Origin of the sequence: Streptomyces tyrfis (genome assembly GCF_037034285.1) — a bacterium.
Lineage (GTDB): Bacteria > Actinomycetota > Actinomycetes > Streptomycetales > Streptomycetaceae > Streptomyces.
Genome location: NZ_JBAGJZ010000038.1, coordinates 1 through 57671 on the forward strand (window position 1 = coordinate 1; position 57671 = coordinate 57671).

General features: G+C 72.9%; 40 protein-coding genes and 5 pseudogenes. 21 read left to right on the forward strand and 24 right to left on the reverse strand.

What is annotated here, in order from left to right; translation table 11 throughout:
* Positions 1–32 precede the first annotated feature (32 nt).
* Positions 33–746, reverse strand: a complete 714-nt coding sequence (locus WA762_RS25520; RefSeq protein WP_443080672.1) for a hypothetical protein — start codon at positions 744–746, stop codon at positions 33–35.
* Between the two features lie 220 nt (positions 747–966).
* Between WA762_RS25520 and WA762_RS25525 the strand changes: the two genes are divergently transcribed.
* Positions 967–3483, forward strand: coding sequence for an SdrD B-like domain-containing protein (locus WA762_RS25525; protein ID WP_335938710.1), 2517 nt, complete (start codon positions 967–969; stop codon positions 3481–3483).
* A 436-nt stretch (positions 3484–3919) separates the two neighbouring features.
* On the forward strand, positions 3920–4768 hold the full coding sequence (locus tag WA762_RS25530; RefSeq protein WP_335938712.1) for a class I SAM-dependent methyltransferase: 849 nt from the start codon (positions 3920–3922) through the stop codon (positions 4766–4768).
* Here the strand turns inward: WA762_RS25530 and WA762_RS25535 are convergent.
* Positions 4738–5058: a DUF1877 family protein gene (locus tag WA762_RS25535; protein ID WP_335938713.1), complete on the reverse strand. Its 321-nt coding sequence runs from the start codon at positions 5056–5058 to the stop codon at positions 4738–4740. The two genes, WA762_RS25530 and WA762_RS25535, sit on opposite strands and share 31 nt — an antisense overlap.
* A gap of 586 nt (positions 5059–5644) precedes the next feature.
* Between WA762_RS25535 and WA762_RS35755 the strand changes: the two genes are divergently transcribed.
* On the forward strand, positions 5645–5869 hold the full coding sequence (locus WA762_RS35755) for a DUF6233 domain-containing protein (protein ID WP_443080671.1): 225 nt from the start codon (positions 5645–5647) through the stop codon (positions 5867–5869).
* Between the two features lie 181 nt (positions 5870–6050).
* Positions 6051–6255: pseudogene (locus WA762_RS25540) on the forward strand (IS5/IS1182 family transposase); the annotation flags it as partial.
* Positions 6256–6351: 96 nt separating this feature from the next.
* Here the strand turns inward: WA762_RS25540 and WA762_RS25545 are convergent.
* From WA762_RS25545 to mftD, 3 genes are all read right to left on the reverse strand, one after another.
* Positions 6352–6555, reverse strand: a complete 204-nt coding sequence (locus tag WA762_RS25545) for a cold-shock protein (RefSeq protein ID WP_335938714.1) — start codon at positions 6553–6555, stop codon at positions 6352–6354.
* Between the two features lie 485 nt (positions 6556–7040).
* On the reverse strand, positions 7041–8348 hold the full coding sequence (locus WA762_RS25550) for an aspartate aminotransferase family protein (protein ID WP_335938715.1): 1308 nt from the start codon (positions 8346–8348) through the stop codon (positions 7041–7043).
* 71 nt (positions 8349–8419) lie between these two features.
* Positions 8420–9601 (reverse strand): pre-mycofactocin synthase MftD, encoded by a 1182-nt coding sequence (gene mftD / locus WA762_RS25555; protein WP_335938716.1) that lies wholly within the window; start codon positions 9599–9601, stop codon positions 8420–8422.
* Between the two features lie 302 nt (positions 9602–9903).
* On the opposite strand from mftD, the gene WA762_RS25560 reads away from it, so the two are divergent.
* The 3 genes from WA762_RS25560 to WA762_RS25570 are packed head-to-tail and all read left to right on the forward strand — an operon-like array spanning position 9904 to position 13541.
* Positions 9904–11199 (forward strand): glutamine synthetase family protein, encoded by a 1296-nt coding sequence (locus tag WA762_RS25560; RefSeq protein WP_335938717.1) that lies wholly within the window; start codon positions 9904–9906, stop codon positions 11197–11199.
* Positions 11189–12328 (forward strand): amidohydrolase family protein, encoded by a 1140-nt coding sequence (locus WA762_RS25565; protein WP_335938718.1) that lies wholly within the window; start codon positions 11189–11191, stop codon positions 12326–12328. The genes WA762_RS25560 and WA762_RS25565 overlap by 11 nt, the downstream gene beginning before the upstream one ends.
* Entirely contained in the window at positions 12321–13541 is a 1221-nt protein-coding gene (locus WA762_RS25570; protein WP_335938719.1) for a M20 metallopeptidase family protein, read from the forward strand. Before WA762_RS25565 ends, WA762_RS25570 begins: the two co-directional genes overlap by 8 nt.
* A 195-nt stretch (positions 13542–13736) precedes the next feature.
* Here the strand turns inward: WA762_RS25570 and WA762_RS25575 are convergent, their stop codons facing one another.
* Entirely contained in the window at positions 13737–14594 is an 858-nt protein-coding gene (locus tag WA762_RS25575; protein ID WP_335938721.1) for a MurR/RpiR family transcriptional regulator, read from the reverse strand.
* 245 nt (positions 14595–14839) lie between these two features.
* On the reverse strand, positions 14840–16117 hold the full coding sequence (rocD, locus tag WA762_RS25580; RefSeq protein ID WP_335938723.1) for an ornithine--oxo-acid transaminase: 1278 nt from the start codon (positions 16115–16117) through the stop codon (positions 14840–14842).
* Positions 16118–16460: 343 nt separating this feature from the next.
* Between rocD and WA762_RS25585 the strand changes: the two genes are divergently transcribed.
* The 4 genes and pseudogenes from WA762_RS25585 to WA762_RS25600 form a co-directional block, all read left to right on the forward strand.
* Positions 16461–17807 carry a M20 family metallopeptidase gene (locus tag WA762_RS25585; protein ID WP_335938724.1) on the forward strand — a complete coding sequence of 449 codons (1347 nt, stop codon included), beginning with the start codon at positions 16461–16463 and terminating at the stop codon, positions 17805–17807.
* 247 nt (positions 17808–18054) lie between these two features.
* Complete coding sequence (locus WA762_RS25590; RefSeq protein ID WP_335938725.1) at positions 18055–19500, forward strand: purine-cytosine permease family protein; 1446 nt, start codon at positions 18055–18057, stop codon at positions 19498–19500.
* Between the two features lie 633 nt (positions 19501–20133).
* A pseudogene (locus tag WA762_RS25595) lies at positions 20134–20870 on the forward strand (VOC family protein).
* 504 nt (positions 20871–21374) lie between these two features.
* Positions 21375–21869: pseudogene (locus WA762_RS25600) on the forward strand (transposase); the annotation flags it as partial.
* Between the two features lie 325 nt (positions 21870–22194).
* Here WA762_RS25600 and WA762_RS25605 read toward each other — a convergent pair.
* From WA762_RS25605 to WA762_RS25630, 6 genes are all read right to left on the reverse strand, one after another.
* Positions 22195–23556 (reverse strand): DUF3100 domain-containing protein, encoded by a 1362-nt coding sequence (locus WA762_RS25605; protein WP_335938727.1) that lies wholly within the window; start codon positions 23554–23556, stop codon positions 22195–22197.
* Positions 23553–24779 (reverse strand): amidohydrolase, encoded by a 1227-nt coding sequence (locus tag WA762_RS25610; RefSeq protein ID WP_335938729.1) that lies wholly within the window; start codon positions 24777–24779, stop codon positions 23553–23555. Before WA762_RS25610 ends, WA762_RS25605 begins: the two co-directional genes overlap by 4 nt.
* A 9-nt stretch (positions 24780–24788) precedes the next feature.
* Positions 24789–26345, reverse strand: coding sequence for an aldehyde dehydrogenase family protein (locus WA762_RS25615; RefSeq protein ID WP_335938730.1), 1557 nt, complete (start codon positions 26343–26345; stop codon positions 24789–24791).
* Positions 26342–27229 (reverse strand): NAD(P)-dependent oxidoreductase, encoded by an 888-nt coding sequence (locus WA762_RS25620; protein WP_335938731.1) that lies wholly within the window; start codon positions 27227–27229, stop codon positions 26342–26344. The genes WA762_RS25615 and WA762_RS25620 overlap by 4 nt, the downstream gene beginning before the upstream one ends.
* Before the next feature lie 437 nt (positions 27230–27666).
* Entirely contained in the window at positions 27667–28551 is an 885-nt protein-coding gene (locus WA762_RS25625) for a MurR/RpiR family transcriptional regulator (protein WP_335938733.1), read from the reverse strand.
* Positions 28552–28761: 210 nt separating this feature from the next.
* On the reverse strand, positions 28762–29304 hold the full coding sequence (locus tag WA762_RS25630) for a class I SAM-dependent methyltransferase (RefSeq protein WP_335938734.1): 543 nt from the start codon (positions 29302–29304) through the stop codon (positions 28762–28764).
* A gap of 271 nt (positions 29305–29575) precedes the next feature.
* Between WA762_RS25630 and WA762_RS25635 the strand changes: the two genes are divergently transcribed.
* On the forward strand, positions 29576–30367 hold the full coding sequence (locus WA762_RS25635) for a polysaccharide deacetylase family protein (RefSeq protein ID WP_335938787.1): 792 nt from the start codon (positions 29576–29578) through the stop codon (positions 30365–30367).
* Between the two features lie 146 nt (positions 30368–30513).
* Here WA762_RS25635 and WA762_RS25640 read toward each other — a convergent pair whose 3' ends face one another.
* The 3 genes from WA762_RS25640 to WA762_RS25650 form a co-directional block, all read right to left on the reverse strand.
* Positions 30514–30816 carry a hypothetical protein gene (locus WA762_RS25640; protein WP_335938736.1) on the reverse strand — a complete coding sequence of 101 codons (303 nt, stop codon included), beginning with the start codon at positions 30814–30816 and terminating at the stop codon, positions 30514–30516.
* A gap of 124 nt (positions 30817–30940) precedes the next feature.
* On the reverse strand, positions 30941–31831 hold the full coding sequence (locus WA762_RS25645; RefSeq protein WP_335938737.1) for an alpha/beta fold hydrolase: 891 nt from the start codon (positions 31829–31831) through the stop codon (positions 30941–30943).
* Positions 31828–32478: a TetR/AcrR family transcriptional regulator gene (locus tag WA762_RS25650; protein ID WP_335938738.1), complete on the reverse strand. Its 651-nt coding sequence runs from the start codon at positions 32476–32478 to the stop codon at positions 31828–31830. The genes WA762_RS25645 and WA762_RS25650 overlap by 4 nt, the downstream gene beginning before the upstream one ends.
* 47 nt (positions 32479–32525) lie before the next feature.
* Between WA762_RS25650 and WA762_RS25655 the strand changes: the two genes are divergently transcribed.
* Positions 32526–33968 (forward strand): amidase, encoded by a 1443-nt coding sequence (locus tag WA762_RS25655; RefSeq protein WP_335938739.1) that lies wholly within the window; start codon positions 32526–32528, stop codon positions 33966–33968.
* Positions 33969–34259: 291 nt separating this feature from the next.
* Here the strand turns inward: WA762_RS25655 and WA762_RS25660 are convergent, their stop codons facing one another.
* The 7 genes and pseudogenes from WA762_RS25660 to WA762_RS25690 all read right to left on the reverse strand — a co-directional run bounded on the left by WA762_RS25660 (position 34260) and on the right by WA762_RS25690 (position 44854).
* Positions 34260–35882, reverse strand: a complete 1623-nt coding sequence (locus WA762_RS25660) for an alpha/beta fold hydrolase (RefSeq protein WP_335938740.1) — start codon at positions 35880–35882, stop codon at positions 34260–34262.
* A 102-nt stretch (positions 35883–35984) separates the two neighbouring features.
* The gene (locus WA762_RS25665) at positions 35985–37433 is read right to left on the reverse strand and encodes a nitrosuccinate lyase (protein ID WP_472911610.1); all 1449 of its coding nucleotides are present in this window, start codon (positions 37431–37433) and stop codon (positions 35985–35987) included.
* Between the two features lie 9 nt (positions 37434–37442).
* Positions 37443–39416 (reverse strand): annotated as a pseudogene (locus WA762_RS25670) (FAD/NAD(P)-binding protein); the annotation flags it as partial.
* A complete protein-coding gene (locus WA762_RS25675) occupies positions 39406–40446 on the reverse strand; it encodes a GNAT family N-acetyltransferase (RefSeq protein ID WP_335938741.1) in 1041 nt (346 codons plus the stop codon). The gene WA762_RS25675 and the pseudogene WA762_RS25670, both read right to left, overlap by 11 nt.
* Positions 40424–41956 carry a glutamine synthetase family protein gene (locus tag WA762_RS25680; protein ID WP_335938742.1) on the reverse strand — a complete coding sequence of 511 codons (1533 nt, stop codon included), beginning with the start codon at positions 41954–41956 and terminating at the stop codon, positions 40424–40426. The genes WA762_RS25675 and WA762_RS25680 overlap by 23 nt, the downstream gene beginning before the upstream one ends.
* Positions 41953–43359, reverse strand: coding sequence for an amidase (locus WA762_RS25685; protein ID WP_335938743.1), 1407 nt, complete (start codon positions 43357–43359; stop codon positions 41953–41955). Before WA762_RS25685 ends, WA762_RS25680 begins: the two co-directional genes overlap by 4 nt.
* Entirely contained in the window at positions 43352–44854 is a 1503-nt protein-coding gene (locus tag WA762_RS25690; protein WP_335938745.1) for a hypothetical protein, read from the reverse strand. Before WA762_RS25690 ends, WA762_RS25685 begins: the two co-directional genes overlap by 8 nt.
* 537 nt (positions 44855–45391) lie before the next feature.
* Here WA762_RS25690 and WA762_RS25695 point away from each other — a divergent pair.
* From WA762_RS25695 to WA762_RS25730, 8 genes and pseudogenes are all read left to right on the forward strand, one after another.
* Positions 45392–46912 carry a phosphotransferase family protein gene (locus tag WA762_RS25695; protein ID WP_335938746.1) on the forward strand — a complete coding sequence of 507 codons (1521 nt, stop codon included), beginning with the start codon at positions 45392–45394 and terminating at the stop codon, positions 46910–46912.
* Positions 46909–47649, forward strand: a complete 741-nt coding sequence (locus WA762_RS25700) for a class I SAM-dependent methyltransferase (protein ID WP_335938747.1) — start codon at positions 46909–46911, stop codon at positions 47647–47649. Before WA762_RS25695 ends, WA762_RS25700 begins: the two co-directional genes overlap by 4 nt.
* Positions 47646–48938, forward strand: a complete 1293-nt coding sequence (gene purB / locus WA762_RS25705) for an adenylosuccinate lyase (protein WP_335938748.1) — start codon at positions 47646–47648, stop codon at positions 48936–48938. The genes WA762_RS25700 and purB overlap by 4 nt, the downstream gene beginning before the upstream one ends.
* Positions 48925–49329 carry a GNAT family N-acetyltransferase gene (locus WA762_RS25710; RefSeq protein WP_335938749.1) on the forward strand — a complete coding sequence of 135 codons (405 nt, stop codon included), beginning with the start codon at positions 48925–48927 and terminating at the stop codon, positions 49327–49329. Before purB ends, WA762_RS25710 begins: the two co-directional genes overlap by 14 nt.
* The gene (locus WA762_RS25715; RefSeq protein ID WP_335938751.1) at positions 49326–50081 is read left to right on the forward strand and encodes a gamma-glutamyl-gamma-aminobutyrate hydrolase family protein; all 756 of its coding nucleotides are present in this window, start codon (positions 49326–49328) and stop codon (positions 50079–50081) included. Before WA762_RS25710 ends, WA762_RS25715 begins: the two co-directional genes overlap by 4 nt.
* A complete protein-coding gene (locus WA762_RS25720; protein ID WP_335938752.1) occupies positions 50078–51469 on the forward strand; it encodes a methyltransferase domain-containing protein in 1392 nt (463 codons plus the stop codon). Before WA762_RS25715 ends, WA762_RS25720 begins: the two co-directional genes overlap by 4 nt.
* A 29-nt stretch (positions 51470–51498) precedes the next feature.
* Entirely contained in the window at positions 51499–52698 is a 1200-nt protein-coding gene (locus tag WA762_RS25725; RefSeq protein WP_335938754.1) for an MFS transporter, read from the forward strand.
* Between the two features lie 149 nt (positions 52699–52847).
* A pseudogene (locus WA762_RS25730) lies at positions 52848–54362 on the forward strand (penicillin-binding transpeptidase domain-containing protein).
* Positions 54363–54543: 181 nt separating this feature from the next.
* On the opposite strand, the gene WA762_RS25735 reads toward WA762_RS25730, so the two are convergent.
* Positions 54544–57570 carry an AfsR/SARP family transcriptional regulator gene (locus WA762_RS25735; protein WP_335938756.1) on the reverse strand — a complete coding sequence of 1009 codons (3027 nt, stop codon included), beginning with the start codon at positions 57568–57570 and terminating at the stop codon, positions 54544–54546.
* Positions 57571–57671 lie beyond the last annotated feature (101 nt).

Here is a 57671-nt window from a genome sequence, read left to right on the forward strand (position 1 = left end):
ATTGGTACTAGTGCCGGGGCCGGCGTCCGGGGTCACCGCGTAGGCGTCGCCTTCGGCGCCGGGCGGACGGGGACATACTTCTGGGTGTCGAATTCGATGACCACCGGCCGCGGTTCGGAGGCCACGTCGGCCTGCACCCGGTACATGGTGCCGTCCTCGCCGACCCAGTAGCGCACGCTGTCCGCCGTACCCGCCTTGCCGCGGGCGTCCGGGCCGGTCATGACGTCCGTCCGCCGGCCGCGCGCTTGGCCGGAACCGACCCACGCGGCACCGTTCTGCGGCAGCAGTTGGGCGTTGTCCGGGCGGTCGCTGCCCAGGCCGAGGGCGATGGCCAGCGAACTGTCCAGGGTGTTGCCGGCCGTCCGCAGCGGACGGTCGTACCAGCCGGTCGCGGGCGGCGACGCCGGCGCGGTCGCCGGGGGGTCCGCCAGAGGGTGGAACCGGACGGTGGCGGCCGTCCACTCGATCAGGCCGTCGCCGGACGCGTCGCGTCCGGTTCCGCGCACCACCCCGTACCCCCTCTTCGCGCGGTAGTCGACGGATCCGGTGACGACCAGCCCGCCGGCCGCGCCCGGCACGGTGATCGTCACCGCGCGGCCTCCCGCTTCGTGGTTACGGAACCGCGCGACCGCCAGCCGGTTCGCCTCGTCCGAGGTCAGCGCACGACGGACGGCGGGCTCGCCGCCGCCGACGAGGGCCAACGTGAGGGCCGCGGCAGCCGCGACGCCTATGCCGGCAGCCGCCATCCAGCGCGCCCGGGGCCACTTCCTGCCGCGCCGGTCCGCCGCGCCCCGCGGGAGACCTCGCCTGATTCTGATGCTCCGCACGCGGCGGGATGCTAACAGGCCCCCGCCCACCCAACCCGTAGATTCCGCTTTCCGACCTGATCACGCGTCAAGTTATGGGATATTGCGGTTGGTTGCTGTGTCCGTAGGGACATAGGACGACAAAGAGGAGTGCCCGTACATGGCGATTCCAAGACTGGCACGCGTGGGGCTGTCCGGTCTGTTACTGGTCGGTGGGGCCACCGGCACCATCGCGACAGGCGCCGGACAGGCCGGCGCCGCCACTTCCGACGGCACACTGACGGTCCAGGTGCTGCGGGACTTCTTCGGCACCGGCGTGATCAACACGACCATGGACGTGCCGCAGCGGGGCATGAGGGTCGACGTCTCCGACCCGGCCGGCCATCACGTCACCGGCACCACGGACGCCACCGGCAAGGTCGTGGTGCCCCCGTCGGCCGAACTGACCGGTGGCCGGTACCGCGTCGACGTCAGCGTCCCGGCGCCGTACGACCGCTATCTGCGGGCGGCGCCCGCCTCCACCGCGGAGAACCACTTCGACAGCTTCACGTCGTTCGTGGACGTCTCCGAGGGCAAGGACGACTCGGTGATCACCGGGGTCTGGGACGCGGCCGACTACGCGTTGCCGGACACCCGTTACTTCGTACCGGTGCAGACCGGTCCCGGCGCGAGCGACACCCGGGCGCTGGTGGCGTTCGGGACGGACGCCCGCGGCACCTGTCCCGCAGACAAGGCCTGCCCGACCGTGCTCGCCACGCAGGAGCAGGTGGGGACGACCACGGGCCTGGCCTATGACAAGTACCGCAAGCGGCTGTTCCAGGCCGCGTTCGCCCGGCGGTTCGCCGCGTACGGGCCGGAGGGCGGCAACGCGATCTACGCCGTGCCGGCCGACGGCGGCGGCGCCCCGACGCTGTTCGCGAAGGTGCCGGGCGCCACGGCGACGGCGCACGACAGCGCCAACATGCTCAAGGACGCCGGGTTCACCGACGCGCCGGGCAAGGAGAGCATCGGCGGCCTGGCCCTGTCGGAGGACGGCTCGACGCTGTACGCGGTGAATATGCTCACCCGCAGCCTGGTCAGCTTCGACGCCACCGGGGCGCGCGCCTCGGCGCCGAAGGCCACGGTGCCGATCCCCGACCCGGGCTGCGCCTCGGCCGGCGACTGGCGGCCGACCGGTCTGGCCGTCCGCGACAACACCCTGTACGTCGGCGGCGTGTGCAGCGCGGAGAGCACGCAGAAGCGCGCGGACCTGAAGGCCGTCGTCTCCACGTACGACGGCAAGCAGTTCACCCCCGTGCTGAACCATCCGCTGACCGCCGAGCGCGGGGACGTGTACGTCGGCTTCCCGAACCACGAGGCGTCCCGCTTCTGGAACCCGTGGGACACCCGCCTGGAGACCTGGGACAGCCGCGTGGTGGGCACCACGATGGTCGGTCCGCAGCCGGAGCTGGCCAGTATGGCCTTCGCCCGCGACGGTTCGATGATCCTCGGCTTCCGCGACCGGCTCATGGACGTCGCCGGCGGGCTCGACCCGAGGCCCGACAAGAACACACCGCAGGGCGGCATGGCCGGCGGTGACATCACCATGGCCTGCGCCAAGCCCACCGGCGGGTACGCCTGGGAGGGCACCGAGGACTGCCCGAACCACGCGACTCCCGCCAACGACGGCATGGAGGCGGAAGGCGTCGTCGAGTACTTCCCCGGCGACTTCTTCTCCGGCGCGGCCACCCCGGCCCCGAACCAGCGCGGACTGCACCAGGAGACCTCGCTCGGATCGGTCGCCTACATCCCGCAGCAGCAGTGGGTCATCAGCACCCAGATGGACCCGACCGTCCACGTCAGCACCGCCGGTGCCGGCTTCTACGACGTCACCACCGGGGCCGGCCCGGGCAACAACCCGAACGGCAACGCGTACCAGTTCGTCGACGGAAACGGGTTCGGCAAGGCCGGCGGCCTCGGCGACATCGCGTACGCCGCGGCGAACGCGCCGATCCAGATCGGCAACGTGGTCTGGTTCGACGGTGACCACAACGGCATCCAGGACCCCGGGCAGGTCCTGCTGCCGGGCGCCACGATCAACCTGCTCGACGCCGACGGCAAGCAGGTCGCCACGACCAAGACCGACGCCGCGGGCGAGTACTACTTCGGCGGAGTCGGGGCGGCGTACGAGCTCACGCCGGGTGCCGACTACACCGTGCAGTTCGACGTGTGTACGGCGGACACCAGCCAGGTGCCCGGCCAGCCGGCGGCCACCGATCTGCGCTTCACGCTCCCGCGGGCCGGTGACGACCGGGCGCACGACTCCAACGTGACGCCTCCGACCACCGGGCAGCTGTGCGAGGGATCCGCGCCGGTCACGGCGCCCGCGAAGGCGGGAGAGGTCGACCACACGATCGACGCCGGCGTGTACATCCCCGAGAAGACCCCGCCGACGCCCACACCGACCCCGACTCCAACGACCTCGGCTCCGCCGACCAGCACCCCGCCGACGCACGCACCGTCGGCGCCGCCGGCCTCCATGGCGCCCGCCGGCCCGGTCCCGAACGGCGGCTCGGGCTCCCTCGCCCACACGGGTACGTCCCGTACGGGCCTGTACCTCGCGCTCACCACCCTGCTGGTCGGGGCGGGCGCGGCAGTCGTCCTCGTGACCCGCAGGCGCCGATCCAGGCTCCACTGACCACCCACGATTCCTAATCTTCTTGGCAAGCCGTTCCGGCTGGGGCGCTGGCCGTCAGTCGGCCGCGGGCTCAACGGTCGCTGCGACTGAGCGACGGCGGAGCCCAGCGGCCACAAGCTCCATTTCGACCAGCGTGCCCACCAGACCGGTCGTCTTCAGTCGGCCACTGACGGATAGCTGCGGACAGCCGCGGACATCACTGCGACGGGCCGGTGCGACGCACCGGCCCGTCGTCATGACCGCCGCTCGGTGACTCCGTGACTCGGTGCGGCGGAGTACCTCTCCTCACGCGCGTACGCCCTCCTGACCGAAAACGGGTCATCGCCTCAAGATCTCAGCCTGGCCATTACTCGTCTGTCGCGCGGGGAGTTCTTGCGGTGGGGTGGATCGCGTACGGACGGGTCGGCTCGGGTCGGTTCTCTGGAGGTACGTCACGGTGACGGACGACGACATGCGGCAGGCTGTGCCCGCCATGGGGCCCATGGTGGAGCAGACGTACGGTCCGGTCGATCTGAGCCGTGAGCCGATCTTCGCCGGGGGATTCATCAACTTCGGGTACTGGCGGGACATCGACCTGGACCGTCCGGTCGGCGAGCCCGAGCGGGTCCGCAGCCAGGAGGATCTCTACCGGCACGTCCTCGACTCCCTGGCCACGGCCGAGCTGCCGGAACACTCGAGGATCCTCGACGTGGGCTGCGGCCTGGGCATGGGGTGCGCGGTCGCCCTGCGCGAGTACGGGCCCGCGGCGGTCACCGGCATGGACATCCACCCGGACCAGCTGGAGCGGGCGCGCGATGCCCAGGCCGGTCTGCTCGCGACGGACGGGGAGCGGCTGCGGTTCGTCCGGGGGGCGGCGGAACGCATGCCCATGGCGGACGGCGAGTTCGACGCGCTCATCAGCGTCGAGGCCGCTCAGCACTTCCCGGACCTGGAGGCCTTCGCGGCGGAGGCGGCGCGGGTGCTGCGGCCGGGCGGCCGGCTGGCCGTCACCAGTTTCTTCACCGTGGACGACGCGCCCGGCCGAACCGAGGAGCCGGACCGGCTCCTGGAGACGTACGCGAACGGCCTGGACATCGCCCGTCCGGTGCAGGCGCTCGCGGACGCGTTCACGGCGGCCGGACTCAAGCGGGTGCACGTCGAGTCGATCGGCTCGGACGTCTGGCCGGGCTGGGACCTGTGGCTCGCCCAGTGGTGGGCCCCGGGCACCTGGCCCCGAAACTTCCTGCGCGCCTACGAGGACCATGTCCTGGACTACTACGTCGTCACCGCGACCCGGTCGGCGTGACACCGCCGCCGAGGCCGACGCCGGATCACTCCAGCCAGACGACGACCGCGTGGCCGTTCCCGGGCGGCGGCCTCGAAGTACGCGGTCAGGCCGGTGAACCAGTCCCTGGCCCAGTCGAGTGCGCCGGGCTCCTCCCAGCCCGGCGGGTAGATCTCCGCCGCCGTCAGGTCGCGCGGGTCGACGCCGTCGAGGAGCCGGTCATATGTCAAACCGCTCAGCGCCTCGGCGGCGAGGCGGACCCGGTCCGCCGGGAGGTGGTCGGCCGCCGGAGCGCTCGCGCTGGTGGCCACCAACCACGTCCTGGCACAGCTCGTCGCCGACGGAGGCCCCGATCAGCTCCTGCGCCGCGTTCTCGTTCCCCTGCTGGTGGCGGCCGCCGCGACCGGGGCGGCCAGCTGGTTGACCACCGCGGAACAGCCAGGGGCTCCGGCCCCTCGGCGACGCCCTGGCCTCAACGGATTGCGCTGGACGGACGAGACGAGCGCGGCATCGCCCCGCCGCCCCTGCCGGTGCGCTGATGCGCGGCGCCCGGGGCGAGACGGAAGGACAGGCGCCGGCAGCTCAGCACGTACTACCGGCTCGCCCGGCCCACCCCGGACAGGGCGCGGCCGCGGCGGGACCTGATCCGCCTGATCGACTCCCACCCGTACTGGTGGCACGGCGGCTGGTCCACGGCGGGCGGGATCGAACTCCACCACGCGGCCACGGCGACCCGGCCCGCCAGCCGTAAGCCCGACGTCTCCGAGGCGTCCGTGTCCGGGGTGCGGTTGCGGTAAGTAGGCTGGAGGCCCGGCTGGAGAACTGGCGGGCCGTGCTCGCCTGGCTGGGATGGCAGCACCGGCAGGCCGAACGGATGGTCCGCGCCCTGGAGACCGAATGGCCGCGGCCAACGCCCGCCGGCCCCCAGCGGAACCGCCGGACTGGAAGCCGGAGACCGCCCGGACCTCGTCCGGTCCGAAAGCGACGCGGGTCCACGCCGGCGACTGCCCGATGGACGACGGCAGACCGGTCAGCCGGGACGAAGCCCGCCGGGCACTCGCCGAAGGGATCGAACCCTGCCCCTACTGCAGCCCCGAGAACACACTCAGCATGCCCACCTGAGCCGGACCGCGGTCCACTGATGAGTGAGGCCTCCACGTCACTCGACCCACGCCGGGTCGCCGCCGGGCCCTCATCGGCTGGGCCAAACAAGTGTGCAGAGATCCCGAGACCGCCGCCGTCTCGGCCACGCCGGGCCATCCTGCGCCAGCAGCCGGCTTCACCAACTTCGGGTCTTGTCCCCGACAGCCTCGGCGTGGAACCGTTCGTGCGCGGGATCCCGCCCATCCGCTCCTGGCGCGGCCCCCCGCCGCAGCCGACCGGCCAAGCTCCATGCCGACAAGGGCTACGACTCCGACCACCCGCGCCGGTGGCTCCGCAAACGCGGCATCCGCCACCGCATCGCCCGCAAGTGCGTCGAGTCCTCCGCACGGCTGGGCCGCCACCGCCGGTGGTCGTGACCGTGTACGCGGGCCGTGCCGGAAGGCAGACGCACGGCACCCGCCCAGCGGGCGTTGCCGGGCGGGTGCACCGCAGGCGCAGGGTCAGGCGGGGGTGATGTTCTCAGCCTGGGGGCCCTTCTGGCCCTGGGTGATGTCGAAATTCACCTTCTGGCCTTCCTGGAGCTCACGGTAGCCGGAGCCGGCGATGTTGGAGTAGTGGGCGAAGACATCCGGGCCGCCGCCGTCCTGCTCGATGAAACCGAAGCCCTTTTCCGCGTTGAACCACTTGACGGTTCCACTGGCCATTTCGTCCTCCAAGGGGACTCGAAGTCGGCTACCGCACCGTACGGAAGCCGGAGGTGATCGCCTGGCCCTCAGGGACATAGACAGCAAATCGCCCGCGTACACGCTCACGGGCGACCGGTACCTCGGAACCACGACAGCTGACGCTGACGCTACAGGGAGATGTCCGTCCTCACCGCCGGAACGCACTGACCGTCCATGTAGTTGGCCACTTCGGCCTGGGAGCGGAACCTGGGCGAGACCGAATTGCCCATGACACGGCCGATCCGCGAGATCGAAGGACTCGCCGCGGCAGGCCGACTGCCCGCGGCAGTACCGGATTTCGTGCGGGGGAGGGCGGAGTTCGTGGCCTCGTGCCTGACGCTGCGCGGTGTACCCGGGCGGACGGCACGGGCAGCGCCGTTTCCGCCACGGTCCGCGAAGTGGGCGGACCGGCAGGACTGGTTGCACGGTCGCGGCCCCGAAAACCGTCAGCCGGGTGGTGCGTGTCAGGCGGCGGCCGCCTGGAGGGCCACGCGTACGCACTCCAGCGTGCGATCCACGTCCTCCTCGGTGGTCGCGGCGTTGAGCCGCCGGTCGCCGGTGGGGAAGGCGGGTTCGAGTACGCCCTGGGCCAGCAGGGAGGCGTGGTAGCGCGCATACCGTTCGCCGTCGCTCTGCATGGCCTCCCGGAAGTTCACGGGCGCCTCGGCTCGGAAGTAGACGCACCACTCGGATCCGAGGCCCACCACCACGGCCTCGGCCCCGGTCTCGGCGATGGCCTTCTCGATGCCGCCCCGCATGCGTTCGCCGCGGGCGTGGAGGATGCCGAAGATGTCGTCGCTCTCCATGATCTCCAGCGTCTTGTTGGCGGCGGCCAGCGCGTACGGCGAGGCGTTGTACGTGCCGTCGATGGTGGCCTCCGTCCTGGAGTAGGCGCCGAGGTGTCCCATCACCGCGTCGGAACCGGCGAGCCCGGCCAGCGAGTATCCGTTGGCGACGGCCTTGCCGAAGGCGGTGAGGTCGGGCGTGACCCCGCACAGGGACTGGTAGCCGCCGATCGCCGCGCGGAACCCGGTCTTCACCTCGTCGAAAACGAGCACCACCCCGTGGCGGGTGCACAGTTCACGCAGGAGTTCCAGGAAGCCGGGCTGCGCGGGCACACAGCCGAAGCTGTGGACGTAGCCCTCGGCGAAGGCGGCCGCGAGTTCCTGGCCGTGCTGGTCGAAGGCGTCCCGGAGCCCCTGGGCGTCGTTCCACTCCACGACGACGACGTCGTCGACGACGGCCGGGTGGAGCCCTCCGCCGTTGGGGGTGTTGAGGTCTGACTCGGCAGTCAGGTCGGAGCGGGAGCTTCCCACGGCCACGTGGTCGCTCCAGCCGTGATAGGAGCCGTGGAACTTGAGGACCTTCAGCCGGCCTGTGGTGGCCCGCGCGACATGGACGGCGTGCATGGCGGCGTCCGTGCCGGAGGTGCAGAAGGCGACCTTCTCGGCCGAGGGCATGACCTCGCAGATCTTCTCGGCAAGCTGATACTCCCCGGCCTGGGGACCCACTCCCGTGAGGTCGCAGGTGCTGACCGCACGGAAGACAGCCTCGTTCACCCGCGGGTCGCAGTGTCCGAGAACGATGGGGCCCCAGGCGTTGAGGTAGTCGGTGTACTGCTTGCCGTCCTCGTCCCAGACGTACGCACCCGAGGTCCGGACGAACACCTGGCGCCAGCCGACCCGGTGGCCGGACGAGACACCTCGGGGCACCACGTGCCGGGCACGGTCCCACACGGGCGACTGGTTCAGCACGTCGGGGGCTGTTGACATGGAGACTCCTTCGTGGGGAGGTGATGACGAGGGGGAATGAGAGGGGAGGAGCGTTCGGCGGGCGGGTGCCTTCAGCGGGTGGGAGGTACAAAGAAGTCGCGGTTGAGGACCATCAGGTCCGCGCGCTCCAGGTCCCGGATGCTGGACCGGCCGATCCCGTACATGGTCTCGCGGATGCCGCTGCGGAGGATGTCGAGTACGGCGTAGGCGCCCGCTTCACCGGCGCAGGCGAGCCCGTAGAGCAGCGCGCGGCCGGCCAGGACCGCCTTGGCACCGAGGGCCAGCGCCTTGACCACGTCCGAGCCCCGCCGTATGCCGCCGTCGACGAGTACGTCCACCTGGTCGCCCACGGCCTCGACGACCGAGGGCAGATACCTCAGCGGCGAGGGGCTGCCGTCGATGTTGTTGCCGCCGTGGTTCGACAGCGAGATGGCGTCGGCTCCGAGGTCCACGCACAGCTTTGCGTCCCGGATGGTGTTGATGCCCTTGACCATGAACGGGCCGCCCCACAACTCGCGCAGCCACTTCACGTCGTCCCAGGTGGGCGGCGGCGTCGCCTCGAACTCAGACCACGCCGTGCCGAAGTACGGCACGCGGCCGGCCCGGTCGAACAGGTTCGGCACCTTCAGCTCGGGGATCCGGCCGCGGCGCAGGTAGCTGCCGAACCAGGCCGGCCGGGACAGGGCCTCCGGGGCGAGGCGCACCATGGTCCTGAGGTCGAGGGCGCTCGGCGGGGCCGGGGGAACTCCCCAGTCGCGGCGCGGTGTGTGCGACCAGTCGAGCGTGACGATCAGCGCCTTGGCGCCGGCCCGGCGCGCGGCCTCGACCCGGGCCTCGATCTGGTCGCGTTTGCCGACCCAGTAGACCTGGAAGATCGTGTCGGGGTTCGCCGCGGCGACGTCCTTCGCGGAGTCGGAGGCCCAGGAGCTCAGTCCGGTCGCGGTACCGGCGCGGGCCGCGGCACGGGCCACGCCCACCTCTCCGTCGGGGTGAATTGCCTGGGCGCCCACGGGCGAGACGAGGACCGGGAAGTCGATGTCGATCCCGAGCACCGTGGTGCGCAGGTCGAAGGAGGTCGGGCGGTCGAAGACGGTCGGCGAGAAGCCCAGTTCGTTGAAGGCCCTCAGGTTCTCGTCGAGCGTCCAGCCCTGTTCGTTGCCGGCCTTCACGGCCAGCCAGACGGCCTTGGGCAGTTTGCGCTTGGCGAGGCGCTCCGCCTCGGCCAGGTTCTTGAACGGCACTCGGGTCACCACGTTCGTTCCCTTCGACTGCCCGTCCGGTGGGCCGCGCGGGCGGGGAGGTGTGCCCGGGCTTGGTGGACGGGGCCACACTCGGTTCGGGTATGTCACCGTAGGGTGAAATTTAACTTACGGCAATAGCTGAATATTAAGTTTCTGAAACGTCGATTCCGAACGACTGCTGAAATGACGGTTGCGCGTCACGCGCTCTTGACCATGGATGAAAGATTTGTAACTCTCGATCGAGATTCCTGCGGCCCGCCCGCGCCCTTGTGGGAGCTGCGGCACGGAGGCGCGGTCCGATCGAAGAGGTAGACATGAGTTCTTCATCCACGGTGTTCGTGGCGACCAACGACCTGTCCGGCTTCACCCGCGGGCGTGCCGCACCGGGCAACGCGTCCGACGGCGTGCTGCGCCGCGGGGTGGGATGGGTCCCGGCCGATCTCGCTGTGACGGCCTTCGGGGAGATCGCGCCGAACCCGTTCGGCGCGACGGGCGACCTGAAGCTGCTGCCGGCCGAGTCCAGCGGCGTCGACATCCCCGCCCGCGGCGATGTGCCGGGTGTCCGTCTGTACCTCGCCGACCTGGTGCTGCCGGACGGCACCCCGTGGGACAACTGCCCGCGCACCTTCGCCCGCAGAGCGCTCGACGACTTCCGGCGTGCCACCGGGCTGGAGGTGGTGGCCACCTTCGAGCACGAGTTCATGATCCCCGGACTCGACAGCAGCGCCCCGTTCTCCTTCACCCGGTTCCGGTCCGCCGAGCCGTTCGGCGGCGAACTGGTGTCACTGCTGGACCGGATGGGACTCGAACCGGAGACATGGCTGCCGGAGTTCGGCACCGACCAGTTCGAGATCACCCTGCGCCCGTCCGACGGCATGACCGCCGCGGACCGCGCGGTCGTCCTGCGGGAAGTGGTCCGCGACCTGGCGTGCCGGCACGGACACCGGGCCACGTTCGCGCCGCTGCTGCACCCCGACGGCAGCGGCAACGGCGTGCATGTCCACCTCTCCCTGCGCGACGCGCAGACCGGACGCCCGGTCCTCCACGACGAACGGCGCCCTGGCGGGCTCTCCGAGCTGGGCGGCCGGTTCAGCGCCGGCATCCTCCGGCACGCCCGGGCGCTGCTCTCGTTCACGGCGGGCAGCCCCAGCTCGTACCTGCGTCTGGCGCCCCGGCGCTGGAGCTCCGCCGGAGTGTTCCTGGCCGAACGTAACCGGGAGGCCCTGCTGCGGATCTGCCCGACGAGCAGCCTGGGCGGCGGCGTCGCGGCCGACCAGTTCAACCTGGAGTTCCGTGCCGCGGACGCGACCGCCAACCCGTGGCTGGTCCTCGGCGTACTGGTGCGAGCCGGGCTGCAAGGGCTGGAGGCGGACTACGCGCAGCCGCGGGTGTGGCCGGAGGAGGCCGGGGAATCGGACCTCGCGGGTGTCCCCTCCCTGCCCCGCGGCCTGGAGGAAGCCCTGCTCGAACTCGACAAGGACGACGTGGTGTCCGGCTGGTTCTCCGACGACCTGCTGGAGACCCACCGCTCGGTGAAACGGTCGGAACTGGCCGCGGTCGCCGGTCTGGACGAGCGGGACGTGTGCGGGCGGGTCGCCGATGTCTACTGAACTGCGCCGCCAGATCGCCGCGCTGCCGCTGGTCGACCACCACGTCCACGCCCCGCTCGCCTCGACGGTGACCCGCGGTCGGTTCGAGACGCTGATCACCGAATCCGACCGCCCCCTCCCGGCCGGGGTCACCCAGTTCGACTCCCAGATCGGGTTCGCGATCCGACGGCACTGCGCACCGCTGCTCGGTCTGCCCGCCCACGCGCCGGCGGACGCGTACTGGAACGCGCGCTGTGGGCGCACCCCGGAGCAGCTGTCGGACCTCTTCCTCGCCGCGGCCGGTGTCTCCGACTGGCTGCTGGACACCGGTTTCAAGAGTGACGAGCTGCTGTCACCCGGCACGCTCACCGAGCGGCTGCCCTCCCGGTTCTCCGAGATCGTGCGCCTGGAGACCGTTCTCGAGGACGTCGCTCCGACGAGCAGCGCCGCGGGCCTCGCCGACGACTTCCGGGCGGCGCTCGCCGGGGCCACGGCGTCGGCGGTCGGCCTGAAGTCGATCATCGCCTACCGCTACGGCTTCGACTTCGCCCCCGCCCGCCCCTCCGCCCAGGAGGTGGAACGGGCGGCCGGCGCCTGGCTGCGCGAGCTGGCGGCGGGCGGCCCCGTCCGCGTGACCGACCCGGTGCTGCTGCGCATGGCCCTGTGGACGGGCGTGGACACCGGTCTCCCCCTGCAACTGCATGCCGGGTACGGCGACCCCGACCTGGATCTGCGGCGGTGCGACCCGCTCCTGCTGATGCCCTGGCTCAAGGAGATCGAGGGCACCGGCACCGATGTCGTACTGCTGCACTGCTATCCGTATCAACGCAACGCGGGGTTCCTCGCCCAGGTGTTTCCGCACGTCTACTTCGACGTCGGTCTCGGGGTGAACTACACCGGTGCCGCCTCCACCGCCGTCGTCGCCGAGAGCCTCGAACTGGCCCCCTTCACCAAGGTGCTGTACTCCTCCGACGCCTGGGGGCCGCCCGAGCTGCACCACCTGGGCGCCGTGCTCTGGCGGCGCGGCATGTCCCGGGCGCTCGGCGACTGGGTCGAGGAGGGCGAGTGGGCCGAGGACGAGGCCATCCGCGTCGCCACGATGATCGGGCGTACCAACGCACAGCGCCTCTACGGACTGCCCCGTGACTGACCCGAACGCGTACGAAGCCCTGTGGGCAGCCCTGGACAGGCACCTCCCCGCGGCACTCGATCTCAGACGCCGACTGCACCGCGAGCCCGACCTGTCCGGCGACGAGGCGTCGACCCGGGACATGGTGCTGGCCGCGCTGCCGGGGGCCGGTGGGGCGATGAAGGTGGCCGAGACCGGTGCCGTGCTGCGGATCGGTGGGCCGGGGCCGGCGATCGGTGTGCGCGGGGAGATGGACGCGCTGCCCGTCACCGAGGACACCGGTGTGGACTGGGCTTCGGCCCGGCCGGGTGTCATGCACGCGTGCGGTCATGACACCCACCTCGCCGCACTCGTCGCCGTGGCGGGAGCACTGGCGGAGACCGGGCCTCCCGTCCCCCTGCTCGCGGTGCTGCAGCCGCGCGAGGAGACCTACCCGTCCGGGGCGCGGGACATCGTCGCCGGTGGTCTCGTCGAGTCCGAGCAGTGCGTCGCCATGGTGGGTGCCCATGTCCAGCCCCTGCTCGCCCCCGGTGAGGTGGCGTGCACTCCGGGAGGTGTCAACGGTTCGTCCGACGAGTTCGAGATCGTCGTGCGGGGCCGGTCGGGACACGCCGCGTACCCCCATCTGACGAACGACGCGCTGCTGGCGATGTCCGAGATCGTCGTCGCGCTCCAGAGCGTGGTGAGCCGGTCCGTCGACCCGATGACGCCCGCCGTCCTGGGAGTTTCGTCGTTCTCGGCGGGCAACGCCGCGAACGTCATCGCCGGCACGGCGCGGGCGACCGGCACCATACGGGCGCTGGCGTCCTCGACCCGGGAGCTGATCCACCGACGGATCACGGAGGTCGCCGAATCCGTCGCGCGGGCACACGCCTGCACGGCATCGGTGACCATCACCCACGGGGAACCCGTGCTCGACAACGACCCGGCGCTGGTCCGGAGCATCGCGCACGAGCTGGACCGCAGAGGGCTCGCCGTCTCCGGGGACCTGCGCTCCCTGGGCTCGGACGACTTCTCGTACTTCTGCGAACGGGTGCCCTCGGTCATGCTGTTCGTCGGCACAAAGACGTCCGAGCCGCTGCACTCCTCGCGCTTCCTGCCCGATGACGAGGACGTACGTGCCCTTGCCGCAGCCCTGCTGGCCAGCTACCTCGGAACGGTTGCCGCCATGGAGAGCCCCGGCGGTGTTCCCGGCGCCCCTGGCGTTTGGGGAACAACGGACGGACGGCCGTGACAGTGCGGGCAGCGCGTCGACTCCACGGCCCGGGGCCGGCCGCCGCTGCTTCGCGGGGTCGGCCCCGGGCCGCTCGCGGAGCCGGGCGACTTCCCGGAGTACGGGGCCGGCGGCGGGGAACGCGCTGCCCTGGACGGCGAGTGGTCCTGGGAACAGGGAACGCACGGCTCTGGACGGGAAGTCCGGGCCGTGCGTTCAGGCGTGCTCTGTCGCCGCCTCGAAGCGTTCCATCCGCTCCCGGCCCGCGCGTCCCGCGGCGTCCGTCACCGCGGCCACCAGGCTCTCGCTCAGTGCCATCGCGGCCACGAGGGAGTCGAAAGGCGAGGCGGACTCCACCCGTGCGGGGAGGACCACCTTGGCCAGCTTGGCGATGGGGGAGAGCCAGTTGTCCGTCATCAGGCACACGGTGGCGCCCCGGGCGGCCATCTCCTCACTGAAACGGAGGCTGGACTCGCTGTAGCGGCGGAAGTCGAGCATCAACAGGACCGTGCCGGTGCCGGCGTCGGCGAGTGCCCTGCGACGCTGCATCTCCTCAGGGCCGACCACGTCGACGTCCTCGCGCAGCTGCCACAGGTGGATGACCAGGTACTCGGCCAGCAACCGGCTGAACCGGCCTCCGGTCACCCGTACACTTCGCGCCGGGTCGCTGAGGAGCTTGACGAGGGTGGCGAACTCCGACTCCGGCAGCTCCGCGTAGGTGGCGTCCAGCAACTGTGCGAAGGCGTGGTGCGTCTCCGGAAGCACGCCCTTCGCCGAGGTCGAGGTCTTCTCGGCGTACTGCTTCAGCGGGGAGCCCGACTCCCCGTTCAACTCGTGGACAAGGCAACGCTGGAAGGCCGGGAATCCCGTGAAGCCGAGCCGGGTGACGAAACGGACCACCGTCGCCGAACTGACCCCCGCACCGGCGGCCAGATCCGCGACGGTGGTCAGGCCGGCCGTGGGGTACTGGGCCAACACCGCCCGGGCGACCTTGCGTTCACCATTGCTCAAGCCGTCCATGGCGGAGAGCAGTAGCTTCCGAACCGATGCGTGCCCCCCCGGTATCGTCTCCATTTTTCAAGGCTACCAAGACTGGGCGCGCACTGAAACATCCGTTACATCACGCCGCCGTACGAGACCGGAACGGGCACAGGAGACCGTACGGGGGCGGAAGCGGAACGGCGCACGAGCCGTCCCGGACGTCCGCCCTGGATGTCAGCCCAGAACATCGCGGCGGCCGCGCGGGGCGCGACACCGTGCCCGGCCCGCCGCGTGGGGAACACCACGCCCCCCATGGAGCGGGCCGGGCCGACGCTTGGTCAGCTCCGCGCCTCGTCGAGGACACCGGCCAGGGCGTCCACGAGCAAGTCGATCTCGTCCTCGGTCGCCACCAGCGGAGGGGCGAACCGTACGGTCGACCCGTGGGTGTCCTTGGCCAGCACGCCGCGCCGCATGAGGCCCTCACAGGCCTCGCGTCCGGTCATCAGCGCGGGGTCGATGTCGACTCCGGCCCACAACCCCCTGACGCGCACCGCCAGCACTCCGGCACCGACCAGTTTCTGCAGGCGGGTGCCCAGTCGCTCGCCCAGGACGCGGGCGCGCTCCTGGTACTCCCCCGTCGACAGCATGGCGACCACCTCATGGCCGATCGCGGCCGCCAGCGGGTTCCCGCCGAACGTCGAGCCATGGGTTCCGGGAGCGATGACGCCGAGCACGTCGTCGTCGGCGGCCACGGCGGAGACCGGGTAGAGACCGCCGCCCAGGGCCTTGCCGAGGACGTAGATGTCCGGGACGACGTCCTCGTGGTCGCAGGCGAAGGTGCGGCCGGTACGGGCCAGACCGGACTGGATCTCGTCGGCCACCATCAACACGTCGCGACGCGTGCACAGCTCGCGCAGGTCCTTCAGGAATCCGGGCGGCGGGACGACCACGCCGCCCTCGCCCTGCACAGGTTCGAAGAGGACGGCGACCACCGTGTCGTCGATCGCGTCGGCGACCGCCCGGACGTCGCCGTAGGGCACCCGCACGAACCCGGGCGTGAACGGCCCGTAGTGGTCGGTGGCGACCGGGTCGTCGGAGAAGCTGACGACCGTCGTCGTCCTCCCGTGGAAGTTGCCGCTCATCGTGATGACGGTGGCCCGGCCGGCCTCCACGCCCTTCACGATGTAGCCCCACTTGCGGCTCACCTTGATGGCCGTCTCGACCGCCTCGGCACCGCTGTTCATCGGCAGGACCCGGTCCTTCCCGGTGAGCCGGGCGAGCGCCTCGGCGAACGGGCCGAGCTGGTCGTTGTAGAAGGCCCGGCTGGTGAGGGCCAGCCGGTCGAGCTGCTCATGCGCGCGCCGCAGCAGACGCGGCGGGCGATGGCCGAAATTCAGGGCGGAGTAGCCCGCCAGGCAGTCGAGATACCGACGCCCGTCCACATCGGTCACCCAGGCGCCGTCCCCGGTGGAGAGAACGACGGGCAGCGGATGGTAGTTGCGCGCCGCGAAGCGCTCCGTCTGCTCGGCATGCTCCCGCGCGCTGCGCGAAGGAGCCTGCGCGAACGTCCGTCCCCCGTGTTCGACGCTTCCGCGGCCCTCATCGTTCTGGTTCATCCCGGCCCATGCCTTCCTGGCCGCCCGGCGTCCGGGCAGCCGAAATTGCATATTCACATACCTCGCTCAACACCTAACATGAAAAATTTATTTCATCAAGGGCGGGGGCGGCCGGAGTGTGTTGCACTCCCGGAGGTCCGGGCGTGACCTCGATGCGACTCCGCGCGCGAAGCCCGGTGACCCCGCGCGCGGCTCATTCGATGATCTCGACATGTAACACAGATTTCGAGATTGGCTATTGACGCATGAATCCAATCACCTGTTTCATTCTGGCCAAGCGGCGAGGCCCGGCACCGAGACGGTAGCGGGCACCGCACCATCCGAGTGCGCCAGTGGAGGCGTGATGAGCTCGCCCGAAGAGACTTCCCAGCTGAATCACTTGATGTCCGTCATCGACGGACTGCGCGACGAGATGACGGCGAGCCTGCAGGAGCTCGTTCGGATCCCGTCCGTGAGCCCGAAATATCCCGGAATCGAGTACAAGGAACATGTCGGCCGGGAAGGCGAGGGCACCGCGCTGCTCGCCGACCTCTACCGCCGCGCCGGGGCATCCGTGGATGTCTTCGCCGTGGAGGAGGGACGCGACAACGCCGTCGGCCGGATCGCCGGCAAGGGCGAGGGGAACTCGCTGATCTTCAACGGTCATGTGGACGTCGTCCCCGGCGGAGATCCGGCCGGGTGGACCAAGGCCCTGCCGTTCTCCGGCGAAGTGATCGGTTCCCGGATGTACGGCCGCGGGACCACTGACCAGAAGTCCGGGCTCGTCGCACAGGCCTATGCCGCGATCGCCCTGCGCGAGGCCGGGATCGAACTCGGTGGGGAGCTGCAATTGCAGTGCGTGGTCGGTGAGGAGACCGGCGATCACGCCTGCGGGACGGGCGCGGTGGTCGAGCGCGGGTACGTCGCGGATGCCGCGGTCGTCTCGGAGCCGAGCGCGCCGCCCACACCACTGTCGATCGTGGTCGCCAGCCCCGGACTGTTGTGGTTCTCGGTCACGGTCGAGGGCAAGAAGGTGCACGGCTCCATGCGGGGCGCCACCATCCACCCCACCCAGTCCGGCGACTCGATCGGCGTGAACGCCATCGACAAGGTCTTCCTCCTCTATCAGGCGCTGCGCGCGCTCGAGGACGAATGGGCCCACACCCAGCGGCACGACCTCTGGTACAACGGCCACTTCTCCTTGCTGCCCGGTGCCATGCGCGGCGGCCCCGGCGACCTGACCGTCCCGTTCGCCCTCTCCGACTCGGCCACCATCGAGTACGGGGTCATGTATCACCCCGAGCGCTCCGCCGAGGACGTGATGGCCGAGATCCAGGCCGTCATCGACCGCGCGGCGGACGCCGATCCGTGGCTCCGCAACCACCGCCCGCGCTGTGAGTGGAAGCTCAACTGGGACCCGTTCGTCACCTCGCCCGACGACACCATCAGCCAGGCCGTCGCCGGTGCGTACCGGACCGCGGCCCAGGGCACCGACTTCTCCGACCAGCCCTCCTACACCGGGCTCTACGGTGTGTGCGACGCGACCGTGTTCACCCGGACCGGCGTGCCGTCCGTCGTCTTCGGCCCCGGTGACCTGCGCGTCGCCCACGGCAACGACGAGTACGTCGACCTCGACGAGGTCTGGCTCGCGGCCCGCACCTACGCCGTCCTCGCCGCCCGCTGGTGCGGCACCGCTTCCGCCGCGTCCTGACCCGAGCGCCTCTTTTTCCTCGGACGGGCGGCGTCTCCGCCCGTCCGAGGCACTTCCCCTCCTCGCCCGGCCGCGTCCGTGCCCGTGCCCGCGTCCGTGCGAGGCACTGCGGACGGGCGATTTCCGGCACCTGTGCCCGGCACCCAGGCGAACAGCCCACTCCCCCGAGGCGTCGCCCGCCGTCCTCCCTCCGTCTTTCTCCCCTCTTATCTCCGTCTTCCCCATCGCCCGGATCAGAGGCCCCCTCATGACCACTGACATTCCACGCAGACCAGGCTCCGAAGGCAACGCACCGGAGTCCTACCGCCAGCCGACGGGAGTGGAGCAGTACGGCGTCGAACCCGTGCCCGACGACCAGCGGACCGTACGCTGGTACGGCCTGTTCCAGATCATCTTCAACGTGATGCTCAACCCTGGCCTGATCCTCATGGGAGGACTCGCGGTCCTGACGGGGCTCTCGTTCTGGGCCGCGGTCACCGCCCAAGTGCTGGGCATCCTCATCGCCTTCATCGCCTACACCGTCATGGCCACGGTCGGCGTCGACTACGGCCTGCCCGGGATCGTGTCGACCCGGGCATTCCTCGGCATCGAAGCCTCCCGCTGGATCGTCTCCGTACTGCGCACCATCAGTTCGGCCTTCTGGTTCGCCTTCCAGACCCTGGCCGGCGCCATGGGCATCCTGGCCGTCATCGATGCCTGGCTCGGGGTGAAGCTGTCGCTCATCGGCGTCAGCATCGTCTTCGCGGTGCTCCAGGCCTCCGTCGCCCTCTTCGGATACAAGTTCCTCAAGGGGCTGTCGCAGATCGCCTTCCCGGTCAAGCTCGTGATCCTCGGGTACCTCTTCTGGCTGATGGCCACCCACCAGGCGCCGGGATTCGCGCCCGGTGAGGTCTTCTCCTACTCCGGTTCGGTCGGCTGGAAGTGGGCGGTGTTCGCGGCATGGGTGAACGCCATCGCGGCGGCGTGGTTCAGCCAGGTGACGGACGCGGCCGACTACTGCCGCTACTCCAAGTCCCGCAAGGACATGTGGACCGGCACCATGGCCGCCGCACTGATCGGTACGGTCGGAGCCACCATCTTCGGCGCCTACGCCGCCGCCGCGACCGGCGGCAAGACGGCGAACGCCTTCGAGGTGATCCCCGGCCTCGGCGTCGGCTCGGTCACGCTGGTCCTCGTCCTGATCGTGCTGATCCTTGACAACTGGACGATCAACGTGATGAACGTCTACACGGGCGGCCTGGCGCTGGCCAACCTCGCCACCCGGCTGGGGCGCTTCTGGTCGACCCTGGTGGTCGCCGCTGTGGGGACGGCACTGGCCGCCTTCCCCTCGCTCATCGACCAGTTCAGCGACTACATGTCGGTCATGGGAAACTTCTTCGCCCCCATCATCGGCGTGATCCTGGCCGACTACGTCTTCATCAAGCGGGGTCGCATCGACGTACCGGCCCTCTTCGACCCGCACGGTCCCTACCGCTACACCGGCGGCGTGAACGTCCTCGCCGTCGGCTGGGCGGTGATCGGCGCCGCCGTCTTCTTCGCCGTGCCGGAATCAGCGCTGCCGATTCCCCTTGTGGCGCTCGGCAGTGGTGTCGGCTACGTGTTCACGGCCCGGATGTTCTCGTCATGGCAGGGCGACTCCGTGCCCCGCGTGGACGCACCCGGTGAACGCGCGCAGCCCGCGGTCAACGCCTGACCGGCCGTCGAGCTCAATCCGGCCTCGACCATTGGTGACGGACCACCCCCGGCCCAGCAGACTGCGGGCGGGGCTCCGTCACCAAGGCGTTGGGACCGGTCCGGGCGGTCCGAGCGCGGCAGTGAGAGTGGCCGGTCGCGGATGCGGCGCGGCGGTGATGCGTAGTTCCGCCCGTACGGTCCTGCCGCCGGACGGGAAGCTTGGTGCCCCAGCGGTCGGCGAAGGGCGCGACGACGAGGAGACCGCGACGGGTTTCGCTGCCGCTCCCTGACGCGGGCTCGGGCCGGGTCCATGCGGGGGAGCCGTTCACGCGTCGGTGACTTCGACAAGGAGCGTGCAGTCACCGGAAGTTGAGCGCCGACGCACTTCGACGGCGAGGCGGTACCCGTCCGGCGGCGTCCGGGGCTCCACCAGCACGACAGGCGCGGGCCGAGGCCGGGTCGGTGACCACCGGGTCGGAGCCGGCCTTCACAGGCGCGGGCGCCAAGACGTTCGTCCGGCGCCTGGAGATCCTCGCCCCGGGACCATCGACGCGCCCGCCCCGCAGCCTGCTGCCGACCGCGGTCAGTACCGGGTCGAGAACATGTCTGATCGCGGCGGCCCGGGTCGGCGGCAGCTTCTAGGATCTGCGGCATGGCAACACGACTTGTGCAGATCAACATGAAGGCCCAGGACGACTCCGCGCTCGGCCGGTTCTGGGCGGAGGCACTCGGTTGGGGGTCGACAGCGAGGGACCCGGCGTGACCAACCTCGAACCCGTGGGCTTCGCCTACCCCGGCCCCGTGGCCGTCTGCATCGACATCGTTGCCCGCCCGGAACCCAAAACGGTGAAGAACCGGGGGCACCTTGATCTGGCCACCACCTCGACCGCGCATCAGGCGGAGTTGGTCGCGCGTCTGAAGGATCTCGGCGCGACGCTCGCCAACGTGGGTCAGGGCGACGTCCCCTGGACGGTCATGGCCGACCCGGAGGGCAACGAGTTCTGCGTGCTGGAGCCCCGCCCGATCTACCGGGGCACCGGGCCGATCGCCGCGGTGGTGGTCGACTGCACCGACCCACGAGGGATGGCCCGGTTCTGGGGCGAGGCGATGGACTGGACGCTGCACGATGTCACCGACGACCACGCGGCAATGCGCTCCGCCAAAGGCGTCGGCCCCTACTTGGAGTTCCTCCGCACCCCCGACACCAAGAGCGTGTGGAACCGCGTCCACCTCGACATCAGCCCCTACCCCGGTGACGACCCGGCGACGGAGGAAGCCCGACTGCGCGCCTTGGGCGCCACCGACCCCGGTATCGACCAGTCCGCGATCTCCTGGACCGTTCTGGCCGACCCGGAAGGCAACGAGTTCTGCCTCCTCACCCCTCGCTGACCTTGAGCATCGGCTCCGGCTGGTTCCGGCTCTGCGGCGCAGACCGCGTGGCGTCAGCGCATGCCACCCGAGACGGGGACGGTATCCCCGGTGATCCAGCGCGCGCCATTGGACACCAGGAAGGCCTGGAGCGGGCCACAGTCGTCGACGGTGCCCGTACAGCCCGGCGCCTACGGCGGCGCTATGCGCCGCGACTCGTAAAACACGTGGTCACGCATGGTCGACGACCAGTAGGTGCCCGAGTAGTGCTTCTGGCCGTCGTACCACCGGAATGTCCGCCACGGAGACGCTGTCGCCAACGTCGCGCCGCTGACGCTCTCCCCGCTCGTCTTCGAACTCCCGGCCCGATGTACGGAAACACACCATCTCCGACTCAACTGGCACGAGCACCCCACAAATCAGGCCACCCTCTCAGCGAGCTCCTGCACCCCTCATGCGGTCCGGACCGGTTGCGGCACAATCGCGGTCAACTGGACGGGCAACGGTGGGGGTGGGAAAGTGTTTGCTGCCTACCCCGAGGCGGCCCAGAGGGTGAAGAACCTGGTCATCACGGCCGGAAAATCCTCCGCGCGACCGGTGCAGTGGAGGGAGGGATCACGGCCGGGCAGTGGCCGAAGCGGGCACAAGCGCATGTACTCGCGTTTCGTGGCCCTGCGGGTTCGGCCCGCCGGACGTGAGATCCGCAAGGCCGCGGCCGGCACCGGGCTTCCGGTCCGCTGGCTGCTGGCCGAATGGCCCGCCGACCAGGACGAGCCCGTGCAGTTCTGGCTCTCCAACCTGCCCGAGACCACGCCGTTGCCCGTCTTCGTGCGCACCGCGAAGCTCCGCTGGCGCATCGAGAACGACTACCGCGAGATGAAACAGACCCTGGGCCTGGCCCACTTCGAAGGCCGGACCTGGCCAGGCTGGCACCACCACGTCACCCTCGTCTCGGTCGCCCACGCCTTCTGCACCCTTCAGCGACTGACCCGATCCCCAAAAGAGACGGCGTCGGCCTGAGCCTCTACCGAGTCGTCCAGGAGCTGCAGATACTCCTCGTGATCTGGACCGGCGCATGCGCCACCTGTCACCGCGACATGCCAGACCCCGCACCAACATGACCAAGCACTACTAGGGGTGTCTGACAAATACCTGCGGCGTCGCGGGGGTCGGCACGCAGACGCTCCGGCGCCTTACGATCGCACGCACCGGACCCCGCTCCTTCTCCCGCACTCATTTATCAGACACCCCCTAGGGCCCCCGACGCAGGGCTCCCGCGGGCGGTGCCGCGGGAGCCCTGGGCCGGTCGGGAGGCCGCGTTCCCGGCCCCGTCGCGCCCGGGGAGTCAGCCCCACGCGCCGAGGGTGAACTCGGCGATCACCACCGAGAGCAGGAACGAAGCGGTGATCGCGACGAGCCCCACCGGGATGATCTTCCAGCCGATGCGGCGCAGCAACGGCAGATCCTTGCCCAGCGAGAGTCCCGCGAGGGTCAGCATGATCGTGGCGATGGACAGGAAGTCCACCGAGCCGACCAGTCTGTTGAGGCCGTCGGAGGCGAAGAACCACGGGCTGGACACGTACGCGCCCACGGTGGTGATCCACACGATCGCGGAGACCTTCCGGCTGACCTTGGCGAGGAGCAGACCGAGCAGCACCAGGCCCAGCAGCACGGCGTAGCCGCCGACGATGTCCCAGCCGATCGTGCCGGCCGCGACCGAGGCGGTGCCCAGGCCGAGCACCGTCAGGACGCCGAGCGACAGCCAGAGGGGGATCCTGATCTCGCCCGAGGCGGCGGCGACGTCCTCCCGGAAGGCGCGGTTCGCGGCGGCGTCGGCCGCCGGACCGTCCGGGGCACGGGCGGTGTCGGGCGTCGTCGTCTCCGGCGTGCGGGCGTCCTGACGGCGGGTGAGGAAGCGGTAGAACCGGTCCGCCAGCGGCAGCGCCACGTAGATGCCCACGTAGACGCCGAGGATGGTGGTGATGAGGTTCGACACCGCCGCCATGCCGAGGATTGCCTCCTCGTGCCCCGGGTACGCGGCCACGATGCTGGCCGAGGACGCGGCCATCATCGATCCCGAGCCGACGCCGGCGCCCATGGCGAGGGCCAGTGGGTCGAAGATGTTCCAGTTCGCCACCAGCGAGGTCAGGAGCGTGATGAACACCGCTCCGAACATCGTGCCGAACACATACATGGCCAGGACGCCGCGGTACTGGTCGGAGTCCGGCCCGTACTTCTCCGAGACCATCGCGAAGGACGGCTCGCGGTCCAGCGAGAAGGTGGCTCCGACCGTGGCCCTGCCCAGGCGCAGGGCCACGGCGACCGGCAGGGCGACGGCCACCGTGCCCAGCAGATGGCCGATCTCCTGGAGCAGCAGCGCGGGCCCGGCCTTGACGAGCGTCGGCAGGCTGGGGCCGATGTTGAAGGCGAGCCGGGCGACCAGGAGCATCACGGCCACGCCGACGAGCGCGGACGCCGCTTTCTGGAGACGGATGCCGAGGGGGCGGACCTTCTGGACCGACACCAGCAGGCCCAGGATCAGGCCCCACACCATGGGGAAGACGATGACGGAGCCGACGCCCAGGTCGATGTCGAGCTGCCCGACGGCCTGCACGACCAGGGCGATGACCAGGGCGAGGGCGGCGATCGGCAGGGTCTGACGCGCCCCGGCGACGCGGTCCTCGGCCGTGACGGTGGGGCTGCTCATGTCGCCACCGCCTCCTCGCCGACGTCGCGGCGGTAGGCCGCGGCGATGAAGCGGGGCCGGTGCTCGGCGTGGCCCGCCGCGTCGACGACGGTCCAGGCGAGCGCACGGGCCGCCTCGAACATCATGTCGTACGCCGTGTCGGTGTCGGCGATCGCCGCGAAGGCGTGGGAGTGGATGGGCGCTGCGGCTCCCGGGATGCTCAGCCACGGGTGCAGGCTGGGGATGACCTGGCTGACGTTGCCCATGTCGGTCGAGCCGCCGGCGATCCGGTCGCCGGGGGTGACGTCCCGCCCGAAGGAGGCCATGGCCGACGTCCAGAAGCCGGCCAGCGCGTCGTCCTGCACGAGCGGCTCGTAGAGCGGCTCGGTGGCCTCGACGGTCAGCTCGGCGCCGGTCGCCAGGGCGGCGCCCTCGAAACACCGTCGGACACGCTCCAGCAGCGCCTCGTACTCGGGCAGGGTGAACGCCCGGCACTCGAAGTCGACGACGGCCCGCTCGGGGATGATGTTGGTGGCGACGCCGCCTTCGGAGACGAACAGCGCCACCCGCTGGTCGCCCGGCAGCTGCTGGCGCAGCAGACCGACGGCCACCTGGGAGAGCGTGGCGGCGTCGGCGGCGTTCACGCCCTGGTGGGGTGCGGCCGCGGCGTGCGCCGCGCGTCCCCGGAACACGGCCCGGTACCGGCCGACGGCCTGTGCGGTGGTTCCTGCGGGGTTGTAGCCGAGCCCGTCGTGCACCGGGTGGACCATCAGGGCCAGGCCCACCCCGTCGAACGCGCCGGCCTCCAGCAGCAGCGCCTTGCCGCCGCCGTGCTCCTCGGCCGGGGTGCCTATCGCCTTCAGCGTGATGCCGAGTTCGTCGGCGTGCGGGGCCAGGGCCAGGGCGGCGGCCACCGAGGCGCCGGCGATGAGGTTGTGGCCGCAGGCGTGGCCGACCTCGGGCAGCGCGTCGTACTCGACGCAGAGCGCGACCGTCAGCTCGCCGCTGCCCGCGGTGGCGGTGAACGCGGTCGGCAGACCGCCCGTGCCGCGTTCGACCGTGAACCCGCCCTCGGTGAGCAGCTCGGTGATCGCCGCGGCGGACTCGGTTTCCTGGAAGGCGGTTTCGGGACGCGCGTGCAGGGCGCGGGCCAGCGCGAGCACGCGGTCCTGCCAGTCCGACACGCCCCTGGAGGTGTCGGCCTTGAGCCGGTCGCCGGAGTCGGCGGGATTCTTCGTGGTCACGGGTGCCTCCTAGTAGCTCAGCGAGGGGAACGGGGCGCCGGCGGCGCGGGTGGGCGTCCAGACGGCCTTGGTCTGCGTGTACTCGTCCAGCACTCCGGGGCCGGAGGAGCGGCCGTGTCCGGAGTCGCCGAAGCCGCCGAAGGGGACGGCGACGTGGATGGTCTTGTAGGCGTTGATCCAGAAGGTGCCGGATTTCACGGCGCGCGCGACGTGGTGGGCGCGGGCGACGTCCTGGGTCCAGACCGCCCCGGCCAGGCCGAAGTTCGTGGCGTTGGCGCGGGCGACGGCCTCCGCCTCGGTGTCGAAGGCGTCGGCGCCGACCACCGGCCCGAAGACCTCGGTGGTCTCCAGCGGGTTGGCGGGCGTGACCCCGTCCAGCAGGGTGGGCGGAACCCAGTGTCCGTTCGCCAGCGCCGAGTCGGTGAGCCGGTCGGGCAGCTCCGTGCCGGTCACCCGGCGGGCGCCGCCCGCGAGCCCCGCCTCGATCAGCGAGGTGACCGTGCCGAACTGGGGCCGGGTGATGATGGGGCCGACCTCGGTGTCGGGGTCGAGGGGGTCGCCCAGCCGCAGCCGGGACGCCCGCTCGGCGACGCGGGCGATGAACTCCGCGTGCACGGAACGCTCCACGAGCAGCCTGGAGCCGGCCACGCACGACTGGCCCGCTCCGGAGAAGACGGCCGACACGGCGCCGTCGGCCGCGCGGTCCAGGTCGGCGTCGGCGAAGACGATGTTGGCGCTCTTGCCGCCGAGTTCGAGGACGGTCGGGATGCCGGCGCCCGCCGCGGCGACGGCCACCCGGCGGCCGGTGGCGACCGAGCCGATGAAGGACACCTTGCCGACCCGGGGGTCGGAGGTGAGGGCGGCGCCGACGGTGGCGCCGAGGCCGGTGGCGACGTTGAACACGCCGTCCGGCAGCCCCGCCCGGTGGGCCAGCTGGGCCAGCCGCAGGGTGGAGGCCGGGGTGAACTCGCTGGGCTTGACGACGACTGCGTTGCCGGCCGCGAGCGGCGCGGCCGAGTTCCAGCCGCCCGTGAACAGGGGCGCGTTCCACGGGGTGACGGCCACCACGACGCCCCAGGGGACCCGCTCGGTGTAGGTGTGCCAGTTGCCCGGGACGGGGATCGTGTGGCCCAGCAGCTTGTCCGCCCATCCCGCGTAGTAGCCGAACATCTCGGCGACCTTGGCGGCCTCGGCGCGGGCGTCGCGGACGGGCTTGCCGGTGGTGGCGGATTCGAGGAGGGCGAGTTCCTCGGTGTGCTCGGCGACGGTCCGGGAGACCTCGCGCAGGATCGCGGCCCGTTCGAACGGGTCGGTCGCGGCCCAGACCTCGGCCCCGCGGACGGCGGAGGCCAGCACGGAGTCGGCCCCTTCGGCCCCGGCGTCGGCGTAGTCGGCGAAGCCCTCGCCGGTCGCGGCGGCGGTGAGGCGCACGGTCTCGCCGCGGCCGGTGACGACCCGGCCGTCGACGAACGAGCCCAGGCCCTGCGGGAAGGCGGCGTCGAGAGCGGCGCGGGCGGTGGCGGCGCCGGACGTGGTCAGGTCGGTCGGGAAGGTGGTGGCGCTCATGCTGCGGTGGCTCCTTCGGAGGCGAGGGAGGGGGCTACGGTGCGGGCGATCTCGGTGAAGTCGGCGCCGGGGCCGAGCGCGGCCAGGGCCTCCTGCCAGACGCGGCTGGCGGCGGCCAGCAGGTGCGGGGTCTCACCGCGCTGCCCGGCGGTCTCCACGGCGAGCGCGGCGTCCCGGGCCATGAGTCCCAGGGCGAAACCGGAGTCGTAGGCGCCGGTGAGCACCCAGTCCGGGTACATGGCGGCGGACGCCTTGCTGGCGCCGGACGCGCCGCTGATGCCCGCCGCGGCGGCGGCGGGATCGACGCCGTACGCCTTCGCCACGGCGAGGGCCTCGCCGACCGCGACCAGATTGACCGCAGCGAGGGCGTTGTTGAGGAGCTTGACCACGTTTCCGGAGCCGGGGGCGCCGAGGTGGCGGTACCGGCCGCCGGTGAGTGCGTCCAGGACGGGCCGGGCCGCGTCGAGCGCGTCGGCGTCGGCGCCGACGAACGCGGCGAGCCGGCCGTCGGCCGCGCCGTCACGGCCGCCCGAGACGGGCGCGTCCACGAAGGCCGCGCCCCGGTCCGCCGCGAGGGCCGCGCACGCGGCGGACGTGCCCGGCTCCGACGTCGTGGTGTCGACGACGGCGAGCGTGCCCGGCCGTGCCAGCAGAACGGGCACGGTCGCCTCGACCACGCGGGCCGAGGGCAGCGACAGGACGACATAGGGCGTGCCGGCCAACTGGTCGAGGTCCTCGACGGCCTCCACACCCGCCTTCGCGGCGGCGGACCGGGCGGCGGGCGACGGATCGAATCCGCGCACCCGCCACCCCGCCCGCAGCAGGGCGGAAGCCATGGCACCGCCCATCGAGCCGAGGCCGACGACGGCGATGTGCTTGCTCATCAGTGCTCCTGTCATGAGGGAACGTGGTACGGAACGGACACGGGCGAGGCGGGAGGGAGGACCTCGCCCGCCCGGGGAGGAAGGGCCTCGTCGGCCCGGGGAAGGGCCTCGTCCGGTCCCGGGGGAACGGTGTTCGGGCGGCCCCCGTCAGATCTCGGGAGGGCGGCCCGGAACGGGCCCGTCGGCGCGGTCCGCGCTCACACGCGGGCGGTGAAAGGGGGTGTCCGAGAAGCGCGTGGGCCACCGGCGCTCCGAAGGCGGCGCCGGTCGGGCGGCGGGCGGAGCGTGTGCGGTGGGGCGACGACGGCCGGTGGGGCGCGCCGCCCGGCGGGGGCCGTGCTGCGGGGCCGTCGCCGGCCGCGCGGACCGGGTCGGACGTCCACGCGGCGCGACGGGGAGAGAGCGGTCGAGTGGGAGAGCGGTTCGGGGAGAGCGGTTCAGTCGAGGTAGACGTCCAGGTCCTTCCAGAGTTGCTGGGTGCGGCGGATGGCGGCACGGCTGCGCTCGGGCCGAGCCGTCTGCATGCCGGCGAGGAGTCCGTAGACCACCGAGGTGGCGGCCGTGACGGACTGGAAGAAGGAGATGCCCTCCGACGGCACGATCAGCAGATGGTGGGCGATGGAGGTGGCGAGCCGGCTGCGCCGCATGTCGGTGATCGCCACCACCGTGGCGCCCGCCGCCCGGGCCGCGTCGGCCGCGACGATGATCTGTTTCGCGGACCGCCACATGTTGACGACCACGAGCACGTCACCCGGACCGAGGCTGTTGACGGCGGTCGCCAGATGGACTCCGGCCCGGTTCTCCAGCGCGATGGGGTAGCCCATGGTGGAGCCGAGGTGCGCCATGACACTGGCCGGACCGGCGAAGGAGCCGACCCCGACCACCAGGATCGACCGGGCCGAGGCCAGCGCGGCGATGGCCGCCTCCGCGTCGGCGGCGGAGTTGCTCTCCAGGGTCTGGCGCAGATTCTCGATGTCGTGCGTGACCGCGTCGTGCAGCGGGCTGCGGTGCTCGCCGTGCTCGGTCAGGGTCTCCTCGGTGGAGATGTGCACCAGATAGCGGGCCCGCAACTCGCGTTGCAGATCCGGCCAGCCGCGGAAGCCCAGCGTCTGGGCCGCCCGCACCACCGTCGAGCTGTTCACGTCCGCCCGCTCGGCGATCTCCGCGATCTCCGCGTACGAGGCCAGCTGCGGATTGCGGACGATGACGTCGACGACCCGGGCCTGGGCCTTGGACAGCGGCACATCGGGCAGGGCGTCGCCCAGCCACTGGCCGCCGTCGGCGGAGGACTGGTTCTGGTTGTGGTTCTGCGATGCGGACACGGGGCTGGCTCCCTGGTACGAGACGCGGCGCACTGCAAGTCTGGTTGCAGAACCGTACCTCGCAATTTCATTTGCAGGAAGCCCCCTCCGGGCTCGACCCCGTGACCCCGCGCACCGCGGTCCGCCTTCGGGGCACGGTCCCCGGGCGCCCCGCACCGTGCCGGGCCCTCCCGCGCTCGCCGCCCCGGCCGCCGCCTCGGCCGCGCGCGGTCAGAACCTGCGGTGCACGGACACGGCGTACTCCCCGCCGGTGTAGGGGTCCCGGGACCAGGTCGCGTACCTGGCTTCGAGGGCGAGTCCCGCCGCACGGCAGTGCGCGTCGTAGTCGTCCAGCGTGTAGCCGCGGTCCAGGGAGAACCCCGCGACGAGGCGGCCGCGCGGGCGGACGTGGCCCGCCACCCCGGCCACGAGGGCCGGTTCCGTTCCCGGCGGGGTGAACAGGGGGACGTTGCCCGCCATCACCACGACGTCGAACAACAGCCCCAGGTCGAGGCCGACCAGGTCGCGCCGGTGCCGGCGGATCTCCGGCGCCATGCGCCGGGCCGTCGCGATCATCGACTCGTCGACGTCCACGCCGACCACGGCGATTCCGTGGCGGGCCAACTCGATGGCCACCCGGCCGGTGCCGCAGCCCGCGTCGAGGACGGTGGCGGGCTCGAAGGAGCGGACCAGCGCGGCTTCGCCGTGCACGTCTCCGCCCTCCGCGGCGATGCGGTCGAACCGGGCCTGGTACTCGTCACCGTTCCATGTCATGCGTTCACCGTGGCACACGCGCCGCTCCGAGCGCGGTCCGGCCTCCGGGGACTCCGTCGCCGGCCGCGTCAGGACCCACGGGCCGCAGCCCGCGCCGCCACGGCCGCGGAGACCACAACAGCCCGACGAAGCGGTACCGGATGTCCGCGAACTTCCCCGGAAATGTCCGCGATCGGTAACGGACGCATCCCGCGGCCGCCGCCCGTCGTCCTGCCAAGTGGCCGGAAGGCGGCCGAGGATCGACGAGGACTGCGGGAAAGTGGGACGAGACATGGCGCGGCACGGCAGCAGGCGGGGCTGGCACGTCAAGGTGGCCGGGGCGGCGCTCGGGGTGACGATGCTGGCCGCCGGCGCCTCGGCGTGGACCGCGCAGGCCGGTTCCGTGGGCGACGCGTCGCCGCGGGCGGTCGCGTCGCCGCGGGCGGTCGCGTCGCCCACGCCGGGCAGTGACGTCAAGCCGGTGGAGGTGACCATCGCGCACGCCTCGGACAAGGGGGAGCGCGGCGTCAACATCACCATCGACGACGGCCCGGACCCCGTGTGGACGCCTCAGATGCTCGACGTGCTGCGGGAGTACGGGGTGAAGGCCACGTTCTGCATGGTGGGGACGCAGGCGCAGGCCCATCCGGACCTCGTGAAGAAGGTGGTCGCGGCCGGGCACCGGCTGTGCGACCACACGGTGTCGCACGACACCGGCATGGACGCCAAGTCCCAGGCCTACCAGTCGCAGCAGATGCTCGACGCCGAACGCATGATCACCGAGGCGTCGGGGGGCGTACGGCCGATGTACTACCGGGCGCCCGGCGGTGCCTTCACCCCTTACAGCCGCAAGCTGGCGGCCTCCCGGGGCATGCGCCCGCTGGGCTGGAACGTGGACTCCAAGGACTTCGAGCGGCCGGGCACGGACGCCATCGTCGCCACCGTCGAGCGGGAGCTGCCCAACGGGCCGACGCTCCTCTTCCATGACGCGGGCGGCGACCGCTCGCAGACCGTCGAGGCGCTGCGCCGGATCCTCCCCCGGCTCAAGGAGCAGGGCCGCTCCCTCGGCTTCCCGGTGCGCTGAGCCCCTGCCTGGAACGTCCGCGATCCGAGCGCGCCGCCCCATGTCCGTGACGTGGGCGGTGCGGCGGTCCGTGGTGGTGCGGGGCCGGCGTCGCCCGGTTCACGAGACCTCGGCGACCGCCCCGCCGGCGGTTCACGACGAGGGGGTCAGTCGTCCGCGGAGAAGGACGTGGGCCTGCGCGGCAGCCACTGCCCGAACGTCCGGCGCGGGGGCCGCACCACGACGCGGCCGTGGGCCTTCCGGCCGACCAGCTCCACGCGCAGAGTGACCGGCGTACCGGGATTCGCCGGGGTCCGGCGGTGCTTGACCCTGCTGAGCGCCAGCTGCAGGCCATCGGTGTCGACCACGGTGCCCGGCCGCGTGACCAGCGTCAGGGTCTTCCCCGTCATGCTCACGTCGATCCGCAAGGTGTCGTGCGTGATCACCGCGTCGGTGAAGTCGAGCGTCACCCCCTAGCGCCGTATCGCGACCTGGCCCCCGGCCGGGCCCCTCGCGAAGAGGCGATGGGCCCCGGCGATTCACGGCGGGACGGATCCGCCCCGGCCCGGACCGGTTTCCTTCGGACCGGTCTCTTCAGACCAGTTCCCGCAGGAGGATTCCCGGATGCTCCATCAGGAAGAGGTGGCCGCCCTCGGGGACGATCCTCAGCTCGGCGCCCGCGATCTGCGCGTGCGCCCAACGCGCCACCCCTACGGGGACGTTGCCGTCCGCTTCGCCGTGGATGAAGACGGTCGGCACCCGGACCGAGGCCAGCGGGGCCGGCAGCGGGCGGGCGTAGCCAGCCAGGTCGGTCAGCGCGGCGTCCATGCCCTGGCGGCGGCCCTCGGCCGTGTCCAGGTCGGATATCGCCCGGAACTCGGGGGTGCTCATGACCAGCCGGTCGGCACGGGGCCAGGCCGCGAGGTTCGACTCGCGTTCGCGCACCCCCTTGAAGACTCCCGTGCCGGCGAGCATCGCACCGCCGACCGGCGGGGCCCAGCGGACGATGCGGTTGAGCCATGTCACGACCGGAATCCGGCCCGCATACGCCTCCTTGGGGGCGCCGGGGACGGCGGCGGCCGCGAGGATCAGTTTCGCCACCCGCCCGGGGTGGGCCTGGGCCGCGGACAGCGCGTATCCCCCGCCGCCGGAGATCGCCACCAGCGTCGCCCGTTCCTGGCCGAGGTGGTCGAGCAGGGACACGAAGTCGTCGTTCCAGCGGTGGAAGCCGCGGCCGGGCACCGGATCGGTCCCGCCGTATCCGGGCCGGTCCGGGAAGACCAGCCGGACGCCCGCGTCCGTCGCGGCCCGCCGCAGCGCGACGCCCTCGTACCGGCTGCCCGGGGTGCCGTGCAGCACGATCGCGGGCGCGGCGGCGGGGTCGCCGTACGAGCAGTAGGCGATGCCGCGCCCGCCGGGCCCCTGGATGCGGACCGTCTCGGGCAGCTCGGGCGGCTCGGTCGGTGCGGGCGGATCGTGCGTCATCTGGGCTCCTCGTGCGGTTCGGGGGCGGCGGCAGCGGCGGTGATCCCGCCGATGACGAGGTCGAGGCCGTAGGCGAACCGGCGGTCGTAGTCATGGTGTTCGACGAAGACCGACATGGCCCGGCGTTCGGGCGGCAGCGGGAGCCGTTCCGGACCGCCGCGGCCGAGCCGGATCGCCACGTGTCCGGTGACGAAGTCGTGCAGGGCGCCGTACGCGTACACCGCGGACCGCTCGTCGAACCCGGCGGTGCGCAGGGCCGCGACGACCCGGAGCGCGGCGTCGTCGGCGCCGGGTCCCACGAGGGGGGCGCTGCGGTGCGCCTCCAGGACGACGGGGTGGCGCATGAGCAGGTCGTGGAGTTCGTTGGCGAACGTGCGCAGGACGGCCCGCCAGTCCTCGGGCCAGTCCACCGAGCCGGTGGCCTCGCCGACGATCCGGGAGACCAGCGCGTGCCGGAGCGCGTCGACGCCGCCCGTCGTGCGGTGGATCGCCATCGGGGACACCCCCAGCCGGTCGGCCACCGCGCGGAAGGTCACCGCGTCCATGCCCTGGTCGTCGGCGATCCGGGTCGCGGCGTCCAGGATCGCGTCGAACGAGACCGCCCGGGGGCGGCCGCCCCGTCCGCTGCTTGCTTTGTCGGCGCTCATGCGTCCACCATATCGATACGTGTAACGAAACAGCAATGGGAGTATCCATGACGCAGCTGCACGAACTCACGGCCCTCCAACTGGCCGCCGCCTACGAGCGCGGCGAGACCACGCCCGCCGAGGTCGTGGATCATCTGCTCGCCCGGATCGAGGGCGGCGACCGGGTGGGCGCGTTCACCACCGTGTCGGCCGACCGGGCCCGCGCCGCGGCGGCCGAGGCCGGACGGGTGCTGCGCACGGCGGACCGCGCCGGGCTGCCGCGCCTGTTCGGCGTGCCCACGGCCGTCAAGGACCTGGAGGCCACCGCGGGCGTGCGCACCACGCTGGGGTCCTCGCTGTTCCGTGACTGGGTCCCGGACCACGACGACGAGATCGTGGCCGTCATGGCCGAGGCCGGGCTGATCAGTCTCGGGAAGACGACCGTTCCCGAGTTCGGGGCCGCCTGCTACACCGAGCCGGAGGTCGCCGCCCCCGCGCGCAGCCCGTTCGACCTCGGCCGCAGCGCGGCCGGCAGCAGCGGCGGCGCCGCGGCCGCGGTCGGCGCGATGCTGGTGCCGATCGCCCAGGGCAGCGACACCGCGGGTTCCGTGCGCTCCCCCGCGAGCGCCTGCGGCGTGGTCGGGCTGAAGCCGAGCCGCGGACTCGTCCCCGGCGGTCCGGGCGGCGACGACGGAATGGGGCTCTCCGTGAAGGGGCCGCTCGCCCGCACCGTGCGCGACGCCGCGGCCTTCCTCGACGCGCTGACCACCCGTACCGGGGCCGGCCTCCTGCACCCTCCGCGCGCGGGGGGTTACGAACGCGCCTGCGACGCCCCCGTGCCGCGGCTGCGGGTGGCGATCGCCCAGGGTTCGGTCTCGGGCGCGCCCGTGGACACCGAGGTCGCCGCCGCCGTCGAGCACACGGGCCGCGTACTGGCCGGGCTCGGCCACGACGTGTTCGCCCGCGACCAGGCCCCGGACCCCGAGTTCACCGAGAACTTCCAGGTGATGTTCACCGCCCTGGTCGGCTCCAGGACCGCGGCGTTCGACGCGTCGGCGATGCGGCCGATCGTCCGTCATCTCCGATCCGCCGCACGTCGGTCGACCGCGGCCGAGCTGGCCGCTTCGATCGGTGTCGTGCAGGCCCGCGCGCGGGCCTGGACACTCGACCACGCGGACGCGGACCTCGTGGTCACACCGACCGTGACCGCTCCGCCGACCCGCGTCGGACAGCTCCGCGACGACGCCGATCCGGCCGCGGAACTGGCCGCGATGACCGCGTTCACGGGCAACACCGTGATCGGGAACGCCACCGGGCGCCCGGCCGTCAGCCTTCCCCTGGGCTGGAGTTCCGAGGGGCTGCCGCTCGGCGTGTCGCTCACGGCGGGCTGGGGCCGCGAGGACCTGCTGTTCGGCGTCTCCGCGGCGCTGGAGGAGGCCCTGCCCTGGGCCGACCGCTATCCCGGGCGGAGCGGGGAGGCGCGGGCGTCGGCGGCGGCCGACGCCTCCTGACAGCGGCCGGCGCGAACCGGCGCGCGGTCCGGGCCGTCCGGATGCCGCCCGAACGCCGTCCGGCCGGCGCGCGGTCCGGGCCGGCGCGGTGCTCCCGTCGGCCGCGGCCCGCGTTCCGGGACCCGCCGCGCCTTCGCGGGCGGACCGCCGACGGGAACGGGCCGGCGCCGGGTCCGCCGTCGACGGCCCGTCCGGCGTCCAGCGCGGCGCCCCGTCCGACTGCCCGTCCGGCGTCCGGTCCGCCGCCCCGGACCCGCCGGGCGTGGTCGGGGCGGCGGACCGCCGGGGCCGTCAGCCGTATCGCCGCAGCAGTCCGTCCACGTACGCCTCCAGTCGTTCCCCCAGCACCTCGGACGTCAGGTCGTCCCGTCCCAGTTCACGCCACGGCCCGGCGAGCTTCGCCGCGTCGGGGCAGTAGTGCAGGGCGTCGAGCAGCCGCCAGTACAGGTGGTCGGGGCCGTCGGCGAGGTCGCGGCCGCCGTGCGCCTCGTACCGCTCGCGGAACTCCAGCCCGTGCGCCGGCCCGTGCAGCAGCGCGAGGGCGGTCGAGCAGTGCGCCACGTCGAGGTCGGCGGGTCCCCACGAGGTCTCCACCCAGTCGACGACACCGCTGATCCGCAGCGCGGGCCCAGCTCCCGTGAACAGCACGTTCCCGGGGTGGAAGTCACGGTGCAGAAAGCGTCCTTCGTACGCCGGCGGATCGCGGCGGATCACGTCCACGGCCCGCTCCCACAGGGGGCCGTCCGGGGTGCGGACGCGCTCCGGGGACGTCCACGCCTGGTACGCGCGCGGCCTCTCGTCCGGTACGACGTCGTGGACGCGGACGAGCTGGGCCGCGAGCAGGTCCAGGCGCCGGTCGAGGTCGTCCTCGTCCACGCGGACGCGGCCCGGCAGCGCGGACATCAACAGGGTGGGGTGGTCGCAGTGTTCGGCCGTGGCGTCCACGGCGACGAAGCGGGGCGCCGGAACGCCCTCCTGCCCGGCGAGCAGCGCCAGGACCGACGCCTCGCGGGCCAGCAGCCCGGGTCCGTGGCGGCGGAAGAACGGCTTCACGAAGGTCCGTTGCACCAGGGCCGCGCCCCCGTCGAGCGACAGCCGGCGCATCTGGGAGCTCCAACCGCCGGACAGGAGGCGCGAGTCGGCGACCGAGCGGCCGTGGCCGAGCTGCTCGGCCACCCACGCGCGCGTCGCCGACCAGCCCCGGTCGTCGAGGCCGGTCAGCACCGCCTCGACGAACTCGCGCCGGTCGTCGCCGTGGTCGCGGAACCACACCCCGAGCCGGTGCCCCGCGTCCGGAAGGTCGAACCGCGTGTACTGGGCGCGCGCGGCCAGCGCCTCCTGTACGGCCTCGGTCACCGCGGGCGGGATCACCGCGTCCGTGCCCGGCACGGCGAGCACCGCCCGGCCCTCGTACGCCCGCAGCGCCTGAAGCGCGGGCGCCTCCCGCCAGCTGCCCGGCTGCCGGATGATCGCGCTGAACCGGCCGTTCCCGTCCTCGAAGGGCACGTCCCACGCCTCGGCGTTGTACACGGCGGGCGCGCACAGCCCCAGCGCCGCCACGCGATCCCCGTAGTGCCGGACGAGGTCGGCCGCCGTCTGGCCGCCCATGCTGAACCCGACCAGGGCCAGCGGCCCGTCCGCCCCCGCGTACGCGTCGATCACCGCGACGGCCTGCTCGAACCGTCGCCGCAGGCTCGACTCGCCGAGCTTTCCGGTGCTTTCGCCGTGTCCGGAGAAGTCGAAGGCGATCCCCCGACAGCCGTGGGCCACGAACTCCCTCACCAGAGGCAGCAGTCGCTCCGTGCTGCCGGCGCCCGCGCCGTGCAGCACCACGGCGGTGAGCCCGGAAGGATCACCCCCGTACACACCGCTGAGCCGTTCACCGTCGTGGTCGTGCGTGAAGTCGAAGAGCATGCCCTCCATTCACTCACGCCGTGGTGTCCGTCCTTCGGGCGTGTTCCCGCCGGTATCCGGATCCGCCCCCGCCGTCGCAGGTTCGGGAAGGGACCGGTCGGGTCAGCCCGGCGGATCGGCCCCGGCCGGGTGGAGTGCCTCGTCGACCAGGGCGCCCGCGGCTCCGGTGTAGGCGACCGGGTCGAGCAGGGCGGACAGTTCCTCGGGGCCCAGCAGGCCGAGCAGTTCGGGGTCCTCGTCGAGCGGGCGCCCCTCCCGCGCGGACCGGGCGGCGGCCTCGTCGAGGAGGCGCCGCGCCGCGGCCCTGCCCAGGCGCGCGGTCAGCCGCGCGCTCAGCCGTTCCGAGGAGATCCGCCCGCCCGTCAGCACCAGGTTGGCCCGCATCCGGTCGGCCCGGACCCGGAGTCCCTCCGCGAGCTCCGCGGCGGTGTGGGCCGCGCCGCCGGCCAGGCGCAGGCACTGGCGCAGCGGTTCCCACTCGGCGTGCCAGACGCCCGCCGAGCGCTCGTCCTCCGAGAGCAGGCTCGCCGCCAGCACCGAGGCCAGCGCCGGGGTCTGCAGCGCGGCGCTGCGGACCAGGGTCGCCAGCACGGGGTTGCGCTTGTGCGGCATGGCGGAGGACGTGCCCCGTCCGGGCACATCGGGCTCCGCCAGCTCGCCGATCTCGTCACGGCACAGGGTCTGCACGTCGACGGCCATCTTGCCCAGCGCACCGGTCGTCGACGTCAGCGCCGCGCCCAGCGCGGCGACCGGGGTGCGCAGGGCGTGCCACGGCAGGCCGGGGCGGGCGAGTCCGGTCTCGTCCGCGAACGCGGTGGCCAGGCGGCCCGGATAGCCCGACGCATCCCAGCCGGGCCCCTCGTGGCCGTCGGCCGCGTGCTCCAGGTACCCGGCCAGCGTGCCGGCCGCGCCGCCGAGGGAGACCGGCAGCCTCCCGTCGAGCAGGCCGGCGAGCCGCTCGTCGGCCTCCCGGACGAGCTGGAGCCAGCCGGCGGCCTTGAGCCCGAAGGTGATCGGCACCGCCTGAAGGGCCAGGGTGCGCCCGGCCATCGGCGTGTCCCGGTGCTCGGCGGACAGGCGGGCGAGCGCGGCGGTGACCCGCGCGAGGTCCGCGCGGATCAGCCGCAGGCTCCGGGTCGCCACCAGCATCATCCCGGTGTCCAGGATGTCCTGGCTGGTGGAGCCGCGGTGCACGTAGGGGGCCGCCGCCGGGTCCTCGGCGGCCACCACCGCGGTGAAGGCGGTGATCAGCCCCACCACGGGATTGGCCGTCTCCCGGCAGGCCAGGGCCAGTTGCCGGGCGTCGAGCCGGTCCGCCCGCGCCGCGGCCGTGATGGCCGCGGCGGCGGAGGCCGGCACGGTGCCGAGCCGGGCCTGGGCACGGGCCAGTGCGGCCTCGGCGTCCAGCATCGCCTGGATCCAGGCGGTGTCGCCGGTGGCCGCCTCGACGGGGGCGCCGACCCGTACGGGGGACAGCAGCCCCGAGTCCAGCAGGGGCGGCGGGGGCTGGGAGCGCGTCGTGCGGGTGTCCTCGGCCGTCGTGTCGTTCACCCTCGTCCCTTCCGTTCTCGTGGTCGTGCCCGGGTCCGACGGGCCGTGCGGCGTGGCCGGCTCCAGGTCCAGCACGGCGCGGGCGATGGCGTCGGAGTCGCCGAGTGTCACCGAGTTGACGCCCGGCCGGATGCCCGCGGCGGTGACCCAGTGCACGGCCTCGGTCGGCACGCCGTACGCGAACCGCCGCGGGTGCGGCCGGCCCCGGGCGTCCACCACGCGGTACGGCCGCTCCGTGACGGCCAGTCCGCCGGTCTCATAGGGGGCGCCGCCGGTGGTCGCGATGACGTACGAACGGGCCATGCCGTCCCGCAGCAGGCCGCGCAGCAGCGGGTCGGCGGTGCGGCGCAGGTCGGACTGGTGCAGCCGGGCCTCGACGAGCACCCGGGCCCGGACCGGCTCGCCGGGGACCACCGGGGAGTCGGCGACGAAGGCGGAGCCGTCCCGGGCGGGCCCCATGCGGGTGGCCGGGCCCGTCATCTCCAGCAGCCCGGCGTCCATGACCGCGATCAGTTCCTCGATGCGGCTGACCGGCGGGCCGATGGACAGGTAGGCGTTGAGCGGGGTGTACCACTTCTCCAGCGCGTCCCGGTGGGAGTCGCCCTCCAGCCCGGCGTGGTCCACGGCGACGCGGATCTCGTTGCGCAGGTCCCGCAGGACGTCCAGCGCCGCCTTGAGGGGGTCGCTGACGTTGCCGGCCTCGCCGTGGGCCACGTCCGCGGCCAAGTGGTCCAGCAGCCAGGCGCGGAAGTCCGCCCGGCCGTCGAACCGCCGGGCGCCGTAGGGGCGTTCGATCAGGTCCCAGTCCCAGCGCTCGCCCGCGGCGATCCCGTGCCCCGTCAGCAGCTCCTCCCGCTGTCCGGCGCCGGCCGCGCCGAGGTACCGGTCCGCGAAGCGCCGCGCCTCCTCGTCCGGGAGCCGGCCGGCCAGCAGGGTCCGGTAGTAGACGGCCTCCACCTCGCGGCTGATCAGCGGCCACAGCTCGGTCTCGAAGCGCTGCCGGCCGCGCGCGCCCCGGACGCCGCGCAGCCGTTCGGCCTCGGCGAGCGTGAGCAGCCGGGGTTCGTGCCGGCCGTGGGCGCCCTTCTCGTTCCGGCCGCGGGCGTGGTGGGGGACGCCGCGCCGCGACCCCGCGTACAGGAGCGGTTCGCGGCCCGACGGGCGGTACATCAGCCGGCCTTCCGCTCCGCGTGCGAACGAGCCGCCGCGGCCGAGGGTGAACAGGGCGAGGTAGTCGAAGAAGTTCAGCCCCAGGCCCCGCAGCAGCACGGGCTCGCCGGGGCGGATGTCCGACAGGTCCACGTCGGCGGGGTTGCCCGGCGGGATCCGCAGCAGCCCCCGCGAGCGCGCCCGGCGGGCGACGCCGGACGCCGGGGGGCCGGGGCGTTCGGGAACGTGCCCCTGGGCCAGGACCACCGCGTCCAGGCCGGATATGCGGGAGCCGTCCGCCAGCAGCACCGTCTGCGCGTCGCCGTCGTCCGCCAGCCCCACCGCGCGCCGGCGGTGGACGACCACCGAGACGTGCGGGGGCGCCTGGGCGACCACCCGGTCGAAGACGTCCTCCAGATACCGGCCGTAGAGGGCGCGGGTGGGGTAGGAGTCGGGCGTCAGACGCCGTGTCTCGGCCAGCAGCTCCGCGTCGACCGCGCCGGGCGGCGGACCGCCGCCCGGCCCCGGCGGACCGCCCGCCGCGACGGCGGCCGCCCACTCGTACAGGGAGGGGCCCGTCTCCACCGGGCCCTCGACCTCCACGCTGTCGTCGGTGAACACGGTGACCTGGGACGCGACCGTGTTCATCAGCAGGTGGCGGGACTGCCCGGTGCGCCAGACCAGGCCGGCGCCGGGCCGGGCCGGGTCGACGACGTGGACGGTGACGGCGGTGCGCAGGGTGCTCTTGCGCTCGTTGGCGCACAGCCGCTCCAGCACCGACAGACCGCGGGGGCCGGCCCCCACCAGGCACACCCGTAACGCGTCACTCCCCATGGCGCACGTCGGTCATGAAGGCCTGGAGCGGCTGGGGCCGCATCCCGTAGCGGACCTTGAACGCGCCGTTGCGCCGGCCGCCCTCCAGCGTGGGCACGCCCTCCCGCAGGCCGAGCTTGATGATGGCCGACATCAGCACGTAGTAGGAGCTGAAGGGGCGTCCGTTCGCCGCGTCGGCGTGGCGGTCGTAGCCGCCCGCCCACGCGTGGATCTTCTTCGTCTCCAGGAAGACCACCGCCTTGGCGATGATCTCGCCGTCCATCGTCACCTCGATGACGCGGGCGCCCTTGCGGGTGTAGCGGAGGAACGCCGCGATGCGTTCCTTGCTGTAGTAGCCGGCGGACCCGACGTTGGCCATGAGCACTTCGAAGATCTGCAGGCTCTGCGGGTCCTCCTCGCCGTCCGGCGACCGCTCGGTGATCTTCACACCGCAGTCGTCGGCGCGGCGCAGCTGCCGGGCGTACTCGCGCCGGGCGTTGTGGCGCAGCGAGGACAGATAGCCCTTCCAGTCGCCCGCGGCGGCCAGGTCGACGGTGTAGCGGGTGTCCAGGTCGGTGCCGGTCAGCCCGGCGCCCTCGAGCGCGAGCGCGGTGGGCGAACCGGTGGCCACGTTGATGAAGCCGCAGCGGGCGAGGCCGGCGGAGGCGGCGATCTCCCGCATGCGCGTCACGATCGCCCCCGCGACCGCGGGGTCGGTGCGGGTGCCGGCCAGCTGGGTGTCGCTGCAGTGCCAGACGTGGCTGAGCAGCGCCTTCTCGTCGGGGCCCATCCCCAGGGCCCGCAGCGGGTCGCCCTGTACGTAGCAGGGGGTCAGCGCGATGACCCGGTCGTCCTCGTCCAGTACTTCGATGTAGTGCACGGCGTGCACCGGCTGGATGGGCTCGCGCTCGTAGGCGCGCAGGAACTCGTGGCCGTAGTAGAACTCGGAGGCGCCTGCGGCAGCGGCGAGTCCGTCGGTCTCCGGGGCCAGGTCCTCGACGGTGCGGACGACACGCGTGCGGTAGGTCTCAGTACGTCGCGAAGTACTCACGGTGCTCCCATTCGGATTGATGTGCGTCGTCCGCCGCGGCACCGGCCTGCCACGCCGTGTACCGCCGCAGCTCGCTGTTCTTCAGCCGGAGCAGACATTCTGTCAGCGGTGCGCCGAGCACCCCCCGGTAGAAGTCGCTGGCGGCCAGGGCGTCGAGCGCCTCCCGCAGGTCGCGCGGCAGCGGGGGCAGCGCGGTGTCGTACGGGTCGGCGGCGGGCGGGCCGGGGGCGAGTTTGCGCTCCATGCCGTCCAGCCCGGCGGCGAGCTGTCCCGCCAAGTACAGATAGGGATTGGCGCAGGGCTCGCCCATGCGGTTCTCGATGTGGGCCGCCGGGTCGCCGTAGGCGCCGAGTATCCGCAGGAACGCGCCGCGGCTCTCGACCGACCAGGCGGCGCGGGCGGGTGCGAGCGAGAACCGGTCGGACATCCGCCGGTAGCCGTTGACGGTGGGCACGCACAGCAGGGCCGCGTCGGCCGCGTGCCCGAGCAGCCCGGCCAGGAACCGCTCACCGGTGTCGGACAGGGCACGCCCGCCGTCGGGCGAGGTGAACAGGTTCTCGCCCGTGGCGGCGCACGCCAGGGACTGGTGCAGGTGCCAGCCGCTCGCGTCGAGACCGGGCAGGCCGGGGAGCGCCATGAACGAGGCGTGGTGACCCAGCCGGGCGCAGACCTGCTTGGTCGTGGTGCGGAACAGCAGCATGGCGTCCGCCGCGTCCAGCGCGCTCTGCGGCGCGAAGGTGAACTCCAGCTGCCCCGGGCCGGATTCGTGCTCGACCGACCGCAGGGGCAGACCCATGTCCAGCAGGGCCCGGGTCAGCGGGGCGAGCACCGGCTCCAGCGCGTCGGTCAGGCCCTCCAGGTTGAACTGGTAGCCGCCGTTGACCGGTTGGACGGACGGCGGCACGCCCTGCACCCCGAAGCCGCCGGGCCGGCCGGAGTAGTGCTGGTCCACGAGCCTGGTCAGGTACCACTCGACCTCCAGCCCCACGACGTAGTCCAGTCCCCTCTCGCGCGCCCCGGCGCAGAGCCGGCGCAGCAGGCCCCGGCCGGACAGCGGGTGCGGGGCGCCGGAGCGCAGGTGCTCGTCGCCGATCACCCAGCCGGTGCGCGGCCCCGTGTACGGCAGCTCGCGGAAGGTCAGCGGATCGGGCACCAGGACGAAGTCGCCGGCGCCCAGCAGCTCCTCGACGCCGACGCCGCCCCCGGGAACGGTGAAGTCGACGGCCGTGGCGTGCCCGGTGTCGAAGACGAACGGCCCCGGGCTGTAGTCCATGCCGTTGCGCAGCACCGTGCGGAACGCGTCGGCCGTCAGCGTCTTGGAACGCGGCAGGCCGTGCGGGTCGGCGAACACCAGGCGCACGAAGTCCAGCGGCTCCAGGGACGCCTCCAGTTCGGCGGCCGCGGCGCGCCGGCGGTCGTCCCACAGGCCGTGGCGCGCGATGAAGTCCCGGCTGCCGGTGCTCAGGTCGGCATGGGCGCGGCGGCCCGCCGGGCGGGGGGTGTCGGTCACGTCAGGTCCCGGTCCTTTCCAGGGTGTGCGTCGCGCCAGGGGTTCGCACGTTCGACTTCTGCGGCGACGCGCAGCACCAGCGCGTCGTGGTGCCGGGCGGCGGCGAGCTGGAGGCCCGCCGGCAGCCCGCCGGGGCCGAAGCCCGCCGGGACGGAGACGGCCGGCATGCCCGCCATGTTGAACGGGAAGGCGGCCGGCGCCCAGGACAGCCACGCCAGGGGGGCGTCGTAGGCGGGCGCGTCGGGATGCCAGGCGTCCGCGGCGAACGGCGCCACCGGCACGGTGGGCATGGCCAGCACGTCGAACCGTTCCAGGCATGACGCCAGTCTCCGGGTCAGCTCGGCCCGTTCGGCCTCGGCGCGGACCAGCTGGACGGCGGTCAGCGTCCTGCCGTGCCGGACGACCGCCAGCCGCGCCGGGTCGGCCGACGCGTCGTCGCGCGCGGGGGAGGCGGCCGCCTCGGCGGCGGCCAGGAGGGTGACCAGCGCCGGGTAGGCGTCGTCGAACGGCGGCGGGATCTCCTCGACGTGGTGGCCGGCCGCCGCGAGCCGTTCGACGGCCGCCCGCTGGGGGTCCGCGGGCAGGACGGGGCCCGGGGCGCGGAGCCCCCCGATCCAGGCGATGCGCAGCGGCCCGTCCGCGGCGGTGGGGGGAACGGGTGGCGGGAGGAGGGAGTCCGGGTCGTCCGGGTCGGGCCCCGCCATCACGCGCAGCAGCAGCTCCGCGTCGGCGACCGTGCGGGTGAGCGGCCCCAGGTGCGCCAGCCGGTCCGGGCAGTGCGGCACGTAGGGGACGCGGCCGTGAGTGGGCTTGAAGCCGACCACGCCGCAGAAGGCGGCGGGGATGCGGATCGACCCGGCGCCGTCGGTGCCGGTCGCCGCGATCCCCAGGCCGGCGGCCACCGCGGCGGCCGCGCCGCCGCTGGATCCGCCGGCGCTGAGCGAGAGGTCCCACGGGTTCGCCGCCGGCGGCCCGAGCCGGTTGACGGTTCCGGCGCTCCAGCCGCCTTCGGACGTGGTGGTCTTGCCCAGGACGATCGCGCCGGCGCGGCGCAGCCGGGCCACGGCGGGCGCGTCCCGGCCGGGCACGGCGTCGCCCAGGGCCGGGGAGCCGCGCGTGGTGCGGATGCCCTCGGTCGCGGTCAGGTCCTTCACGCTCAGCGGCACGCCCAGCAGCGGCCGGTCGTCCCAGGCCGCCTCGCCGAGGCCGAGGACGCGTTTCTCGGCGCGGGCGGCCTGCGCCAGCGCCTGGTCGGCGGCCACGGTGACGAAGGCGCCCAGGGCCGGGTCGAGTGCTTCGATCAGTGCCAGGACTCCCTCGGTGTACTCGACCGGGGACAGGCGCCGGGCCGCGTACAGACGGCGCAGCCCGGCGGTGTCGAGGTAGCGGAGTGCGTCATCCATAAAGGGCGCGGAACCATTCGTTTCCGAAGTCGCGGACGGTCGCGCGGTGCCGGCCCATCGACTGGTGCAGGACGGCGAGGACCCTGCCGGAGGCGATGGCCGCCCGCAGGTCGTCCGTGGTGTACGGCTCGCCGTCGGCGCGCATCAGGCGCAGGTCGTACAGTCCGGGCAGGTGGCGGCCGGCGTGGTCGATGCCGAGCGGGACGCGGATGGCGTGCCGCACGTCGAAGGCGACGTGGCCGGTGTGGTGCTGGTCGGACCAGTGCGTGACGTCCGGCATGGTCGGGGCGAAGAACCAGTCGTCGCGCCCGGGGACGCGGCCGGTGATGCCGAGGGTGTGCGGAAGGTAGTGCCAGGTGTTGAAGCGCATGCGGGCGCTGTAGGCGCTGAGGGTCTTCACCAGCGCGTCGCGGTCCTCGCCGAAGGAGGCGGCGAAGGCGGAACTGGGCGCGACGCAGCAGAAGAAGTCGTTGGTCCTGAGGGTGAGCGGATCGTCCTTCCCGGTGCTGCCGGGTTCCAGGGGCGCGAAGGAGCGGGGTCCGCGGCCCATGGCGACGTCCGACGCGGTCGCCTCGGCGAGGGTCGTCATGAAGCGGGTGAGCAGGGCCTCGTAGGCGCTGCTGAAACCCTCGGGGGCGGGGGCGGCGTGGAGCGCGTCGCCCAGTGCCTCGAAGGCGGGCGCCGTCTCCTCGACGGTCGCGGTCTCCGCCGCGACGCCCGCCTCGCGTGCCAGGAGGGCGCGCAGCGGGGCGGGTACGTCGGCGTAGCCGACGGCCGGCCGCAGCAGGTGTTCCGTCTTGTTCAGGTTGGCGCCGTGGATGAGCCGGTAGAAGACGGCCCCGTTGCCGAGATGGGCCTGCCGTTCGGCGGCGCAGCGGCGGGCGAGGGCTTCGAGCCGGGCGACGGTGGAGGCCCCCTCGGCGCCGGGCGGCTCGGCGCCGTATCCGCGGATGCGCTCGGTCATCAACGCCGCCGCGCCGGCGGACGTGAGGTGGGTGCCGTTGACTTCTTCGAGCCGCGCCTGGGTGCCGCTGTTCAGCAGGAAGGCCGCCAGCGCGACAAAGGCGGCTTCTTCGTTCGTCCATTCCCCGGCCGGGAGGGCGGCGAGCCGGGCGAGAACGTTCCCGGAGGCGGTGGGCGCCATCGATTTTCCGGGGAGATTTCCGGAGCGGCCGAGATTCGAGAAGAACCGGTTGCCCACATGGATCTGGACCGGCGCCATGTGCAGTAATACATGGCCGATTCGCTCCAGGTCTGTCCGGATCTTTTCCGGGGAACGGCCCATCACATACTTGTGGAGTTCGATCCGGTCCGCCTCTTCCGCGGCCGCGCGGTTCTGGTATCCGCGGTACAACTCCGCGCGCGTCGCCTCGTCGGTCACGAGCGATCCCACGATATGGGAGCCGGTCGGGGCGCGGGACGCCCCCCATAAGAAACGCATACGGCCGGTCTGGTCGAGAATCAGCAGGTCGCCGCTTGCGACTGCCGGGTCCATCCGTAATTCCCGCGCGGTTGCCTCCTGGGCGATAAAGAGGTCGGCGGCGGTGAGGGCGGCGCGTCCGACATCCTCGGGAAGGCGTCCGTCCAGAGTGAGGACGATCTGTAAGGACTGCTTCGCGGTGTTCGACTGCCGGGCGCGTTCGGCAGTCGATTCAAGTAAATGAGGGAAGCCTTTGGCTTGAATTGAAATCACCCACCCCTGTTCGGCGCCGCCCGTAACGGCGCACCGAGGTTGTTGTCACTTCAAATTCGAATAACTTAAGAAGCTAGCACCGTGAACAGCAGGCGGACCAGAGGTTAACAATGTGACCAAGGTCACACCATCGGATGGTTGGCTGCCCCCTGGGCAAAGGGAAGGCTTCGGCACGTCCATTGCGCAATGGATATCTGCGGCCGGCCCGGACAAGCCGCAGCGACTATCGCAAGAACGTTCCCATAAGGATGTGCGCGGCCGCCTCTTGTGCGGAGCCGATGGTGAAGGACGGTGTCGTCCTCCGGCTATGTCAATCCGGCCCGTCGGCCGGGTAATTCCATGGGTAAGGTATATCTGGACGTGAGCGAATTACTCACCGAGTTGGCGCGGCCCGCCACTGCGGCCGAGCTGGCGAACCTTTATTCCGTTCTCGACGGTCACGGTCTCGTACCGGACACCGTGGCCCCCTCCGTCGTCGTCGTGGAGGCGCCCGGCCGCGCCGGGCTGGCGCCCGCGCTGGCCGAGCGACTGGGCCCGTTCGGGGTCGACGTGGCCGCCTTCCCGGCCGACGCGCCGCCGGACGGCGCCGGACCCGCCGGCGGACGGCCGGAGCGCCGCACGTTCCTCCTCGGCGGGGAACTCCACGGCTGGTGCCTGGAGTCCGACGGGAGGAGCGACGAGGCCGAGGTGATCGCCGCCGCGGTCGTCGCCTCCAGACTGCGCGCCTGGGCCGCCGCCGCCCGCCCGACCCCCGCCGTCACCCGCTTCCACCGGCCGGGATCCGACTCCGTCGGAGTGGTCCAGTTCGACGCCGGGGGCGAGACCGAACTCGTCGCCAAGACCGGCGAAGCGGGGATGATCCGCTCCGAGACCGGCTTCACCTCCCGCACCAACGACGACCTCGCCCGCATCGGCCGGGACGCGCTCTTCCCCCGGCTGCACGGCGTGCACATCCAGGGCCGGCGGGGCACCAGCGTCATGGAGGCCGTCGAGGCCGCCGACCTGGAGGAGCGCCTCTTCGACGACGAGGCCCGCACGGAACTCGCCCCCGACGCGGCCGACGTCCTCGCCCCCTACCTCGACCAACTGGCCGGCTGGTACCGGCTGACCGCCGGCGAACAGCGCCCCACCAGCGCCGACTACCTCTACCGCGAGCGCTTCCACGCCCTGCGCGAGCAGCCCGCCTTCCGCTCCACCTTCCGCCGCTGCTTCGGCGACCGCGACCTCGACGAGCACCTGGCCGCCGGCCTGACCCTGCCGGGCGGCGTCCGCATCCCCGGCTACACGGCGGCGACCGCGTGGCTCGACGAGCACGCCCCCGCCCTGCTCCCGCGCACCGGCAGCCAGGTGCACGGCGACATCTACCCGACCAACATGCTCCGGCGCTCCGGGGGCGGCCCGGTCTTCATCGACCCGCGCACCGTCTGGGAGCAGCGGCAACGCCCCGACGTCGGCTACGGCGACCCGGTCTTCGACCTCGCCACGCTGCTGCACGGCCTGCTGCCGATGCCCGCCATCCTCCACGCCGCCCGCCAGGGCAGGCCGGAGGCGCTCTTCGGGGACGCCTTCGACCCCGCCCGCCCGCACGACGTCAGCTCCCTGCGGCTGCCCCTGCGGTTCTCCGGCCGGCTGCGGTCGATGGAGCACCGGCTGATCCGGACCGCCCCCGGCGACGAGCCGGAGCCCGTCGTGCGCAGCCGTCTGTACATCGGCGCGGCCTGCTCGCTGGCCGGCTGGCTGAAATACGAGAACACCCTGCGCACCCCCCAGGCGTGGACGGCGACCTACGCCTACACCGCCTGGTACCTGTGGCAGGCCCGCACCGTCCACGAGCAGCACATCGCTAAGGAGCCCACGTGACCGCGTTGGACTACGACCAGCTGGCCGCCGAGTACGCCAGGCACCGCCGCCCCTACCCCGGACTGGTGGAGTTCCTGGCCGAGTTCGCCGGCGTGACCGGCGATTCGACGGTCCTGGAGATGGGCTGCGGCACCGCCAACCACCTCGCCGCGCTCCAGCGGCTGACCGGCGCCCGGGCGCTGGGCGTCGACCCCTTCCCGGAGATGCTCAAGGCCGCCGAGGCCCATGGGGCCGCACTCGAACTGCGCACCGGGCGCGCCGAGGAGATGGCCCTCCTCGACCTGCCCGAGGCGTCCTTCGACCTGATCTTCTCGGTCGACGTGATCCACTACGTCCGGGAGCCCGGCCGCTACTTCGAGGGCGCGCTGCGCGCGCTCAGGCCGGGCGGTGTGCTGTGCACCGCCACCGACTCGGAGGAGATCATCCGCTCCCGCGTCCCCGTGGCCCGGTACTTCCCCTCCACCGTCGAGGTCGAACTCGGCCGCCACCACGCGATCGACACCCTGCTGGCCGAACTGCGGGCCGCCGGCTTCACCGACGGCCGGAGCCGTGTCTTCGAGAGCTCCTACGAGCTCACCGACGCCACCAAGTACCGCGAGAAGGCCTTCTCCTCCCTCCACCTCATCCCGGACGAGGAGTTCGAGTCGGGCGTCGCCGCGCTCACCGCCGAGCTCGCCAAGGGCCCCATCCAGGCCAACAACCGCACGTGCGCCGTCCTGGCACGGAGGCCCGAGTGATCCCCCGCTACTCGCGCCCGGAGATGGCCCGGCTCTGGACCGACGAGGCGAAATACGCCTCGTGGGTCCGCGTCGAGGTGCTCGCCTGCGAGGCGCAGGCCCGGCTGGGCAGGGTCTCCGAGGCCGACCTCGCCGCCGTGCGCGCCGGCCGCGTGCCCACCCCCGAGGAGGTGCGCGAGCAGGAACGCACCCGCGACCACGAGATCCTCGCCTTCCTCGCCGCGTACACCGCCTCGATCCCCGACGACGCGGCGCGCTGGGTCCACTACGGCATGACCAGCTACGACCTCGTCGACACCGCGCTGGGCCACACCCTCGCCGCCTCCTGCGACCTGCTGCTGGACGCGACCGGGCGGCTGCTGCGGGCCCTGACCGCGCGGGCGGTCGAGCACTGGGACACCGTCTGCGTGGCGCGCACCCACGGCATCCACGCCGAGCCCACCACCTTCGGGCAGAAGATGGCCGGCTTCGCCTTCGGCGTCCACCGGTCCCTCGAACGCCTGCGGGCCGCCCGCGAAGCGGTGGCCGTCGGCACCGTCTCCGGCCCCGTGGGCACCTACGGGAGCGTGGACCCGTTCGTCGAGACCTATGTGTGCGAGGCCCTCGGCCTCGGCGTCGAGCCGGTGCCCACCCAGGTCGTGGCGCGCGACCGGCACGCGGAACTGCTCGGCGCCGTGGCCGTCCTGGGCGCGGTGGTCGAACAGATCGCCCTGGAGATGCGGCTGTTGCAGCGCACCGAGGTCCGCGAGGTGGAGGAGCCGCGCTCCAGCGCGTACCAGGGGTCCAGCGCCATGCCGCACAAGCGCAACCCCACCACCAGCGAACGGCTGTGCGGCCTGGCCCGGGTGCTGCGCGCCGACCTCGGCGCCGCGCTGGAGAACGTCGCGCTGTGGCACGAGCGGGACCTGGCCCACTCCTCCGTCGAGCGCGTCGTGCTGCCCGACAGCCTCATCGCCGCCCACTACCAGGTCACCGGTGCCGCCGAACTCGTCGAGGGGCTCCGGGTCTTCCCCGACCGGATGCGTGCCAACCTGGAGCGGACCGACGGCCTGATCTACAGCTCGACGGTGATGCTGCACCTGATGTCCACCGGTTCCGAGCGGGAGAAGGCGTACCGCACGGTGCAGGACGCGGCCACCGAGACCTGGGAGACCGGCCGGCACCTGCGCGAGACCCTGCGCGACCGTGGCATCGTCACCGGCGAGGACGTGTACGACCCGACCCGCTTCCTGCGCTCGCGGCAGGCCATGCGGCAACGACTGGAGGAACTGCTCCATGTGGAAGTGTGAAGTCATCGACGCGGCCGACCTCGACGTGGCCGAGGTCGCCGAGCTCTACCGGTCCTCCGGCCTGGCCGAGCGCCGCCCGGTGGAGGACACCGAGCGGTTCACCGCGATGGTCCGCAACGCCAACCTGGTCGTCGTGGCCCACGTCGACGAGCGTCTGGTCGGCATCGCCCGCTGCGTGAGCGACGGCTCCTACGTCACCTATCTCAGCGACATCGCGGTCGACCGGGCCCACCAGCGGCGCGGCATCGGCGTGGACCTCATCCGGTGCGTCCAGGAGGCCGCGCCCCGGGCGAAGATCGTGCTGCTGTCCGCGCCGGCGGCCACCGAGTACTACCCGCACATCGGGTTCACCCAGCACGGCTCCGCCTGGGTCCTGGACGCGGCGAAATGAGGGGGCCCGCCATCGACAAGCCGACCGTGGGCATCACCACCTACCAGGAGGACGCCTCCTGGCGCGGGTGGCACCGCCACGCCTCCCTGGTCCCGACCGACTTCGTCGCCGCGGTGACCGCGGCCGGCGGCGTCCCCGTCCTGCTCCCGCCCTCCGGCGCCGAGCCCGAGGCCGCGACCGTCATGGCCGGCCTCGACGGACTGCTGCTGGTCGGCGGCGCCGACGTGGACCCCGCCCTCTACCGGGCCGCGCCCGGCCCGCACGCCGGCACGCCGGCCCCGGAGCGCGACGTCTGGGAGATCGCCCTGCTGCGCCTGGCCCTGGAGGACGACCGGGCGGTCCTCGGCGTGTGCCGCGGCATGCAGCTGATGAACGTGCTGCGCGGCGGCACCCTCCTGCCCCACCTGCCCGACCTGATCGGCAACGACGACCACATGCCCGACAAACCGGTGTTCGCCCCCAACCGGATCACCCTGCGCACCGACGCCCTGCCGGGCTCGCTCCTCGGCGCCGAGAGCGACCTCCCCTGCTTCCACCACCAGGCCGTCGACGCCCTCGGCCTCGGCGTCGTCGCCACCGGATGGAGCGCCGACGACGTCGTCGAGACGATCAGCCTGACCGGGCACCGCTTCGCCGTCGGCATCCAGGGACACCCCGAAGTCGGCCCCTCCCGGCCCCTGTTCGAGGGGTTCGTGGCGGCGGCCGCCGCCCACCGGGCCGCCTGCGAGCGGGGCGGAGCCACGGCCGCATGACCGCACCCGACCCCGGCCCCCTCGCCGGCCTGCTGCGCCGGACCGCCTTCGCCGACCGGGTGGAGCACGCCCGGCGCAGCTCGGGGCTGCCCTGGGAGCCCTGGCCCCCCGAGGGCGCCGCCCCGTCCGACGACACCGGCGGCGCCCTGTGGGAGCTGCTCCATCTCGGTCGGCGCCCCGGTCGCCGCCTCGACGCCGCTCTCACCGAACGCCTCACGGCACTCGGCCTCGCCGACGACACCGGCGGGCCGGGCCGCTGGGAGGTCACCGCCTTCCGCGGCCTGCTCGCCGCCCGCGACCGGGCCGGGCGACGAGGCGCCGGCAACGTCTACATCGGCGAGGACTCGCTGCGGTTCGTCGACACCATCCTGCGGGCCCGCCCCCGCGGACGCGCCCTGGACGTGGGCTGCGGCTCCGGCATCACCACCTGCGCCCTCGCCCTGGGCTGCACCGGGGTGACCGGCGTCGACCTCCAGCAGGACTGCCTGGACGCCACCGCCCTGACGGCGGCCCTCAACGGCCTCGGCGACCGCGTGCGCACCCGGCACGGCGACTTCTTCCAGGACCGCTTCCCCGACGGCACGCTCAACTGCCTCGTCGCCAACCTCCCCTACGTGCCCGTGCCGCCCGCCCTGCGCTACTCCGCGGCCGGCGACGGGGGGCCCGACGGCCTGGACCTCAACCGCCGGCTGCTGCGCCGCGCCGTCGGCCTGCTCGACCCCCGGGACGGGCTGCTGATCACCCGGTTCCAGAGCCTCGGCGACGCCTCCGGCCCCCTGCTGCTGCCCGCCATCGAGGCCTTCGCCAAGGAGGCCGGCCATGACGCCGTCGTCGTCGCCGACGGACGTACGGTCCCGGAGGTGCGCGCCGCCCTGACGGCCCTGCACGCACAGCGGCACAACCCGGAGCTGAGCCCCGCCGAGGTGCTGGAGGCCGTCGACGCCCACATGCGCCGCTTCGAGCAGCCGCACTACTTCGCCTGCGGGATGATCAGCCGCTCCGGCGGCACGGGCCGTGTCTCCTTCACCGACCTCTCCGGCCCGCTCACGCTGGACGACCGGCTCACCGCCGTCCCCGGCGCGCGGGCCGGGGCGGTGGACGCCGCCGTGCGGCTCTACCGCGGCCGGGCGCTGGACCTGCCCGACGGATTCTGGGAGCTCGGCGCCGCCGACGACGTGGCCGTGACCGAGCAGCGGCTCCCGGCCCTGCTGGCCGCCGTGGCGGACGCAGGCCCGGCCGGCCTCACGGGCCGGGACCTGGCCACCGGGGTCTTCGCCGACCGCTTCGAGGCCGACCCGCTCCGCTCGCGCGCCCTGCTCGTCACCACGGAACTGATGGCCGGCTGCCTGGCCGACGAGAACCTCATGGAAGGCGGCACCGCTCGGTGAACCGGCGACACCCACGGGACAAGGACCGCATGACGCACCGGTCGGCGATCCTGGTCCTCGCCCTCGGGGCCTTCGCCGTCGGCACGGACGGGTACGTCACCACCGGCATCCTGCAGTCGATCGCGGACGACTTCCACGTCTCCGTCTCGGTCGCCGGTCAGCTGGTCACGGTCTTCGCCCTCAGCTACGCCGTCAGCGCCCCGGTGCTGATGACGCTGACCGCGAACGTCAGTCGGCGGGTCATGCTGTACGGCTCCCTCGGGCCCTTCCTCCTCGCCAACCTGCTCGGCGCGCTCGCCCCCGACTACCCGACGCTGCTGGTGGCCCGGGTGCTGGCGGGCGCGGCCGCGGCGGTGTTCATGAACACCGCGGTGGCCGCGGCGACGGCCATGACCGGCGAGCGCCACCGCGGCCGCGCGCTGTCCCTGGTGGTGGGGGGACTGTCGGTGGCCACCGCGCTCGGGGTGCCGATCGGCACCCTGGTCGGCGCACTGGGCAGCTGGCGCACCACACTGGCGGTGATCGCCGGCCTCACCGGCCTGGGCATCGCCGGACTCGCCCTGACGCTGCCCGCCACGCCGTCGCCGCCGCCGGTCACGATGGCGGAGCGGCTGCGGGTCGCCGCCGAGCCGGCCGTGCTGGTCGCCGTGCTGGCCAATGCCTGCGCGGTGGCCGGCAGCTTCACCGTCTACACCTACCTCGCCGTGTTCGCCCGCGATGTGACGGGCCTCGGCGCGGCGGGGGTCAGCGGGGTGCTGCTCGCCTGGGGCGTGGCCGCCTCCGTCGGCACGGCGATGGGCGGCAGGATGAACGACCGCCGCGGCCCGGACCGGGCGTACCTGACGGGTGTGCTCGGCGTCGTCGCGGCGTTCGCCGCCCTGGCGCTGGCCGCCCTCGTCGCCCGGGTCGCCGAGGGCCCGGCCACCGTGGTCTTCCTGGCGGCGACCGCCGCCTGGGGCGTGTTGTACTGGATCGTGCCGGGCGCCCAGATCCAGCGCCTCATGGACCGGGCGCCGGCCGCGCCGACCATCGCCGTCTCCGTCAGCAGCGCCTCCTCCTATCTGGGCGTCGCGCTCGGCGGCGGCATCGGCGGGGCCACGCTCTCCTTCGCCTCCTCCTGGGCGCTCCCGCTGGTGGGGGCGGTGCTTCTCGCCCTCGCCGCTGCCATGACGGTGCGTCAGGTGGCCGTGGTGGTGCCGCGCGTGCCGTCCGAGACCCCGAGCGCCTGACCGCGCGTCCGTCGATCGCGGCGCACCCGGAGGGACCGCCCCGGACAACCGCCGGCGCCGGCCTCGGCCCGGCGCCGGCGGCCCTGACGCGTGCCGGTGACAGCCGCCGGGATCCGGCCCCGCCGCCGCGCGCATGGCGGCGGGGCCGGATCCGGGACGCGGCGGCGGCTCGGCGGGATCTTCGAGTACATCGACGGGTTCTACAACCCCCGCCGCAGCACGACGACGCCCCCGATCTCGCGGCGACCGCCCAGGCCCGGGCGTTCCTCGCGGACTGGGCGGGCGGCCGGCTCGACAGCGCGGGCTCCCGCACCACGAGTCCCGCGCGGGCTCAGGAGGTGCTGCGCAACTTCATCGCGGGCCTCGACATCGGCAGGCCGGAGCTCACCCCCGCACGGGCCACGGCGGAGGACGACGGCACGGTCCGGGTCGCCTTCACGGCGAAGTTGCCCGTCACGGGGCTGGGGATCTGGACCTATCGGTCCGGGATACCCGTGTGGAAGCGGAACGGGACCTGGAAGGTCGACTGGTCGCTGTCGCTCGTCCATCCGCATCTCAGCGACACCGCGAAGTTCCACCTGGAGCGGGAGGACGCTCCCGTGCCGAAGGTCACCGACCGGAACGGGACGCCCCTGACGGGCGAGGCCCATCCGTCGTTGCGGCCGGTGCCGGCCCGGCTCGTCGACCGGGTCACCGGTGAGATCGAGGGCACGGAGGCCTCCTTCGGCAAGAAGGGCGGGCAGTCGTCCGAGAAGCCGACGGCCACGACGCTCGACGCCACCTGGCAGGCGGCGGCGGACAAGGCCCTGGCCGACGCGGCCGGCGGCAGGAACGCCTCGCTCGTCGCCCTGAGGGTCGGCGACGGCGAGATTCTCGCGATGGCCAGCTCCCCCGCCACGGGCTTCAATCGGGCGTTCTCCGGCACGTACGCCCCGGCTCCGCCTGGAAGATCGTGACGAGCGCCGCACTGCTGCTCAAGGACGCCGTCGCGCCCGACGACGTCGTGGACTGCCCCAAGTACCTCACCGTCGGCAAGGAGTTCCACAACGTCGAGACGTCCGAGTTCCCGGGCGCCGCCTTCCGGAAGGCCTTCACCGAGTCCTGCGACACCGCCTTCATCGGCCTGCGCGGCAAGCTGGGCGACTCCGAACTCGGCGATGTGGCACGGGAGTGCTTCGGGGTCGGGCAGGAGTGGCACGTGGGATCCCGACCTACGACGGTTCGGCGCCGATGCCCGAGGACGAGACGGAGAAGGCCGCTTCGATGACCGGGCAGGGCCGGATCCAGGCGAACCCGCTGATCACGGCGTCCGTCACGGCGACCGCGGCGGCCGGCCGGTTCCATCAGCCGACGCTCGTCCCCGGCAGCGCGGACACGACCTCGACGAAGCCGCTGCCGTCGTCCGTGGTGACCCGGCTGCGCGCGCTGATGCGGGCCACCGTCACCGACGGGACGGCGCGCGTGCTCGCCGATCTGCCCGGTGGCATCGGCGCGAAGACCGGCACCGCGGAGGTCTCCGAGGACGAGCCCAACAACGGCTGGCGGTCGCACGGCGCGGCAATGTCGCCGTGGCGTGCGTCGTCGAGCAGGGCGTCACCGGTGGTGGTTCGGCCGGTCCGATCCTGCACGGCCTCCTGTCCGCCGTCCCCGGCGATCCGTCGTGACGCCGGACTCGCGGCAGGCGCGGGCGGGACCCGGTTCGTGCTCCGTCGGGTGTCCTTCGAAGGCGGTGCCCGGCCCGGCGGGGAGGGCCGGGGGCGTTTCCCGGACCTCGCCCTCCTTCCCCGCCCTCGCCCCTCCGGCCGCCTCCCGGACCGGGCCGCCTCCCGGGCTCCCGAGGCGCGCTCAGGCCTTTCGCAGCTCCGCGGCCTCGTCGCGGGCCCGGACCGCGGCCGAGTGGTCGCCGAGCCGGGTGTGCACGGTGGTCAGGGTGTCGAGGGCGACGGCGAGCCAGGTGTGCGAACCGATCTGCCGCCAGAGCCTGACCGCGGCTTCGGCGCGTCCGCGGGCGAGCACCGGGCGGCCGGCCGCGAGTTGCGCCTCCGCGAGGGCGTACAGCGTGGCCGCCTCGCCCCAGAGGTTGCCGAACTCCCGGTACGCCCAGAGGCTCTGCGCGAGCAGGCGGCGTCCTTCCCGGTGCTCGCCCTGGCGGACCAGGACGTCCCCGAGCCAGCAGGCGGCGTGAGTGGCGGTGAGGCGGTCGCCGAGGTCCGTGCTGATCGCGACCGCCTGCCGGTAGGCGTCGGCGGCGGCCGGGTAGGCGCCGAGCGCGCGGTGGCTCTGGCCCAGACAGCGCAGCGCCTGGGCCTCCCCGGGCCGGTACCCCTCGGCCCGGCTGACCCGCAGGCATTCCGTGAACCGTTCGACGGCGGCCTCGAGACGGCCTTGCTCCAGATCGATGACGCCGAGGCCGTTGGTGGCGTAGACGAGGCAGTTGACGTTGCCCGCCTGCCCTGCCAGTTCGACGGCGTTCTCGAAGTGGAGCACGGCCGAGGAGTAATGGCCGAGCAGCCGGTGCACGTACGCCAGCCCGGCGGTCGCCCCCGCCCGGTAGGCCGGCCCCTGCCCTTCGGAGAGCAGCAGCGCCTGCTCGAAGTGGTCGAGCGCCTCCGGGTACCGGTCGAGGATGGTGGTGAGTTCGCCGAGGCAGCGGTGGAGCTTCGCGGCGCTGTGCCGGTCGTCGCCGCTCAACGCCGCCTTGAGCGCCCGGTTCTGCAGCCGCTCCCAGTCGTCGAAGTGGCCGCCGACCTGGAACAGGGTCGTGAGGGCGGTGGCCAGCCCGGCGGCGGGTGCGGATTCCGCCCGGTCCAGCGCCTGCTCCGCCACGTCGATGAGAAACTGGCGCTCGTCGGTGAACCAGGCCGACGGGTCGGCGAGCAGACGACCGGCGTCCGCCGGGGAGACCCGCCAGGAGACCAGTTCCATCTGCGAGATGCCCTGGAAGTCGACGCTGAGGGCGTCCGCGGCGAGGTCGGCGAGGTGGAGGCTGGCGGCGAGCAGGCGGTCGAGCGCGGCCGTGCGGTCCTGCCCGCGGACGGCGCGATTCGCCCGCTCCCGGCCGAACAGCCTTACCAGGTCGTGCAGTTGGTAGCGGATCCCGGAGGCGCCGACCGATCCGATCTGCGCCAGGTGCACCTCGACCAGATCATCGAGAACGGCGTCCGCCTCGGACAGGTCCGTGTCCAGCAGCGCGGCCAGCGCCCAGGCGGCGAAGTCGGGCCCGGGCAGCAGGGCGAGCATCTGCAGGGCGTGCCGGGTCCGCGCGGCCAACCCCTGGTAGCTGAGTTCGAGGCTGGCCCGTACGGCGATGTGGCCGACGGCCAGCTCGTCGAACTTGCGCTCCTCGTCGGCGAGGGCTCGGGCCACGTTGGCCAGCGGCCAGTGCGGTCGTGCGGCCAGTCGCGCGCCGGCCACCCACACCGCGAGCGGAAGGCCTCCGCAGGTCTCCACGATGGAGCGGGCCGAGCCGGGCTCCGCGTCGGTCCGGTCCGGGCCCAGCATCTCGCGCAGCAGGGCGAGCCCGGTCGGGACGTCCAGCACGTCCAGGGGGAGCCGCCGGCAGCCCAGCTCGGCCATCGTCGTACGGCTGGTGACGACGGCGGCGCACCGCATGCCGCTCGGCAGCAGGTCGGACACCTGCCGGAACCCGGCCGCGTTGTCCAGGACGACGAGCACCTGCCGTTGGGCCAGCAGGGAGCGGTAGAGGTGGACGCGTTCGGTCAGTTCCGCGGGCACCGTCCCGCCGCGGACGCCGAGCGCGCGGAGGAAGGCGCCCAGGACCGTGAACGGATCGGCGGGCTCGTCGCCGAAGCCGCGCAGATCCGCGTGCAGCTGACCGTCCGGGAAGCGGGGGGCGAGCCGGTGGCCCGTGCGTACGGCGAAGGCGGTCTTGCCGACCCCGGCGGGGCCGGTGACCAGCAGGGTGGGCGGTCCCGAGCCGTCCGCGCCGAGGAGCCGGCAGGCCTCGTCCAGCTCGGCTTCGCGGCCGACGAACAGGGAGAGGTCCGCCGGCAGGAGCCGCGGCACGAGCTGCCGGCCCGTCACGGGGTTCCCGGCGGCGACGCCGTCGTCCTCCGCCTCCTCGTCGGCGGACGGCGCCCCGACGCGCGCGGCGGCCGGACCGGGATCGCCGGACAGATCCGGGTCCCCGGCCAGGATCCGCCCGTGCAGCCGCCGCAGGGCCGCGCCGGGGTCGACGCCCAGCTCGTCGGCGAGCCGCCGCCGGGCGCGCTCGTACTCCTCCAGCGCCTCGGCCTGCCGCCCGCACCGGCACAGGGCGAGGACCAGCTGCCCGATCACCCGCTCGTCGAGCGGATGCGCCTCGGCCCGGGCGACCAGTTCGCTCACCATCCGATCGTGCTGGGCGAGGCGTAACCGGACGTCGACCAGCTCCAGTTGAGCGGCGAGCCGTTCGTCGTCGAGGAGCTGGCGCTGCGCGTTGAACCACGGCGTGTCCACTCCCGCGAACGCGCTGTCCCGCCACAGCCCCAGCGCTTCCCGCCACAGCGCCTCCGCCTGCTCGTCCGCGGCCGCCCGCCGGGCCCGGTCCGACAGGTCCCGGAAGCGGTGCGCGTCCACCAGCGCGGGATCGGCCGTGAGCCGGTAGCCGCCGCCCCGCACGCGTGCGATGGTCGTGCCGTCACCGGACAGCACGGCGCGCAGCCGGGAGATGTAGCCGTACAGATTCCGCCGGCCGTACGACGGTTCGACGTCCCCCCATACCCGTTCCACCAGCGCGTCGAGCGGCACGGCGCGGCCCGCGTCGACGAGCAGCGCCGCCAGCACGCGCTGTTGCACGGCGTGCCCGACGTCGACCGGAGCCCCGTCGCGCCGGACCTCGATGCTCCCCAGGATCCCGAAGCGCGTTTCCACCAGCCCCCCTCGTCATGCCCTCCCCGTCCGCACGCCATACCATGAGCGCCGCCAACCGGTAATTCAAGGCGCATTCAAGCTTTTTCGGCGGGTTCCCGACG

Coding starts and splice junctions, on each gene's coding strand:
- WA762_RS25520 (WP_443080672.1), bottom strand. CDS start 746: ATGGCGGCTGCCGGCATAGGCGTCGCGGCTGCCGCGGCCCTCACGTTG.
- WA762_RS25525 (WP_335938710.1), top strand. CDS start 967: ATGGCGATTCCAAGACTGGCACGCGTGGGGCTGTCCGGTCTGTTACTG.
- WA762_RS35755 (WP_443080671.1), top strand. CDS start 5,645: ATGGCCGCGGCCAACGCCCGCCGGCCCCCAGCGGAACCGCCGGACTGG.
- WA762_RS25545 (WP_335938714.1), bottom strand. CDS start 6,555: ATGGCCAGTGGAACCGTCAAGTGGTTCAACGCGGAAAAGGGCTTCGGT.
- WA762_RS25550 (WP_335938715.1), bottom strand. CDS start 8,348: ATGTCAACAGCCCCCGACGTGCTGAACCAGTCGCCCGTGTGGGACCGT.
- WA762_RS25560 (WP_335938717.1), top strand. CDS start 9,904: ATGAGTTCTTCATCCACGGTGTTCGTGGCGACCAACGACCTGTCCGGC.
- WA762_RS25565 (WP_335938718.1), top strand. CDS start 11,189: ATGTCTACTGAACTGCGCCGCCAGATCGCCGCGCTGCCGCTGGTCGAC.
- WA762_RS25575 (WP_335938721.1), bottom strand. CDS start 14,594: ATGGAGACGATACCGGGGGGGCACGCATCGGTTCGGAAGCTACTGCTC.
- rocD (WP_335938723.1), bottom strand. CDS start 16,117: ATGAACCAGAACGATGAGGGCCGCGGAAGCGTCGAACACGGGGGACGG.
- WA762_RS25585 (WP_335938724.1), top strand. CDS start 16,461: ATGAGCTCGCCCGAAGAGACTTCCCAGCTGAATCACTTGATGTCCGTC.
- WA762_RS25590 (WP_335938725.1), top strand. CDS start 18,055: ATGACCACTGACATTCCACGCAGACCAGGCTCCGAAGGCAACGCACCG.
- WA762_RS25605 (WP_335938727.1), bottom strand. CDS start 23,556: ATGAGCAGCCCCACCGTCACGGCCGAGGACCGCGTCGCCGGGGCGCGT.
- WA762_RS25615 (WP_335938730.1), bottom strand. CDS start 26,345: ATGAGCGCCACCACCTTCCCGACCGACCTGACCACGTCCGGCGCCGCC.
- WA762_RS25620 (WP_335938731.1), bottom strand. CDS start 27,229: ATGAGCAAGCACATCGCCGTCGTCGGCCTCGGCTCGATGGGCGGTGCC.
- WA762_RS25630 (WP_335938734.1), bottom strand. CDS start 29,304: ATGACATGGAACGGTGACGAGTACCAGGCCCGGTTCGACCGCATCGCC.
- WA762_RS25635 (WP_335938787.1), top strand. CDS start 29,576: ATGGCGCGGCACGGCAGCAGGCGGGGCTGGCACGTCAAGGTGGCCGGG.
- WA762_RS25645 (WP_335938737.1), bottom strand. CDS start 31,831: ATGACGCACGATCCGCCCGCACCGACCGAGCCGCCCGAGCTGCCCGAG.
- WA762_RS25650 (WP_335938738.1), bottom strand. CDS start 32,478: ATGAGCGCCGACAAAGCAAGCAGCGGACGGGGCGGCCGCCCCCGGGCG.
- WA762_RS25655 (WP_335938739.1), top strand. CDS start 32,526: ATGACGCAGCTGCACGAACTCACGGCCCTCCAACTGGCCGCCGCCTAC.
- WA762_RS25660 (WP_335938740.1), bottom strand. CDS start 35,882: ATGCTCTTCGACTTCACGCACGACCACGACGGTGAACGGCTCAGCGGT.
- WA762_RS25685 (WP_335938743.1), bottom strand. CDS start 43,359: ATGGATGACGCACTCCGCTACCTCGACACCGCCGGGCTGCGCCGTCTG.
- WA762_RS25690 (WP_335938745.1), bottom strand. CDS start 44,854: ATGGACCCGGCAGTCGCAAGCGGCGACCTGCTGATTCTCGACCAGACC.
- WA762_RS25695 (WP_335938746.1), top strand. CDS start 45,392: ATGGGTAAGGTATATCTGGACGTGAGCGAATTACTCACCGAGTTGGCG.
- WA762_RS25710 (WP_335938749.1), top strand. CDS start 48,925: ATGTGGAAGTGTGAAGTCATCGACGCGGCCGACCTCGACGTGGCCGAG.
- WA762_RS25715 (WP_335938751.1), top strand. CDS start 49,326: ATGAGGGGGCCCGCCATCGACAAGCCGACCGTGGGCATCACCACCTAC.
- WA762_RS25720 (WP_335938752.1), top strand. CDS start 50,078: ATGACCGCACCCGACCCCGGCCCCCTCGCCGGCCTGCTGCGCCGGACC.
- WA762_RS25725 (WP_335938754.1), top strand. CDS start 51,499: ATGACGCACCGGTCGGCGATCCTGGTCCTCGCCCTCGGGGCCTTCGCC.